This is a genomic window from Streptomyces sp. NPDC046821, from assembly GCF_040645335.1.
In the GTDB taxonomy this organism is placed as follows: domain Bacteria; phylum Actinomycetota; class Actinomycetes; order Streptomycetales; family Streptomycetaceae; genus Streptomyces.
Genome location: NZ_JBEYYB010000004.1, coordinates 340765 through 398225, shown reverse-complemented (window position 1 = coordinate 398225; position 57461 = coordinate 340765). Strand labels below are relative to the sequence as shown.

The window sequence follows — 57461 nt, the reverse complement described above, 5'->3', positions numbered from 1 at the left end:
CCGCTGTGGGCTGAATCACAGGCGGTATGTGTGGAATTGCGCGGGGCTCCGCGAGGGCGGGATCAGGCGTTCATGGCTCGCGCCGGCGGTCGGCGGCGGCATGGGGAACCGGATCGGGAGGGGCGCCTCGGATGAGTGAAGTCGGTTACGGCACACGGGAGTTGAAGCGCGCCCGGCTGGCGGTCGCCGTCGTCTTCTGCGTTCATGGAGCGGTCACCGGATCCTTCGCGACCCGGGTGCCGTGGATCCAGGACCACGCCGGTGTCGGCGCGGGCCAGCTCGGGCTCGCGCTGGCGTTCCCCGCGCTCGGCGCCTCGGCGGCGATGCCTCTCGCGGGCCGGGTGAGCCACCGGTTCGGGGCGCGCACGGCGCTGCGCGGGCTGCTCGCTCTGTGGACGCTGGCCCTGATCCTGCCCTCGCTCGCGCCGAATCTGATCACCCTGTGCTGCGCGCTGTTCGCGTACGGCGCGTGCGCGGGGATGTCGGACGTGGCGATGAACGCGCTCGGGGTCGAGATCGAGAACCGCCTCGGCCGGTCCATCATGTCGGGCCTGCACGGCATGTGGAGCGTGGGCGCCCTGGTCGGCTCGGCGGCCGGCACGCTGGCGGCGCACCTGGGCTCCGACGCCCGTCTGCATCACGCGCTCGCCGCTCTGGTCCTCACGCTCGCGGGCCTCGTGGCCTGCGGTGGCGTGCTCGATCTGCGTCCGACGGAGGACGAGGAGCCGCCGCCGCGCTTCGCCCTGCCGCCGAGGTCGGCGCTCCTGATCGGCGCGGTCGGCTTCTGCGCGGTCTTCGCGGAGGGGGCGAGCCTGGACTGGTCGGCGGTCTATCTGCGGGACGTCCTTGATACGTCGGCGGGGCTCGCCGCCGCGTGCACGACCGCGTTCACGCTCACGATGGCGGTGGCGCGGCTCGTCGGGGACAGGGTCGTGGACCGGTTCGGTGCGGTGCGGACCGTGCGGGTCGGCGGGCTCGGCGCCGCGCTGGGCGGGCTGCTCGTGGTGGTGGCGCCGGACCCGGCCGTCGCGATCGGCGGCTTCGGTCTGATGGGGCTCGGCATCGCGGTCGTCGTACCGCTCGCCTTCGCGGCGGCGGGGCGCAGCGGGCCCAGTCCGAGCCAGGCCATCGCGGGCGTCGCCACGATCACGTACACGTCGGGGCTGGTCGCGCCGTCGGCGATCGGGGCGGTGGCCGATGCGACGAGTCTGGTGGTGTCGTTCGGTCTGGTGACGTTCCTGGCGTGCGGGCTCGTGGTGCTCGCGGGGGTGCTGCGCGCCGGGGAGCGTACGCGGACGGAGGCGGCCGGGGTCAGTCCTGCGGGCGCAGGAGCTCGCGGCCGAGAGTCCTGAACAGCTCGCTCCAGGGGGCCGGCCGATGGGTGGCCGGATCGACTCGGACAAGTACGCGAGTGCCGCGCGCGTAGGTCGTCATGCCGTCCACCGAGCAGAAGCGGAAGCCGTACGTCAGGCCGGTGGTGCCGAGCCGGTCGAGCCAGATGTGGACGGCGTACGCACCGTGCCGGTCGACGGGCGCGTCGTAGGTGATGCGCAGTTCCTTGACGACGTTGCAGAAGTCGCCCGCCGCCGCCCAGTCACCCTCGAAGACCAGCCCACGCTCGGCCCACAGCGCGGTCCAGGCCCGCTCGACCATGACCGGGTAGCGGGCGTTGTGGAGCAGGCCCAGGGCGTCGAGGTCGTCGAAGTGGACGGTGACGGGGACGAGCTGCCCATAGGACAGGGCGGGGCTGGCGGGGGCTTCGGCGGTCACGGTGGCGCTCCTGGGGCGGTACGTACGAGAGCCCCATCGTAGAACCTCGAACTAAGCAAACGCTCAGAAGGCCCGGGGTGCGGGTTTCACATGCACCCGCTTGATGCTTATGCCGCATTAACATGGCGTGCGGTCATTTCGAGCCAATGAAGCACCACCTGAAGCACCACCGAAGCGCCCGCAGAAGCTGAAGCACCGCAGAAGACTCAAGCACCACAGAAGGCAGAACTCCTATGGATCTCGGCGTGCGCTGGAAACTTCACGGCGACGGGCGCACTCCGGCTCCCGGCGCGGTCGTGCGCCCGGACGAACGCCTCAGCTGGCCCCGCACGTTCGGACTCGGCGCCCAGCACGTCGTGGCGATGTTCGGCGCGTCCTTCGTGGCACCCGTCCTCATGGGCCTCGACCCGAACCTCGCGATCATGATGTCCGGCGTCGCGACGGTGATCTTCCTGCTCTCCACCCGTGGCCGGGTACCCAGTTATCTCGGCTGCTCGCTCTCCTTCGTGGGTGTCGCCGCCGTGATCCGGGCGCAGGGCGGGACCAGCGCCACGGTGACCGGTGCGGTGTTCGTCGTCGGTGTCGCGCTGTTCCTCGTCGGGCTCGCGGTGCAGAAGTTCGGCGCGCGGATCATCCACGCCGTCATGCCGCCCATCGTCACCGGCGCGGTCGTCATGCTGATCGGCTTCAACCTCGCGCCCGTGACGGCATCGACGTACTGGCCGCAGGACCAGTGGACGGCGCTCCTGGTGATGCTGTTCACCGGTTTGGCCGTGGTGTGCCTGCGCGGTTTCTGGTCCCGTATCGCGATCTTCCTCGGGCTGCTCTTCGGTTACGGGATCTCCTGGCTCTTCGACCGGGTCTTCGGCCGGATCCACTCGGTGACCGGCGGCGGGCAGGCCACCGATCACTGGCGTCTCGACCTGTCCGGCGTCGGCAAGGCCGAGTGGGTCGGCCTGCCCTCGTTCCACGCCCCCTCGTTCCAGTGGTCGGCGATCCTCGTCGCGCTGCCCGTGGTCATCGCCCTGGTCGCCGAGAACGCCGGTCACGTCAAGGCCGTCGGCGAGATGACCGGCGACAACCTGGACGACAAGCTCGGCGTCGCGATCTCCGCCGACGGCGCCGCGTCCATGCTCTCCACCGCGGTCGGCGGCCCGCCCAACACCACGTACTCCGAGAACATCGGCGTGATGGCCGCGACCCGCGTCTACTCGACGGCCGCGTACTGGGCCGCCGCCTGCTTCGCCCTGCTCTTCGGCCTGTGCCCGAAGTTCGGCGCGATCGTGGCAGCGATCCCGGGCGGCGTGCTCGGCGGCATCACCGTCATCCTCTACGGCATGATCGGCCTGCTCGGCGCGCAGATCTGGATCAACTCCAAGGTCGACCTGCGCAATCCGCTGAACCTCGTCCCGGCCGCCGCGGGCATCATCATCGGCGTCGGCAACGTCTCGCTGAAGTTCAGCGAGAACTTCTCGCTGAGCGGCATCGCCCTCGGCACGATCGTCGTCATCACCGGCTACCACGCGCTCCGCGCCATGGCCCCCGCGCACCTCAAGACGCAGGAGCCACTTCTGGACGAGGGGACGTCGACTTATGACGAGCCGTCGCCGGGCGAGGGTGGTCGGTCCGCCGGGGCGTAGGTGTGGCCTGAGGAATTCTGGGGGCGTGGCCGGGCGAATCTTCGGGGGCGTGGCCCCGCGAACGTGCCCGCACACGCCCCCGTTCCCTCGTTCTGGGTAAGCCCTCGGCCAGGCGACACGCACGTCAGGCCCGGCTTGAGAACCTGCCCCCATGGCACAGACGGAACGGTTCGCAGAGCGCACGCCGGCCGCGGACGGGGTCGCCTCCGTGGTGGCCCGGATGCGTGAACTGGCACGCTCCTGGCCGGCCGGGGACGGGGTGGCCGTCTTCAACCGCGTCTATCTGTCCGTCACGGAAGAGGTCGGAAGGCACATCGCCGGCGGCCGGTTCGCCGACGCCTCGGCGGCGGCCACACTGGACGTCCGGTTCGCCGAACGCTACTTGAACGCCGTCGACCCCGACCGGCTCCCGCCCGCCTGCTGGCGCCCGCTGCTCCAGTTCCGTCGCCATCCCGGGGTACGCCCACTCCAGTTCGCACTTGCCGGCATCAACGCGCACATCGGCCACGACCTGGCGCTCGCCGTCATCGACACATGCCGTGAACTCGGCTGCGAACCGGCTGCCATGGAGGACGAGTTCGACCGCGTAGGCGATCTCCTCGTCTCCCTGGAAGAACGCATTCGCGAAGATCTGATGCCGGGCCCCGACCTCCTCCAGGTCGCCGATCCCCTGACCCATCTGCTCGGCTCCTGGACCCTGGAACGCGCCAGGGACGCGGCCTGGGCGGCGGCGCGCGCCCTGTGGGTGCTGCGCGGATCCCCGGACGTCACCGAGGAGTTCACCCGCCGCCTGGACACCTCGGTGGGTCTGGTCGGCCGGATGCTGCTCACCCCGCTGCCGGACTGATCCGGCCATACGTCCGCCTTCGACCCGGAACTCTGCGGCCGCCGCTGTACGTTGACAGAGCGTTACCGAGACAGAGGATGCGAACGCGAAGGAGCTCACGGCATGACGACCCGACTCGGCCTCGGCCTCCCCCAGATGAAGCAGTACGACATCGGGCGCGACATCCCGGCGGTGGCCCGCGCCGCCGAGCGGATCGGCTACGACAGCCTGTGGGTCTTCGAGCGGATCCTCTTCCCAGAACCGGCCCGCCAAGGGCTCTACGGAGTCCCCGGTCTCCCCTGGCCAGACCAGTACCGCTCCGTCGCCGACCCGCTCGTCTCCCTCACCCTGGCGGCCGCCGTCACCGAGCGCGCCCGGCTCGGCACGAGCGTGCTGGTCGCCCCGCTGCACGTACCGTTCCAACTCGCCCGCGCCCTGGCCTCGTTGGACGCCGCGAGCGGTGGCCGCGTCGTGGCGGGCCTCGGCACGGGCTGGTCCCACGACGAGTACGCGGCAGCGGGCGTCGCCCCGTTCGAGCAGCGCGGCAAGGTCCTGGACGAGCTGCTCGACGTGTGTGCCGCCGTGTGGGGCCCCGACCCGGTGGCGTACGAGGGTGAGCTGACGACGATCGCGCCGTCCGTGGTCGGGCCGAAGCCCGCGCGGCCGATCCCGGTGCTGCTGCCGGCGAACAGCCCGAGATCCGCGCGCCGGCTCGTCGACCGCGCGGCCGGCTGGATGCCGGGGGCCGCGGGCGCCGACGCGCTCGCCGAGCAGTGGAAGGGACTTCGGGAGCTGGCCGAGGAGCGCGGCCGCAAGGACCCGATCCAGAGCGTGCTGCGGGTGAACACGGTCTATACGCGCGAGGATTACGTGGGTGAGGACCGCCGCCCGTTCCAGGGCAGCGTCGCCCAGATCGTCGAGGACCTGGTGGCCCACGCCGAGGTGGGCCTGGAGGAGATGCTGATCGACCTCCAGGGCCGCGTCCGCGACGCCGAGGAACTGACGGACCTGGCGGCGGAGGTGTACGAGACGGCGAGGGCGGCGGGGGTCTGACGCGTCAGCGCGCCGTCGGCGTATGTGAGGTGAGCGGGCCTCAGCGCGTGGCTGGTCTCTGAGCCGTGCGGGCCCCGGCACACCACCGGGGCCCGCCCACCACTCAGCCGTCGTCAGTCCTCCGGCAGCTCGACCGGCGCGATCTCGTCGTAGACGTCGCCCGGACCGGGGTTCGTCCCGTCGGTCGCGCCGCCGAACTGGTGCATGACGCCCCAGACGGCGTTGAGCGCGGTCTGCACGGCGCCCTCGGCCCAGCCGGCCGTCCAGGAGATGTCGTCGCCCGCGAGGAAGATGCCGCGCTTGTCCTCGGGGAGGCGGTCCTGCATGAAGTGCGTGAACAGGCGGCGCTGGTAGCGGTAGTGCCCCGGCAGGTTGGCCTTGAACGCGCCCATGAAGTAGGGCTCGTTCTCCCAGGACACGGTCACCGGGTTGCCGATGATGTGCTTCCGGATGTCGACGTTCGGGTAGATCTCGCCGAGCGACTTGAGCATGACGTCCATGCGCTCGTTCGCCGACAGCGGCAGCCACTTCAGGCTGTCGTCGCACCACGTGTACGACAGGCAGATGGTGGCCGGCTTGTCCGGGCCGTCGTCGAGCAGGTAGGTGCCGCGCGTCATCCGGTCGGTGAGCGTCATCGACATGGTGTCGCGGCCGGTGACCTCGTCCTTGTCCAGCCAGAACGGCCGGTCCACCGGAATGAAGAGCTTGGAGCTCTCCATGTAGTGGGTGCGCTCGATCGCCGTCCAGTGGTCGATCGGGAAGAGCGAGTCGTCGCAGTCGACCTTGGAGAGCAGCATCCAGGACTGCGCCGTGAAGATCGCCGCCTGGTAGGTGCGGATGTCGCCGGAGGCGTCGGTGACGGTGATGTGGTTGCCCGCGGTGCGGTGCATCCGCGTCACGGCCGGGCGCGGCTTGCCGCTCTCGTGCAGCGAGGCGAGCGACGTGCCGTACGGCCAGTGCACGATCTTCTGGGGCTCGCGCTCCCACAGGCGCAGCGGGAGCTGCTGGCTGCCGCCGACGATGCCGCGGTGGTGGTCGTCGGCCTCGGTGTAGACGACGCGCAGGATCTCCAGGATGGAGTTCGGGAAGTCGGTGTCCCAGCCGCCGGTGCCGAAGCCGACCTGGCCGAAGATCTCGCGGTGCCGGAAGGACTTGAAGGCCTCGGAGTCGCAGAGGAACCCGTAGAACGTCTGGTTGTCGAGCTTGTCGACGAGCTTCGACCAGATCTCGCGGATGCGCGGGACGTCGCGTTCGCGCATGGCGCGGTTCATGTCGGAGAAGTCGGCGCCTTCTTCGAGGCAGGCGTTCCACGCGTTCATGACGTCGCGGTAGACCTGCGGCAGGTCGTCGACGGTGACGGCGTAGTGCGACTCGCCCTTGAGGTCGACGACGGTCGACGGGGTCTCGGGGGCCAGCGGGTTGGGGAACGACCGGGTCTCGAGACCGACGAGGTCGATGTAGTGCTGGAGGGCGGTCGACGACGGCGGGAAGCGCATCGCGCCCATCTCGGCGGTGAGGCCTGCGGCCTCGGCCGGGGTGCCGTCGAAGCCGACGGTCCGCAGCCGGCCGCCGATCTGGTCGGCCTCGTACACGACGGGCTTGAGGCCCATCTTCATCAGCTCGTACGCGGCGACGATGCCGGACAGGCCACCGCCGATGACGGCGACCTCGGTGCCGTGCTCGGTCGCCGGTATCTGACCGAGGCCCGCGGGGTGCGCGAGGAAGTCGTCGTACGCGTACGGGAAGTCCGGCCCGAACATCGTGATGGGGGGCTGCGCCTCGGTGTGCTGGACGGCGTTGGGCACCATGGACGTCATGGGGTACGGACTCCTTGCGGGGGAACTGAGGTGAGGAAGGTTCAGAGGACGCGGGCGCGCTCGGACCGGCTGCGGGTCGGGCAGCCGGTCGGTGGAGGGCCCTGCGGCGGATCAGCGGCCGGTCAGCGGCGCGTACAGGTCCGGCCGGCGGTCGTGCAGGTACGGGTTGGTGTCGCGGGACGCGGCCAGGAACTCGGGGTCCACGTCGCCGGTGACCAGCTCCTCGCCGCGCCCGGCACGCGCCCTGGCGCCGCCGTCGGGACCGGCGAGCGTGGAGAGCCCGACGAACTCGAACTCCCCTTCCTGGCCGATCCGGTTGACGTACGCGACGTACATCTGGTTCTCGAAGGCGCGCACCGGCACGAGGGACTCGGGGACGAAGTGGTACGGGTGCATCTGCGCCGTCGGGACGAGCAGCAGGTCGGTGCCGGCGAGGGCGTGGGCCCGTACGTTCTCCGGGAATTCGACGTCGTAGCAGATCATGAGGCCGATGCGGACACCGTCGAGGTCGGCCTGGACGACGGCCTGGTCGCCGGGGGTGAACGCGTCGCGCTCGAAGGGGCCGAAGAGGTGCGTCTTGCGGTAGTTGGCGAGGCGCGTGCCGTCGGGGGCGATGAGCTGGGCCGAGTTGTAGACGGTCTCGCCGTCGCGCTCCGGGTAGCCGTAGGCCACCGCGAGGCCGTGCCGGGTGGCGGTTTCGGCGATCGCCTGCGCCGAGGGGCCGTCGGCGGGCTCGGCGAGCCGGGCCACGTCGTCGCCGATCGCGTACCCGGTCAGGAACATCTCGGGGACCACGAGCAGCCGGGCACCGGTGGCGGCGGCGCGGGCCGCGCCCTCGTCGAGCACCTTGAGGTTCTCGGCGACGGACCCGGGGCGGCCGGAGCTCTGGAGCAGGGCGGTGCGCAGCGGCGGCATGGCAGTCCTCGGAGGCGTACGGAAAGGGGGAGGAAGGATCGAAATAGACGGTACTTTTCCGCCGACCTGTGCGACAAGACTCGACTGTTGCGTCTTCTTGTGCGTTCCGTTGCGCCTGAAGTGCCGTCAGCGGCGATTTGTTGCGCGCCTGTGCAGTAGGCCCGTATCAACGGCGCGGCGCCCTTCCTGACGGTCGAGAAACCGTCAGGAAGGGCGCCGGCGACTGCTGGTGCCGTGGGGCGTCAGGCGGGCGAGCCCGACGTGTAGCGCCGCATCAGCGGAGACAGGACGAGCACCGACTTGGTGCGCTCGACGAACGGCTCCCCCGCGATCTTCTCCAGGACCCGCTCGAAGTGCCGCATGTCGGAGGCGAAGACCTGGACGATCGCGTCCGCGTCACCGGTCACCGTGGACGCCGAGGCGACCTCGGGATAGCGCTCCAGACCCCGCTTGATGGCCTCGGGCGAGGTGTTGCTGCGGCAGTACATCTCGATGAACCCCTCGGTCTCCCAGCCGAGCGCGGCCGGGTCGACGCGGACCGTGAACCCCGTGATCGCCCCGGTCGCCCGCAGCCGGTCCACGCGCCGCTTGACGGCGGGCGCGGACAGGCCGACGAGCTGGCCGATGTCGGCGTAGGAGCGGCGGGCGTCCTCGGCGAGGGCGTGCACGATGCGTTCGTCGAGATCGTTCAGCAAGGCAGGTTGTTCACTTCTCTGGAGCAGGCTCTGAGGCGAGTCGGGAGCGACGGGCCCCGTAGAGGAAGTAGAACACGAGGCCGACGGCCATCCACACACCGAAGACCACCCAGGTGATGGCGGACAGGCTGCCCATCATCCAGACGCAGAAGCCGAAGCCGAGCGCGGGGAGGACCGGCGCGAGCGGCACCCGGAAGGTGCGCTTCATGTCGGGGCGGGTGCGGCGCAGGACGACAACGGCGACGTTGACCAGGGCGAACGCGAAGAGCGTGCCGATGCTGGTCGCGTCGGCGAGCTGGCCGAGCGGGATCGCGGCGGCGAGGACACCGCAGAACAGCGAGACGATCACCGTGTTGGCGCGCGGCGCCCCGGTCTTCGGGTGGACCTTCGAGAACACCTTGGGCACGAGGCCGTCGCGGGACATCGCGAACAGGATGCGGGTCTGGCCGTAGAGCACGGTCAGGACGACCGACGCGATGGCGATGACGGCACCGGCAGCGAGCAGCGTCGCCCAGAACGTCTGTCCGGTGACGTCCTTCATGATCCCGGCGAGCGCGGCCTCCGAGTCGTTGAACTGCTTCCACGGCTTGGCGCCCACGGCGACGGCCGCGACGAGGACGTACAGCGCGGTGACGATGACCAGCGACAGCATGATGGCGCGCGGCAGGTCGCGCTGCGCGTTCTTGGCCTCCTCACCGGCGGTGGAGGCGGCGTCGAACCCGATGTACGAGAAGAACAGGGTCGCCCCGGCCGCGCTCACGCCGGCCATGCCGAGCGGCATGAAGTGCTCGTAGTTGCCGGACTGGAAGCCCTTGATGCCGATGGCGCAGAACAGCAGCAGCGCCGCGATCTTCACGATGACCATGATCGTGTTGGCGCGCGCCGACTCACGGGCACCGCCGAGCAGGAACACCATCGCGAGGAGTACGACGATCAGCGCCGGCAGGTTGAAGATGCCGCCGTCGCCGGGGGGCGCGGAGAGGGCGTCGGGGATGGTGACGCCGATGGTGCCGTCGAGCAGTTCGTTCAGGTACTGACCCCAGCCGACGGCGACGGCCGCGACCGAGACGCCGTACTCCAGGACCAGGCACCAGCCGCAGATCCAGGCGATCAGCTCACCCATCGTTGCGTACGCATACGAGTAGGAGGAGCCCGCGACCGGGATGGTGCCGGCCAGCTCGGCGTACGAGAGCGCCGAGAACAGGGCCGTGAGACCTGCGATGACGAAGGAGATGGTGACCGCGGGGCCCGCCTTGGGGACGGCCTCGCCGAGCACCACGAAGATGCCGGTGCCGAGCGTGGCACCGATGCTGATCATGGTCAGCTGCCACAGGCCCATCGAGCGGCGCAGGTTGCCGCCCTCACCGTGTCCGCCCTCCGCGACCAGCACTTCCACCGGCTTCCGCCGCATCAGCCGGGCGCCGAGCCCCGGGACGGTGGGCTCGAGTGTGGGGGTGCGCGGGGGTGCGCCGTGATCGGGCACGGGCTGGCTCCTTCATCGCTGCCGGTCAGGGGGTGCGGGCGGCCGCCGAGCAGCAGCAGCCCACACCAGAAACCGGGGGAACCGCCGTGCAGGCCGTCCCGCCACGCCACGTACAGCGCACGACTCTAAACGGTTTCTCTTCCCAGCTGTAATGCAGCAACCTTGCGTGTGCGCGACGGAACGTTGCGTGGTGCGTCCGCAGGCGAACAAACGTTGCGCAGTTGCCCGCGCCCCTGAAGGGGCGTGGGCAACTGCGCAACGTGCTAACTCCAGCTGGCGTGCAGCGGCTTGCCCTCCGCGTAACCGGCCGCACTCTGAATCCCGACGACAGCCTTCTCCTCGAACTCCCCGAGGGAAGACGCCCCGGCGTACGTGCAAGAAGAACGAACGCCCGCGATGATCGAGTCGATCAGGTCCTCGACGCCCGGACGCTGCGGGTCGAGGAACATCCGCGACGTCGAGATGCCCTCCTCGAACAGCGCCTTGCGCGCCCGGTCGTAGGCGGACTCGTCACTGGTCCGGTTCTTCACGGCACGCGCCGAGGCCATACCGAAGGACTCCTTGTACGCGCGGCCCTGGGCGTCGTGCTGGAGGTCGCCCGGCGACTCGTACGTACCGGCGAACCAGGACCCGATCATCACGTTCGACGCACCGGCGGCGAGCGCCATGGCGACGTCGCGCGGGTGCCGGACGCCACCGTCGGCCCACACGTGCTTGCCGTACTTCTTCGCCTCGGCGGCGCACTCCAGGACGGCGGAGAACTGCGGCCGGCCGACGCCGGTCATCATGCGCGTGGTGCACATCGCGCCGGGGCCCACGCCGACCTTGATGATGTCGGCGCCGGCCTCGATGAGGTCCTTGACTCCCTCGGCGGCGACGATGTTGCCCGCCACGATCGGCACCTGCGGGTCGAGGCCGCGGACGGCCTTGATCGCCGCGATCATCGACTCCTGGTGGCCGTGCGCGGTGTCGACGACGATGGTGTCCGCACCCGCGTCGAGCAGCAGCTTGGCCTTGCCCGCCACGTCGCCGTTGATCCCGACGGCGGCCGCGATGCGCAGCTTGCCGTTCGTGTCGGTGGCCGGGGTGTAGAGCGTCGCGCGCAGGGCGCCCGTGCGGGTCAGGATGCCCGCGAGGCGGCCGTCCGCGCCCACGGCGGGGGCGTAGCGGCGGTTGGCGTGGTCCAGCTTGTTGAAGGCGTCCCGCGGGTCGATGTCCGCGTCGAGGAGCAGCAGGTCCTTGGACATGACCACGGACAGCTGCGTGAAGCGGTCGACGCCGGTCAGGTCCGCGTCCGTGACGACGCCGATCGGCTTCTGGTCCTCGTCGACCACGACGCCGGCGTTGTGCGCGCGCTTGTTCAGCAGCGCGAGGGCGTCGGCGACGGTCTGGTGCGGGGCGAGCACGATGGGGGTGTCGAGCACCAGGTGGCGGGTCTTGACCCAGGAGATGACCTCGGTGACCACTTCGATCGGGATGTCCTGCGGGATGACGACGAGGCCACCGCGACGGGCGACGGTCTCGGCCATGCGCCGACCGGCGATCGCGGTCATGTTGGCGACGACCAGAGGAATCGTGGTCCCGGAACCGTCGGGCGACGCGAGGTCGACCGCCTGCCGCGAACCGACGGCGCTGCGGCTCGGCACCATGAAGACGTCGTCGTAGGTCAGGTCGTACGCAGGCTTGATGTCATTGAGGAAACGCACGTGCTGCTCATCCCAGTCGATCAGAGGTGGCCCCCGGGCAGGTCAGCCGCGGGGGAAAAGCACGTACTTCAGTGTCCCATGGCATGGATGTCCCATGCTCACGGAGGATTATCCAGTGGTTTCGGAGGGTGGGTGGTCCGATCCTCCAAGGGTCAGCGCGACCAGGAGCCTCGGACTGCGTTCGCGCCTGCGGTCGACGGCGTCGGAGAACACGTCGAGCGCGGTTTCCCACTCCTCGGGGCGGGCGCCCGCGTAGGTGCGCCAGCCGATGACGGACAGCAGCAGCGCCTGGTCGGTGCCGTCGGGCCAGAACGAGACGTCGGTGAGGACGTCGAAGAGGGCGTCCCAGTTACGGCCGAACCAGTCCGGCAGTTCCAGGTCGCGCACGCACCGGTCCATGAACTCGGCCTTGTCCTTGACCCCTTCGAGGTCGAGGACGCGGATCTTGTCGAGGGAACTCCCGGTCATCGCAGCACCGCCTTGAACGACTGGTAGTGGTCATCGGTGTAGTACGTCTCGTGGCCCTGCCCGGTGACGATGCGCCGGGCGCCCCTGTCACGCGAGCCCGGGGTGGGGACGGTGTACTCGTGGTAGTACCCACGGTTCTGCCGGGGAAGCTCCCGCTCGAAGTTCCCGAAGACGGTGCCGTCCTTGGTGTACGGGTAAGGCCCGCCCTTGTCGATGAGACCCAGGGTCGTACGGGCCTGCGCCGGGAGCGCTGACTCGGCGACCGTCGACATGCCGTGCGCCCAGGAGGGTACGGAACGGGTCGGTGCGGTCGGCCCGGTGGCGGGGCCCTTGCCGGAGGTGGCCTGTGCGGAGCACCCGGTGACCAGCAGGGCGAGGGCGAAGAGCAGGGGCGCGAGAAGACGTGGGAAAAGCCGCGGCAGCATGTCGCCGATGCTGCCACAGCAATCCAAGGTGAGCGCGGCGCACGACGCGGATTGCTGTGGGGATGCCGGGTCGGGGGGCACTGGGGCCCGCCGGGCCAGTGGGCCAGCGGGTCCCGCTGGGACGCCGGGTCAGCGGGTCACCAGGCCCGCCCGGGACGCGGAGTCAGCGGCTCACCCGGACCGCCGGGACACCGGGTCACCAGGCCCCAACGGGGCGCCCGGTCAGCCGGTCACCAGGCCCGCCGGACGCGAAGTCAACGGCTCACCGGACCGCCGGGAGGCCGGGGCACCAGGCCCCGCCAGGACGCCCGGCCAGCCAGTCACCAGGCACCGCCAGGGCGCCGAGTCAGCGGGTCACCGGCCCGCTCCGGGACGCCGAGTCAGCGGGCCCCACCAGGGGCACCGGGTCACCAGGCGCCGCCGGGACGCCAGGTCACCGGCCCCCGGCCCCCGCCAGGACAAGGCCTCAGACCCCGTCCGGATCCGCCCGGTTAAGCGCCGGCTTCGGCGACGGGCCCGCCGTCAAGAGGAAGTCCGCAGCCGCCGTGTCTGTGACGAGGCTGGTGACCAGGCCCGACCGGAGGACCGCGTCGATGGCCGACGCCTTGCGCTGGCCGCCGGCGATCGCGACGACCTCCGGGATCCGCCGCAGGCGGTCCGCCTCGACGGTGATGCAGCGCTCGCCCAGGTCACGGCCGACCCGGCGGCCCTCCGCGTCGAAGAGGTGCGCGGACATCTCCGCGGCGACGCCGAGCGAGGCGTAGTGCGCCCGCTCCTCGTCGCTGAGCATGTCGTGCACGGTCGAGATACCCGGCTCCCAGGAGCCGATGGACACGCAGGCGACGGTGACCTTGTCGAAGTACTCGAAGGCGCGGGCGATCCCCGTCTGGTTGCGCAGCGCGGCCGCGGTGGCCGGGTCCGGGAGCAGCATCGGCGCGTAGATCGGGTGCGCCTCACCACCGGAGACCTGGGCCGCGCGCCGTACCGCCTCGACGGACCCGCGCTCGGCGGTGCCCGCGTCGTAGACGCCCGTGAGCTGCACGACCGTGCACGGCGGCAGCCGGTCGAGCGCCGCCGCCATGTGAATGGTGGAGCGGCCCCACGCGAGGCCCAGCACGTCGCCCTCGGAGACCAGCTCGCCCAGGAGGTCGGCCGCGACCTCGCCGAGGTTCTCGGGGTCGGGAGACTCCTCGGCCTCGGCCGGGGACTCGACCACCACGGCGTGCCGCAGGCCGTAGCGGGCGCGCAGCGCGTCGGAGCGCTCCGCGTCGAGCTCGGCCGGTACACGGATCTCGATGCGTACGAGATCCCGTTCGAGCGCGGTCTCCAGGACACGGGCCACCTTGAAGCGGCTCACGCCGAACTCCTCGGCGATCTGGATCTTGGACTTGCCCTCGAGATAGAAGCGGCGGGCCATGGCCGCCGCCTGCACCAGCTCCGCGGGTCCCATCCGCATCGCTGAGCGACCCGGCGACAGTGCCGACACGGCGATCTCCTCACTGCTGTTCACAACCTGGATTCGCCGTTCATCCTTGCAGATGTGGCGCACTTGATCAGCCCTGATGGGCTGCGTTCACGTTCCCGTGGCTCAGTGGCCGCATACCCAGGCCGCGCCGGCCGACGCCGTCTCCGCCTGGGTGCGCAGTGCACGTACCGCCTGGGCCGGGTCCGCGGCGCCGTACACGGCCGATCCCGCGACGAAGACGTCGGCGCCCGCCTCCGCGCAGCGCTCGATGGTGGAGGCCGAGACTCCGCCGTCGACCTGGAGCCAGAGTTCGAGGCCGTGCTTGCTGATCAGCTCACGGGTGCGGCGGATCTTCGGCAGCATGATGTCGAGGAAGGCCTGCCCGCCGAAGCCCGGCTCGACCGTCATGATCAGCAGCATGTCGAGCTCGGGGAGCAGGTCCTCGTACGGCTCGATCGGGGTCGCCGGCTTGAGCGCCATGGACGCGCGGCCGCCCTTGGCGCGGATCTCGCGGGCCGTGCGGACGGGGGCGGCGGCGGCCTCCGCGTGGAAGGTGACGGAACTGGCGCCGGCCTCGACGTACTGGGGCGCCCAGCGGTCGGCGTCCTGGATCATCAGGTGGCAGTCCAGCGGGATGTCCGTCGCCCGCGCCAGGGACTCCACGATCGGCACCCCGAGGGTGAGGTTCGGGACGAAGTGGTTGTCCATGACATCGACATGGAGCCAGTCGGCGCCCTCGACCGCCTTCGCCTCGTCGGCGAGGCGGGCGAAGTCCGCGGACAGGATGCTGGGGTTGATCTGCACGGCCATGCCCCAAGACTGCCATGTCCGGCGCCGGTTGCCGTCCTCGGTCCAGACCTGTCCCACTCCCCGGACCCGGGTCGCCTCAGGCCGTGCGCCGGATCAGCGCCAGGTACATCGCGTCGGTGCCGTGCAGGTGGGGCCAGAGCTGGATGTCGGGGCCGTCGCCGAGCGCCGGGACGCCGGGCAGCATCGGGCGGGCGTCGACGAGTTCGACCCCGGGGTGGTGCTTCATGACGTCGTCGACGACCGCGCGGGTCTCGGCGAGGTGCGGCGAGCAGGTCGCGTAGCCGACAACTCCCCCCACGCGTACGGATTCAAGGGCCGTGTTCAGGAGCGCGCGCTGGAGCGGTGCGAAGCCCTCCAGGTCCTCGGGCTGCCGTCGCCAGCGGGCCTCGGGCCGGCGGCGCAGCGCGCCGAGACCCGTGCAGGGCACGTCCATGAGGACGCGGTCGAAGGTGCCGGGGCCCCACGGCGGACGCGTGCCGTCCGCGGCGATGACCTGGTACGGGCCCGGGTTCCCGGCGAGCGCGTTCGCCACGAGGCGGGCGCGGTGGGGCTGCTTCTCCGAGGCGAGCAGGGACGCGCCGCGCTCGGAGGCGAGGCCGGCGAGCATGGCCGCCTTGCCGCCGGGACCTGCGCAGCCGTCGAGCCACTTCTCGTCGCGGCCTTCGATCGGCACGTTCGCGAGGGCCAGCGCCACGAGCTGACTGCCCTCATCCTGAACGCCCGCGCGTCCGGAGCGCACGGGGTCGAGCGACCCGGGCTCCCCGCCCTCCGTGAGCCGCACGGCGTACGGCGACCAGCGCCCCGGAAGCGCGGCCTCCTCGCCGACCTCGTCCAGGACGGTGTCCGCCGTCGTCCGGCCCGGCCTGGCCACGAGCGTGACCTCGGGCCGCTCGTTGTCGGCCTCCAGCAGGTCCTCGATCCCGGCCCGGCCGCCGCCGAGCGAGTCCCAGAGCGCGGACACGATCCATCGCGGATGCGAATGCACCACGGCGAGATGGTCCTCGGCGTCCTCCTCGTACGGGGGCGCGACCTTCTCCACCCATCCGTCGAGGTCGTCCTGGGAGACCTTGCGGAGCACGGCGTTCACGAACTTGGCGCGCCCGTCGCCGAGCACCACGCGGGCCAGCTCCACGGATGCCGAGACGGCCGCGTGCGTCGGGATACGCGTCCCGAGCAGCTGGTGAACGCCCATGTTCAGCACGTCGAGCACGGGCGGGTCGACCTCGCGCAGCGGCCGGTCGATACAGGCGGCCACGATCGCGTCGTACGTGCCCTGCCTGCGGAGCGTCCCGTAGACCAGCTCGGTGGCGAGCGCCGCGTCCCGGGCGTCGAAGTCACCCTTCTCGCGGGCCTTGCGCAGCAGCGGAGGAAGCACGAGGTTCGCATACGCATCGCGCTCGTCCACGGCCCGCAGCGCCTCGAACGCGAGGATGCGGACCGGGTCCTTCTGCGGACGGCGGTACGGCTTGCCGGGCTTGCCCTGTTTACCGGAGGTACCGGGCTTACCGGAGGTACCGGGCTTGCCTGACTTCTGGGGACGCCGGCCGGGCTGGTCGTTCAAAGGTGCTCCGCTGCTGGTATCGGCGCTGCTGGTGTCAGCGCCGCTCGTCACTGCACTGCTGGTGTCAGCGCCGCTGGTATCGGCTCGAACCCTGGTACGGGCCCTGACCCGTTCAGCCTACGTCGGTCGCGCCGAGGCGCTCGCCCGGGGCGATCCGGACCCCGCGCGCCCAGTCGGCGGCGGCCATCGGCTTCTTGCCCTGCGCCTGCACCCAGAGCAGCTGCACGGCGTAGGAACCGGTGCCGACGTGCAGGTCCCGCTTGCCGACGCCGAGCTCACCGGGCGCGAGGTCTGTGCGGTCGGGTGCGAGCACGGCCGAGATCAGCTTGAGGCGCTCGCCCCGGAACACGGTCCAGGCGCCGGGCGCGGGCGTGCAGCCGCGCACGACGCGGTCCACGCGCAGGGCGGGCGCCGACCAGTCGACGTGCGCGTCCTCGACGGTGATCTTCGGGGCGACGGTGATGCCGTCGGCGGGCTGGGCCAGAGCCTTCAGGGAGCCGTCCTCGATGCCGTCCATGGTCGCGGAGAGCAGTCCGGCGCCCGCGAAGGCGAGCCGGGTCAGCAGGTCGCCGCTGGTGTCGGTGTGCCGCACCGTCTCGGTCACCGTCCCGTAGAGGGGGCCGGAGTCCAGGCCCTCCTCGATCAGGAACGTGGACGCCCCGGTGATCTCGTCGCCGGACATGATCGAGTGCTGCACGGGCGCGGCGCCGCGCCAGGCCGGCAGCAGCGAGAAGTGCAGGTTGACCCAGCCGCGGGCAGGGATGTCGAGGGCGACCTTCGGCAGCAGCGCGCCGTAGGCGACGACGGGGCAGCAGTCGGGGGCGATCTCCCGCAGCCGGGCCAGGAAGTCCTCGTCGCGCGGCTTCACGGGCTTGAGGACCTCGATGCCCGCCTCCGCCGCGCGCTCGGCGACCGGACTGGCGACGAGCCGGCGGCCGCGGCCCGCGGGAGCGTCGGGCCGGGTGACGACCGCGGCGACCTCGTGGCGGTCGGAGGCGATCAGGGCGTCCAGAGCGGGAACGGCGACCTCGGGGGTGCCTGCGAAGACGAGCTTCATAGGTGTCTTTCGGCCTCTCGGGGCAGGGACATGACGGGCGGCGCCCCAGTCTATGACCGTTCCGCCGGCCCTTTCCCGCCGGTATTTCGGGCGACGAGCCCCCGGGGGCGTACGCCTCGACGCGCGCCCCGTGCATATGTGCACACGCCCCTACAGCGTGACCCGTAACGGACTGGCGCGTTGGTCAAGGAAGAGTTGACCAACCATGGGCCGCGATTGCGGCCCCAATCCGTTTCAACGCCGGTTCGAGAGGCTTGTTCATGGCCGACCACGCAACCCACGACGCCCAGGCACGGGCCAGCCTGCACCTTCTGGTACGGGACATCGAGCGGGTCCGACGGCAGGTGGACGCGCTGCGCACCCTCACCGCCCAGTTGGGCAACGTCTACCGTCCGCGCCGCTCCGGCCCCTCCGCGGGCTTCGTCGTCTACGGGCGCGCGCCCGCTCCGACCGTCCGCCTCGCCCAGGAACTGCGCGACAGCGTCGAAACCCTGGTGACCGCCGCCGTGGACTTCGACCGCTCGCTCGGCTTCTCGTGGGACGCGGTGGGCTCGGCGCTCGGGGTGACGAAGCAGGCGGTCCACCGCCGGTACGGGGCCCGCCGGGCCGCGGCCCAGGCGGCCGCCGACGCCGAGCGCGCCACGGATCCGGTGGGCACGCGCCCGCCGGTGCCCGTCGGTACGACGACGATCCCGACCGTCCCCGCGGCGCGCTCCATGCCCGCGCAGCCGACGTCGGGGATCCTCCGCGAGGATCCCCGACCGACCTTCCCTGGGCCACGCACCGGGTGACGTGCGATTGCGCTCCCCGCGCCATGCGTGTGGGGAGCGCGGGTCTGGGTCCGGTCGATTGCCACGGCTGGCCCCGGTGGGGGTTGTTCGCGCAGTTCCCCGCGGCCCCTGAAATGCGCGCTGCGCGCAGCATTTCCCCGAGGGGATGCTGCGCGCTTCACGCATTTCAGGGGAAGGCGCGGCGGAGCCGCAAGCCTTCAGGGGCGCGGGGAACTGCGCGACCAGCCACAACGCACCCGCACCCAAAACACCCCCTCAGCCAATGTCCGGCGGATCCACCCGCACACGAACCGGCTCCATCCCGCCCCGAGCCATCCGCGCCGCCTGCGCCCGCTTGAGCGCCGCGGCAAGCGCCGAGCCACTCCCCGGCGGCACCCGGACCAGAACCCGCTCCCACCGCTCCCCCACCGGCGGCGCCCCGGGACGGCGCGCCGCTCCCGCAGGAGCGTCCGGGACCGGAACCGGCCCCAACACCTCGGCGTCACCCGGCAGTTCGACCGCCGACAGGAAACCGGCGAGAGCCTCAGCCGTACCGGCCACCGCCGCCATCCGCGACACCGGCGGAAACCCGAGCTCGGCCCGCTCGGAGAGCTCCCGCACAGCGTGCCCCACCGGATCCCACCGCACCAGCGCCTGCACAGGTCTCAGCGTCGGCTCGGCCACGATCACCACCGTGCCACCCGCTGCCTGCGGTCTCACCAGCGCCGCCGCCTCGATCCAGCGCCGCAGCGCGTCCTCCCCCGCCCGCAGATCGGGGCGCCCCAGCATCGCCCAGCCGTCGAGCAGCAGCGCCACCGCATACCCGCCCTCGGCCACCGGCTCCGCACCCGGCGTACTCACGACCAGAGCCGGCGCCCCCGGCACCGTGTCGAGCACCTGCTCACGCCCCGACGTCCGCACCGGCACCGCGGGGAACGCCCGGCCCAGCTCCTCCGCCGTCCTGCGCGCCCCCACGACCTGCGCCCGCAGCCGGAACCCCCCGCACTCCTGACAGTGCCAGGCACTCTCCTCCTGCCCGCACCAGCCACACTTCAGGGCGGCGGTCCCCTCGCTCGCCTCCAGCGGCCCGGCGCAGTGCCGGCACCGCGCGGGCTCCCGGCACCGCTCGCACGCGAGCCGCGGCACGTAACCGCGCCGCGGCACCTGCACCAGGACCGGCCCGGTCTTCAGTCCTTCCCGCACCACCTGCCACGCGAGGGTCGGCAGGCGCGCCGCCCGCGCCGCCTCGTCGCGCGCGAGATCCCCGTCCCCCACGGTCCGTACGAGGGGGGCGGCGCCCCGCACCTGTTCGCGTCCGGCGACCAGGGGCGCGGCCCAGCCACTCTCGACGAGCTGTGCGGCCTCGACCGTGCAGCTCCAACTCCCCAGCAGGAAGCCGCACTTGTCGTGCGCGGCCCGCAGCAGCAGGACGTCCCGCGCGTGCGGCTGCGGAGCGTGCGGCTCGGCATGACTGGAGTCTCCGTCGTCCCAGATGATCACAAGCCCCAGATCCCGTACGGGGGCGAACATCGCGGCCCGGGTGCCGACGACCGCCCGCACCGACCCGCGCCGCACCCCGAGCCATTCGCGGTACCGCTTCTCGGGCCCCGCGTCGGCGGTCAGCACAGCGTGCCGCCCCTCGCCGAGGACGGCGCCCAGCGCGGCGTCGACCCGCGCGACCGCCCGCCCGTCCGGGACCACGACCAGGGCCCCACGGCCCGAGGAGAGGGTGGCCGCCACGGCACGCGCGACTTCGTCGGCCCACTCGGGTCCGGGCAGCGCGTTCCACACGGCACGGGGTGAGCCGCCCGACGCGAGGGCCGACAGGAACCCCGGCCCGCGCTCGTACCGGCGCCAGCTCGCCGGGTCCGGCGCCGGCGGGGGCGGAAGGGGTTCGGGCGACGGCTTCTTCTCAGCGCGGGCGCTGCGGGGCGGAACAGCCAGTTGCAGGACGTCGGCGAGGCTGCCCGCGTATCGGTCGGCGACGGCGCGGGCGAGGCCGAGGAGTTCCTCCCCGAGGACGGGCTCGGGCGACACGACCTGGGCGAGCGCGGCGAGCGGGCCCTGGTACTCGGCCTCGGCGACGCGCTCCGCGAGGAACCCGTCGATCAGCCCGCCGCCCTCGCGGCGGCCGTCCCGTACGTTCTTCGACCCGGCGCCGAACCGCACGCGCACGCGGACGCCCGGCTGGGCGGCCTCGTCCAAGTCCTCGGGGACCGCGTATTCGAAGTAGCGGTCGAGATGGAGCACGCCCTTGTCCACGAGGACGCGGGCGACGGGCAGCGATTTCGCCAGCGGCGCGCCCCGCCAGGTCCGAGGCTTGGCCTTCGGAGCCTTGGCAGCTCGGACCGTCTCGCGGATGAACGCGAGCTGTTCCGGCTCGGGGCGGTCGTTCTGGCTGGTCACAGTTGCATTCCTACCAGAGAGGTCGGACATTGCTCTGCGGCCCGGTGGGGGCTGGTCGCGCCCCGCGGCGGAGCCGCTCATGACACAGCCCCGCGCCCCTGAAATGCGTGCGCTCCGCGGAGCATTTCCCCGAAGGGAAGCCGCGCGCAGCGCACATTTCAGGGAAGGCGCGGCGGAGCCGCAAGCCTTCAGGGGCGCGGGGAACTGCGCGACCAGCCACAACAAACCCGCACCCGAAAACAAACCGGGACCCGGCCTCCCGAAGGGAGAGCCGGGTCCCGGCGAAAAACGAACCGCTTACAGACCCGCAGCCTTACGAAGCGCCTCCACACGATCCGTCCGCTCCCACGTGAAGTCGGGAAGCGCCCGCCCGAAGTGGCCGTAGGCCGCCGTCTGGGCGTAGATCGGCCGGAGCAGATCGAGGTCGCGGATGATCGCGGCGGGCCGCAGGTCGAAGACCTCGGTGATCGCCTGCTCGATCTTGTCCGGGTCCACCGTCGCCGTGCCGAAGGTCTCGACGAAGAGACCGACGGGCTCGGCCTTGCCGATCGCGTACGCGACCTGGACCTCGCAGCGCGAAGCGAGGCCGGCCGCGACGACGTTCTTCGCGACCCAGCGCATCGCGTACGCGGCGGAGCGGTCGACCTTGGACGGGTCCTTGCCCGAGAAGGCACCGCCACCGTGGCGGGCGTAACCGCCGTACGTGTCGATGATGATCTTGCGGCCGGTGAGGCCGGCGTCGCCCATCGGGCCGCCGATCTCGAAGCGGCCGGTCGGGTTCACCAGAAGGCGGTAGCCCTCGGTCTCCAGCTTGATGCCGTCGTCGAGGAGCGCCTTCAGCTCCGGCTCCACGACGAACTCGCGGATGTCGGGGGCGAGCAGCGACTCCAGGTCGATGTCCGACGCGTGCTGCGAGGAGACGACGACCGTGTCGAGGCGGACGGCCTTGTCGCCGTCGTACTCGATGGTGACCTGGGTCTTACCGTCCGGGCGGAGGTAAGGGATGGTGCCGTTCTTGCGGACCTCGGAGAGGCGGCGCGAGAGGCGGTGAGCCAGGTGGATCGGGAGCGGCATGAGCTCGGGCGTCTCGTCGCACGCGTAACCGAACATCAGGCCCTGGTCGCCCGCGCCCTGCTTGTCGAGCTCGTCGTCGTCACCCTCGACACGCTGCTCGTACGCCGTGTCGACGCCCTGGGCGATGTCGGGGGACTGCGAGCCGATGGACACCGAGACGCCGCAGGAGGCGCCGTCGAAGCCCTTCTTGGAGGAGTCGTAACCGATCTCGAGGATCTTGTCGCGCACGAGCTGTGCGATCGGCGCGTAGGCCTTGGTCGTGACCTCACCGGCGACGTGCACGAGGCCAGTCGTGATGAGCGTCTCCACGGCGACCCGGGAAGTCGGGTCCTCCCGCAGAAGCGCGTCGAGAATGGTGTCGCTGATCTGGTCAGCGATCTTGTCGGGGTGACCCTCGGTCACGGACTCCGAGGTGAACAGGCGACGGGACACAACGCTCCCTGTGGTTGCAGCGGCTGCTGGCTGATCATTTGCGGTCGGCCGGGGGCTGCGCCCGGCGTCGTCCGTGACCAGTTTATCGGTCACGCCCGGCCGCTGGACCACGTGTCTCGCTACTTGGGAGCGCTGTGACCAGCGGCACTACGTTCTGCGGTACGACGATCAGCCTCGAAAAGGGGCCCGGGCGCCCGAAATTCCTGCATTTACCACGGTCCGGGACCCCCGATCGAGCGAAAAGACGCTCACTGGCCGTCGTAGATCGACTCCGTGGCGAGGGCGTCACCGGCGGACACCAGTCGGGTGACCGCGTCCCAGATCGTGTCGGAAAGCACTTCTTTCGGTCCGTACGGGACGGGCGTCTCGCTTCCGTCCGCGCCGAGCAGGACCGCCTCGTTCTCCTCGGAGCCGAAGGTCTTGCGCTCGCCCACCTCGTTGACGACGAGCAGGTCACAGCCCTTGCGGGCCAGCTTCTTGCGGCCGTTGGCGAGGACGTCGTCCGTCTCGGCGGCGAAGCCGACGACGACCTGACCCGGACGCTGCCGGTCCGCCGAGACCTCGGCGAGGATGTCGGGGTTGCGGACCAGGACGACGGGCTCGGGCTCGTGCCCGTCCTTCTTCTTGATCTTCCCTGTGGCATACGTCTCGGGGCGGAAGTCGGCCACCGCGGCCGCCATGACCACCACGTCCGCGTCCGCGGCCGCCGCGACGACGGCTTCGCGCAGCTCCACGGCCGTGCCGACGCGGACGACGTCGACGCCGGCCGGGTCGGGCAGCGCCGCGTTCGCCGAGAGAAGCGTCACGCGGGCGCCGCGGGCCACCGCCGTACGCGCGAGGGCGTAGCCCTGCTTGCCCGAGGAGCGGTTGCCGAGGAAGCGGACCGGGTCGAGGGGTTCGCGGGTGCCGCCCGCGCTGATGACGACGTGCCGCCCGGCGAGGTCCTGGTCGCCGGCGCGCTCGCCGCGTGCGAGGACCCGGCGCGCGAACTCGAAGATCTCGACCGGGTCGGGGAAGCGGCCCTTGCCCGTGTCGACGCCGGTGAGGCGGCCGACGGCGGGGTCGATGACGAGGGCGCCGCGGCGGCGGAGCGTGGCGACGTTCTCCTGGGTGGCCGGGTGCTCCCACATCTCCGTGTGCATGGCGGGGGCGAAGACGACCGGACAGCGGGCGGTCAGGAGCGTGTTCGTGAGGAGGTCGTCGGCGAGGCCGTGCGCGGCCTTGGCGAGCATGTCGGCGGTGGCGGGCGCGACGATCACGAGGTCGGCGTGCTGGCCGATGCGGACGTGCGGGACCTCGTGGACGGAGTCCCACACCTCCGTCGAGACCGGGTTGCCGGACAGCGCCGACCAGGTCGCCGCTCCCACGAAGTGCAGGGCGGACTCCGTCGGCACGACGCGTACGTCATGTCCCGACTCGGTCAGCCGGCGCAGGAGCTCGCACGCCTTGTAGGCCGCGATTCCGCCGCTGACCCCCAGAACGACCTTCGGCTTGTCCACCGTCCGTGCCTCCCCGCACAAATTCACGTTCACGTATCCGGAAACGTACGACACCCATGACACACCACAGGCCCGGCAGTCGCGCTGCCGGGCCTGAGATGAAGGAAAGAAACTGCGACTACTGAGCCGGGCCCTCGATGGCCTCGGACGTCAGCAGACCCGCGTTGATCTCGCGGAGCGCGATCGAGAGGGGCTTCTCGTGGACGTGGGTGTCGACGAGCGGGCCCACGTACTCGAGCAGGCCCTCACCGAGCTGCGAGTAGTACGCGTTGATCTGACGCGCGCGCTTGGCGGCGTAGATGACCAGGCTGTACTTCGAGTCGGTGGCTTCGAGCAGCTCATCAATCGGCGGGTTGATGATGCCCTCGGGCGCGGTGATGGAAGAGGACACTCTCTGCCTTCCGATGGGGTTAAAGATCAAAGAACCTTCATCAAGGCTAGCAGCTCGCTCGCTACATCCTCGACGGAGGTGTTGACAAGGGTCGTATCGAATTCGGCCTCGGCGGCGAGCTCCACCTTGGCGGCATCGAGCCTGCGCTCGATGACCTCGGGAGCCTCGGTCCCCCGGCCGGTGAGCCGGCGGACCAGCTCGTCCCAGCTCGGCGGGGCCAGGAAGACGAGCTGCGCCTCGGGCATGGACTCGCGCACGAGCCTGGCGCCCTGGAGGTCGATCTCGAGGAGGACGGGTTCGCCCGCTTCGAGCCGGTCCTGGACGGCCCGGCGCGGGGTCCCGTACCGGTTGCCCGCGAACTCGGCCGACTCCAGCAGCTCGCCGTTGGCGATCAGCTTGTCCATCTCCTCGTCGGTGACGAAGAAGTAGTGGACACCGTGCTTCTCGCCGGGGCGCGGCTTGCGGGTCGTCGCCGATACCGAGAGCCAGACCTCGGGGTGTTCCTTGCGCATATGGGCGACGACCGTGCTCTTGCCGACCCCGGAGGGGCCGGAGAGCACGGTCAGCCGCGGACGTTCACTCATACAGCGATTATTCCAGCAGTACCGCGATGTGCGGACCAGTCGGCCCGCACCCCGCGGAACTATGCGCCGGTGCTGCCGAACTCGCGCTCCAGGGAGGCGATCTGGTTGGAACCGAGTCCGCGCACGCGGCGGCTCTCGGAAATGCCCAGGCGCTCCATGATCTGCTTGGCGCGGACCTTGCCCACGCCGGGGAGGGACTCCAGGAGGGCGGAGACCTTCATCTTGCCGATGACGTCGTTCTCCTGACCCTGCTTGATCACCTCGTGCAGGGAGGCGCCGGAGTGCTTGAGTCGATTCTTGACCTCGGCCCGCTCCCGGCGAGCCGCGGCGGCCTTTTCGAGCGCGGCTGCGCGCTGTTCAGGGGTAAGGGGCGGAAGAGCCACGCCTACGTCACCTCGGATGTCGAACTGTCGGATACGGACCGGTGAGGAACCTAGCCGCCCCACACCTGGGGAGCAACGAGCAACGCGCTCGCCGATATCTCCCCCACTGCGTGAAGGGCGAGGGAGGTGCCCCCACTCGACGGAGACTAGCGGCCATGGCCGCCAGAGTCAGCGAGAACGGACGAAAAGTCCTGGTCAGCCTCCGCCAGGTCGGACATTACGGACATATAGCCCCGGATTTCGGCCCGGATCGGGACGCGCAAGCACCCGAAAGGCTCCACTGAAACATCACGGAATGGTCAAGGAGCCTCTTCAGGGCCCTCCAGAGGACCCTCTCCGCACCCCGAAACGCCCTCTCATCACGGCGAATCGTTCCTGCTGCCGGTCCGCGGAAGGTATACCGACGGTACGCCGAAGGCCCCCGCACCGAGATGCGGGGGCCTTCCGGGCGTCTCGCGGATCAGGCGGCGGCGACCGCCGCGCGGACCTCGTCGGCGAAGCGAACGGCCGCGTCGCGCAGCGCGTCGACGGAGGGGCCCGCCTTCAGGACGGCACGGCTGACGTTCGGGACGACGTTGCGCGTGGCAGCGCCGAACACACCCGGCAGGTCCGCCGGGGTCGCGCCCTGGGCACCGATGCCGGGTGCCAGAAGCGGACCGTTCATGTCCAGGTCGTACGAGGACAGGTCGCCCAGCGTCGCTCCGACGACGGCGCCGAAGGAGCCCATGGGGGTCTCGCCGGCGTTCTCCTCGGCGAGGTGGGCGAGCATCGTCGCGCCCACGTTGCGCCCGTCGGCGCGTACCGCGTGCTGGACCTCGCCGCCCTCCGGGTTGGAGGTGAGGGCCAGCACGAAGAGCCCGGCGCCGGACTCGCGAGCCAGGTCGACGGCGGGCTTCAGGGACCCGTAGCCGAGGTACGGCGAGACGGTCAGGGCGTCCGAGAACAGCGGGGAGTCCTTGTGCAGGAAGGTCTCCGCGTACGCGGCCATGGTCGAGCCGATGTCGCCGCGCTTGGCGTCCATCACGACGAGCGTGCCGGCGGCGCGCAGGTCGGTGACGGCGCGCTCCAGAACGGCGACGCCGCGCGAGCCGAACCGCTCGAAGAACGCCGACTGCGGCTTGACCACGGCGACGGTGTCGGCGAGCGCCTCGACGGAGATCCGCGTGAAGCGCTCCAGGCCCTCGATGTCGTCGTTCAGGCCCCAGGCCGACAGGAGCGCCGCGTGCGGGTCGATGCCGACGCACAGCGGGCCGCGCTCGTCCATGGCGCGGCGCAGACGGGCGCCGAAGGGTTCGAGAACGGTCATGCGCGGGCCTTCTTCACATCGGCGCCGACGGCGTCGGCGAGGGTGGCGTACGGAGAGTTGTTCAGGCGGGCGGCGAGGCCCTTGTGGATGGCGCGGGCGTAGAACGGGCCTTCGTAGATGAAGGCGCTGTAGCCCTGGACCAGCGTGGCACCGGCGAGGATGCGCTGCCAGGCGTCCTCGGCGTTCTCGATGCCGCCGACGCCCACGAGGGTGATGCGGTCGCCCACGCGCGCGTAGAGGCGCCGCAGGACCTCCAGGGAGCGGGTCTTGAGGGGCGCGCCGGACAGGCCGCCGGTCTCCTTGACGAGGGCCGGGTCGGAGGTCAGGCCGAGGCCGTCGCGCGCGATGGTGGTGTTCGTGGCGATGATCCCGTCGAGGCCGAGCTCGACCGCGAGGTCGGCGACGGCGTCGACGTCCTCGTCGGCCAGGTCGGGCGCGATCTTGACGAGGAGCGGGACGCGGCGCGAGGTGACGGTGCGGTCGGCGGCCTCGCGCACGGCAGTCAGGAGCGGGCGCAGCGCCTCGGTGGCCTGGAGGTTGCGCAGGCCCGGCGTGTTCGGCGAGGAGACGTTCACGACGAGGTAGTCGGCGTGGGCGGCAAGGCGCTCGGTCGACTTCACGTAGTCGGCGGCGGCGTCCTCCTCGGGCACGACCTTCGTCTTGCCGATGTTCACGCCGACGGTCGCCTTGCTGTGCTTGTTACCGAGGGCGGCCTTACGGGCGGCGAGGCGCTCGGCGACGGCGGCGGAGCCCTCGTTGTTGAAGCCCATGCGGTTGATGAGCGCGCGGTCCGGCACGAGGCGGAACAGGCGCTTCTTGGGGTTGCCGGGCTGCGGCTCGCCCGTGACGGTGCCGATCTCGATGTGGTCGAAGCCGAGCATCGTCATGCCGTCGATCGCGACGGCGTTCTTGTCGAAGCCGGCGGCGAGCCCGAAGGGGCCGTGCATCCGCAGGCCGAGAGCCTCCGTGCGCAGCTCCTTGTAACGGGGCGCGAGGGCGGCGGCCGCGAAGGTGCGCAGGACGGGCGTGCGGGCCGCGAGGCGGATCCAGCGGAAGGCCAGGTAGTGCGCCTGCTCGGGGTCCATGCGCTTGAAGACGAGATTGAAGAAGAGCTTGTACATGCCGTAAGTCCTAGCTGATGTGCCGGTGCGGTGCTCACGAAGAGCGGTGCTCACGAAGAGGGGGACACCGTCCGGTGTCCCCCTCTTCGGCCGCTAGTCGCGGGCCGCGGTCAGGTGCTGTGCGTGTTCCTGGAGTGAACGGACGCCCACTTCACCATGGTTGAGCGCGTCGATGCCCTGGACGGCGGCCGCGAGGGCCTGGACCGTGGTCAGGCACGGGACGCCGCGCGACACCGCGGCCGTACGGATCTCGTAGCCGTCGAGGCGGCCGCCGGTGCCGTACGGGGTGTTGACGATGAGGTCGACCTGCCCGTCGTGGATGAGCTGGACGATCGTCTTCTCGCCGTTCGGGCCCTCGCCGTCGCTGAGCTTGCGCACGACGGTGGCGGTGATGCCGTTGCGCTTGAGGACTTCGGCGGTGCCGGAGGTGGCGAGGAGTTCGAAGCCGTGGGCGACGAGTTCGCGGGCCGGGAAGATCATCGTGCGCTTGTCCCGGTTGGCGACCGAGATGAACGCGCGGCCCTTCGTCGGCAGCGGCCCGTACGCGCCGGACTGCGACTTGGCGTACGCCGTGCCGAAGACGGAGTCGATGCCCATGACCTCGCCGGTGGAGCGCATCTCCGGGCCGAGGACGGTGTCGACGCCTCGTCCGTGGACGTCGCGGAAGCGGCTCCACGGCATCACGGCCTCCTTGACGGAGATCGGCGCGTCCAGCGGCAGGGTGCCGCCGTCGCCGGTCTTCGGGAGCACGCCCTCCGCGCGCAGCTCGGCGACGGTCGCGCCGAGCGAGATGCGGGCGGCGGCCTTCGCGAGGGGCACCGCGGTGGCCTTCGAGGTGAAGGGGACGGTGCGCGAGGCGCGCGGGTTGGCCTCCAGGACGTAGAGGATGTCACCCGCCATCGCGAACTGGATGTTGATGAGTCCGCGGACGCCAACACCCTTGGCGATGGCCTCCGTTGAAGCACGCAGGCGCTTGATGTCGTGGCCGCCGAGCGTGATCGGGGGCAGGGCGCACGCCGAGTCGCCGGAGTGGATGCCGGCCTCCTCGATGTGCTCCATGACGCCGCCGAGGTAGAGCTCGTGGCCGTCGTAGAGCGCGTCGACGTCGATCTCGATCGCGTCGTCGAGGAAGCGGTCGACGAGGACCGGCCGCGAGGGGCTGATCTCCGTGGACTCCTCGATGTACGAGGCGAGGCGCGTCTCGTCGTACACGATCTCCATGCCGCGGCCGCCGAGGACGTACGACGGGCGCACCAGGACCGGGTAGCCGATCTCGTCGGCGATGGCCTTGGCCTCGGTGAACGTGGTGGCCGTGCCGTGCTTGGGGGCGGGGAGGCCCGCCTCGTCGAGGACGCGGCCGAAGGCGCCGCGGTCCTCGGCGGCGTGGATGGCCTCGGGCGAAGTGCCCACGACCGGTACGCCGTTGTCCTTGAGCGCCTGCGACAGGCCCAGCGGGGTCTGGCCGCCGAGCTGGACGACGACGCCCGCGATCGGGCCCGCGAGGGACTCGGCGTGGACGATCTCCAGCACGTCTTCGAGCGTGAGCGGCTCGAAGTACAGGCGGTCGGAGGTGTCGTAGTCCGTGGAGACGGTCTCCGGGTTGCAGTTGACCATCACCGTCTCGTAGCCCGCGTCGCTGAGCGCGAAGGAGGCGTGGACGCAGGAGTAGTCGAACTCGATGCCCTGGCCGATACGGTTCGGGCCGGAGCCCAGGATGATCACCGCGGGCTTCTCGCGCTGCGCGACCTCGGTCTCCTCGTCGTACGAGGAGTAGAAGTACGGCGTCTTGGCGGCGAACTCGGCGGCGCAGGTGTCGACCGTCTTGTAGACCGGGCGCACCCCGAGCGCGTGCCGGACCTCGCGCACGACGTCCTCGCGCAGACCGCGCAGCTCGGCGACCTGCTGGTCGGAGAAGCCGTGCCGCTTGGCCTCCGCGATGAGCTCGCGGGTCAGCTCGGGAGCGGCGGCCAGCTCGTCCGCGATCTCCTTGATGAGGAAGAGCTGGTCGACGAACCAGGGGTCGATCTTCGTGAACTCGAAGATCTCTTCCTGGGTGGCGCCGGCGCGGATGGCCTGCATGACGGTGTTGATCCGGCCGTCGGTCGGGCGCACGGAGGCTTCGAGCAGCTCGGCCTTGTCACCGACCGGGCCAACGAAGGTGAACTGCGAGCCCTTCTTCTCCAGCGAGCGCAGCGCCTTCTGCAGCGCCTCGGTGAAGTTACGGCCGATCGCCATGGCCTCGCCCACCGACTTCATGGTGGTGGTGAGGGTGGAGTCGGCGGACGGGAACTTCTCGAAGGCGAAGCGCGGGGCCTTCACGACGACGTAGTCGAGGGTCGGCTCGAAGGAGGCCGGCGTCTTCTCGGTGATGTCGTTCGGGATCTCGTCGAGCGTGTAGCCGACGGCCAGCTTGGCGGCGATCTTGGCGATCGGAAAGCCGGTGGCCTTGGAGGCGAGCGCCGAGGAGCGGGAGACGCGCGGGTTCATCTCGATGACGATGATCCGGCCGTCTTCGGGGTTGACCGCGAACTGGATGTTGCAGCCGCCGGTGTCGACGCCGACCTCGCGGATGATCGCGATGCCGATGTCGCGCAGGCGCTGGTACTCGCGGTCGGTGAGCGTCATCGCCGGGGCGACGGTGATCGAGTCACCCGTGTGGACGCCCATCGGGTCGAAGTTCTCGATGGAGCAGACGACCACGACGTTGTCGTTCTTGTCGCGCATCAGCTCCAGCTCGTACTCCTTCCAGCCGAGGATGGACTCCTCCAGGAGCACCTCGGTGGTCGGGGAGAGCGTGAGGCCCTGGCCGGCGATGCGGCGCAGCTCGTCCTCGTCGTGCGCGAAACCGGAGCCGGCGCCGCCCATCGTGAAGGACGGGCGCACGACGACGGGGTAGCCGCCGAGGGTGTCGACGCCCGCGATGACATCGTCCATGGAGTGGCAGATGACCGAGCGGGCGGACTCGCCGTGACCGATCTTCTCGCGCACGGCTTCGACGACGCCCTTGAACAGGTCGCGGTCCTCGCCCTTGTTGATCGCCTCGACGTTCGCGCCGATCAGCTCGACGTTGTACTTCTCCAGGACACCGTTCTCGTGCATGGAGATCGCGGTGTTGAGCGCGGTCTGGCCGCCGAGGGTGGGCAGGAGCGCGTCGGGGCGCTCCTTGGCGATGATCTTCTCGACGAACTCGGGGGTGATCGGCTCGACGTACGTGGCGTCGGCGATCTCCGGGTCGGTCATGATCGTCGCGGGGTTGGAGTTCACCAGGATGACCCGCAGGCCCTCGGCGCGCAGGATGCGGCAGGCCTGGGTGCCGGAGTAGTCGAACTCGGCGGCCTGGCCGATGACGATCGGGCCGGAGCCGATGACCAGGACGGACTGGATATCGGTGCGCTTAGGCACGCTGGGCTCCCTTTTCGGACATGAGCTGTACGAAGCGGTCGAACAGGTAGGCCGCGTCGTGCGGACCCGCCGCCGCCTCGGGGTGGTACTGGACGCTGAAGGCCGGCTGGTCGAGGAGGTGGAGCCCCTCGACGACCTGGTCGTTCAGGCAGACGTGGGAGACCTCGGCACGGCCGTAAGGGGTCTCGGAGACCTTGTCGAGCGGCGCGTCGACGGCGAAGCCGTGGTTGTGCGCGGTGACCTCGACCTTGCCGGTCGTGCGGTCCTGCACGGGCTGGTTGATGCCGCGGTGGCCGTACTTCAGCTTGTAGGTGCCGAAGCCGAGGGCGCGGCCGAGGATCTGGTTGCCGAAGCAGATGCCGAACAGCGGCGTCTTACGGGCCAGGACCTCCTGCATGACGGCGACCGGGCCGTCGGCGGTGGCCGGGTCGCCCGGGCCGTTGGAGAAGAACACGCCGTCGGGGTTCACCGCGTACACGTCGTCGGCGGTGGCCGTCGCGGGCAGCACGTGGACCTCTATGCCGCGCTCGGCCATGCGGTGCGGGGTCATGCCCTTGATGCCCAGGTCGATCGCGGCCACGGTGAAGCGCTTCTCGCCGATCGCGGGGACGACGTACGGCTCCTTGGTGGCGACCTCGGCCGAGAGGTTCGCGCCCTGCATCTCCGGGGCCTGGCGGACCTCGGCGAGCATCGTGCCGTCGTCGGGCAGCGCGTTGCCGGAGAAGATGCCGACGCGCATGGCGCCACGCTCGCGCAGGTGGCGGGTCAGCGCGCGGGTGTCGACGCCACTGATCCCGACGACACCCTGCCCCCGCAGCTCCTCGTCCAGGGAACGCTTCGCGCGCCAGTTGGACGGCACGCGCGCGGGGTCGCGCACGACGTAACCGGCGACCCAGATCTGTCCCGACTCGGGGTCCTCGTCGTTGACGCCGGTGTTGCCGACGTGCGGGGCGGTCATCACGACGACCTGGCGGTGGTACGACGGGTCGGTCAGGGTCTCCTGGTAGCCCGTCATGCCGGTGGAGAACACGGCCTCGCCGAAGGTCTCCCCCACGGCCCCGTAGGCGCGGCCGCGGAAGATCCGGCCGTCCTCCAGGACGAGTACGGCGGGAGCGTGGGCGGCTCCCCGGGTGGAGGTCGTCATCGTGCCGTGCCTTCCGTCGTGTCGGCGGTGCCGGTGGTGTCGATCATGTCGTTGAGGGCCTTGACCCACTCGGCCTGCTCGGCCGCGTGGTCGGACCGGAAGCCGGAGTCGATCAGCTTGTCGCCGTGCGCCCAGGTGACGATCAGGAGACCGCCCTCGGTGAGGACCTTGCCGGCGATGCCCTTGTCGAGGCGGGCCTCGCGCAGCGCGCCGGCCGGCACGAAGAAGTCCGTGGCCCCGGGGCGTACGACGTCCAGGCCGGCGTCCGTCAGGGTCAGCTCGACGCGGCTGCGGGTGCCGAGTCCCTGCGCCACGATGCGGTCGAGCCACTGCCCCGCGGTCGTGGAGCCGTGGTAGCGGCCGCTCAGCTCAAGTCTGGCCGGACCAGGGTCGGACGGCGCGGTGGGGAGCGGCGGCAGGTCGCCCTGGAGGGTGCCGCGCCACTTCCAGCCCTCGCGCATCAGCCAGTAGACGAGCGTGATGAAGAGCAGCAGACCGACCACCCACCCGATGCGGGCGGCCCAGTCCGTCACGTCCGCCGACTTCCGTTCGGCGGCGAGCACTGCCAGGGAGTGCGTCAGGGGCGTCACGCGAGCTTCCCGTCGGCGAGTGTGGCCTTGCCCCGCAGCCAGGTGTGGGTGACGCGTCCGGGCAGCTCACGGCCCTCGTAGGGGGTGTTGTGGCTGCGCGAGGCGAAGCCGGCGGGGTCGACGGCGGCACGGTGGCCGGCGTCGACGAGCACGAGGTTCGCGGGCTCACCAGCGGCGACGGGACGGCCGTGGCCCGTGGCCCCGCCGATCCGCGCCGGGGCGACGGACATGCGGTCGGCGACGCCGGCCCAGTCGAGCAGGCCCGTCTCGACCATCGTCTGCTGGATGACCGAGAGCGCGGTCTCGAGGCCGACCATGCCCATGGCGGCCGCGGCCCACTCGCAGTCCTTGTCCTCGTGCGGGTGCGGGGCGTGGTCGGTGGCGACGATGTCGATCGTGCCGTCGGCGAGCGCCTCGCGCAGGGCCATCACGTCGCGCTCGGTACGCAGCGGCGGGTTGACCTTGTAGACGGGGTTGTACGTGCGCACCATCTCGTCGGTGAGGAGCAGGTGGTGCGGGGTGACCTCGGCGGTGACGTCGATGCCGCGGGACTTGGCCCAGCGGATGATCTCGACGGAGCCGGCGGTCGACAGGTGGCAGATGTGGACGCGGGAGCCGACGTGCTCGGCGAGCAGCACGTCACGCGCGATGATCGACTCCTCGGCGACGGCGGGCCAGCCGCCGAGGCCCAGCTCCGCGGAGACGACGCCCTCGTTCATCTGGGCGCCCTCGGTGAGGCGGGGCTCCTGCGCGTGCTGGGCGACGACGCCGCCGAAGGCCTTCACGTACTCCAGGGCGCGGCGCATGATCACGGCGTCGTCGACGCACTTGCCGTCGTCGGAGAAGACGGTGACGCCGGCGGCGGACTCGTGCATGGCGCCGAGCTCGGCGAGCTTCTTGCCCTCGAGGCCGACGGTGACGGCGCCGATGGGCTGCACGTCGCAGTACCCGTGCTCCTGGCCGAGCCGGTAGACCTGCTCGACGACGCCGGCGGTGTCGGCGACCGGGAAGGTGTTGGCCATCGCGAAGACGGACGTGTAACCACCGGAGGCGGCGGCGCGGGTGCCGGTCAGGACGGTCTCGGAGTCCTCGCGGCCGGGCTCGCGCAGGTGGGTGTGCAGGTCGACGAGGCCCGGCAGGAGGATCTTGCCGTCGGCCTCGACGACGGTCGCGTCACCGGCGTCGATCCCGGTGCCGACCTCAGCGATGGTCTCGCCGTCGATCAGGACGTCCTGCGCCTCGCCGCCGAGCACCTTCGCACCACGGATCAGGATCTTGCTCATGATTACTTGTTCTCCTCGGTACGAGAGTGGCTGACGGCGGGCTCGTTGCCGCCCAGAAGCAGGTAGAGGACGGCCATCCGCGTGTGCACACCGTTCGAGACCTGCTCGACGACCGTGCAGCGGTCGGAGTCGGCGACCTCGGCGGTGATCTCCATGCCGCGGACCATCGGGCCGGGGTGCATGACGATGGTGTGCTCGGGCGTCTTCGCCATGCGCTCGGCGTCCAGGCCGTAGCGGCGGCTGTACTCGCGCTCGGTCGGGAAGAACGCGGCGTTCATGCGCTCACGCTGGACGCGCAGCATCATCACGGCGTCGGACTTGGGCAGCGCGCTGTCGAGGTCGTAGGAGACCTCGCAGGGCCACGTCTCGACGCCGACGGGGACCAGGGTGGGCGGGGCGACGAGGGTGACCTCGGCGCCGAGCGTGTGCAGCAGGTCGACGTTCGAGCGGGCGACGCGGCTGTGCAGGATGTCGCCGACGATCGTGATGCGCTTGCCTTCGAGGTCCCGGCCGCGTCCGGCGTCGCGGCCGATCAGGCGGCGGCGCATCGTGAACGCGTCGAGGAGCGCCTGCGTGGGGTGCTGGTGGGTGCCGTCGCCCGCGTTGATGACGGGGGCGTCGATCCAGCCCGAGTTGGCGAGGCGGTAGGGCGTGCCGGACGCGCCGTGCCGGATGACGACGGCGTCGACGCCCATCGCCGCGAGGGTCTGGGCGGTGTCCTTGAGGGACTCGCCCTTGGACACGCTGGATCCCTTGGCGGTGAAGTTGATGACGTCCGCGGAGAGGCGCTTCTCGGCGGCCTCGAAGGAGATCCGGGTGCGGGTCGAGTCCTCGAAGAAGAGGTTGCAGATCGTGCGGCCGCGCAGGGTGGGCAGTTTCTTGATCGGCCGGTCGGCTACCCGGGCCATCTCCTCGGCGGTGTCGAGGATGAGGACGGCGTCGTCACGGGTGAGGTCGGCGGCCGAGATGAGGTGACGCATCATCGGGAGTGCTCCGTAGGAAATGTCAGGACTATTCGGGCATACGGGCGCGCAACGGCACCCTCAGAGTGGCGCTGAGAGTGCTACTGCTCGCCGGCCGGAGCGGTCCGCTTGTCGCCGAGCAGCACGGCGTCACGGCCGTCCTCCTCCGCGAGCAGGACCTTGACCGTCTCCCGCAGCGACGTGGGGAGGTTCTTGCCGACGTAGTCGGCGCGGATCGGGAGTTCGCGGTGGCCACGGTCGACGAGGACCGCAAGCTGCACGGCGCGGGGGCGCCCGATGTCGTTCAGGGCGTCGAGCGCGGCGCGGATGGTGCGGCCCGAGAAGAGCACGTCGTCGACGAGGACGACGAGACGGCCGTCGATGCCGTCGGAGGGGATCTCGGTGCGGGCCAGCGCGCGCGGCGGGTGCATCCGCAGGTCGTCGCGGTACATGGTGATGTCGAGGGAGCCGACGGGAATCTTCCGTCCGGTGACCTCTTCGAGCTTGTCCGCGAGCCGGCGGGCCAGGAAGACGCCGCGGGTGGGAATGCCCAGGAGAACGACGTCCTCGGCGCCCTTGGCGCGCTCGACGATCTCGTGGGCGATGCGGGTCAGTACCCGCGCGATGTCGGGGCCCTCGAGTACGGGGCGAGCCTCATCGGAGTTGTTGATGTCCATAAAAAACGGACCCCCTTCTCCGCCTCACGGGACGGATCTTAAAGGACGTCGGATTTGCGCCCTCTACGGTACCAGGCTCGAAACGCCGCAGTTCACCCCCCTGGAGGTGCGCGAGACACCGTTCCGGGGGAAGGTCGGTACGGACCATTCGGCTTGACGCAGCCAAGTAACGCTGCGTAACCTCACAGTGAGTTACCAGCCACGCGGCGGAGCCGCACGTTGATACAGCGTCCGGGAGCTATATGTCCAGCGAATACGCCAAACAGCTCGGGGCCAAGCTCCGGGCCATCCGCACCCAGCAGGGCCTTTCCCTCCATGGTGTCGAGGAGAAGTCCCAGGGACGCTGGAAGGCGGTCGTGGTCGGTTCGTACGAGCGCGGCGACCGCGCCGTGACGGTCCAGCGCCTCGCGGAGCTGGCGGACTTCTACGGGGTACCGGTGCAGGAGCTCCTGCCGGGCACCACGCCGGGCGGCGCCGCCGAGCCCCCGCCGAAGCTCGTCCTCGACCTGGAGCGTCTCGCCCACGTCCCGCCGGAGAAGGCGGGTCCCCTGCAGCGCTACGCGGCGACGATCCAGTCGCAGCGCGGCGACTACAACGGCAAGGTGCTGTCGATCCGCCAGGACGACCTGCGCACCCTCGCCGTCATCTACGACCAGTCCCCCTCGGTCCTGACCGAGCAGCTCATCAGCTGGGGTGTGCTGGACGCCGACGCACGTCGCGCCGTCGCCCACGAGGACATCTGAGGCACGACGCCCTCGAACACTCGGCAGAAACGTCACGCCGAAGGGGCGGGCCCGCGGTTTCGCGGACCCGCCCCTTCGGCGTTTCCACGTCCTGACCACGCAGCCCTGACCGCGTACAAGAAAAAAGCACCGGGCCCGAAGCGGAACATGATGCATGTTCCGCTTCGGGCCCGGTGCGCTGTCGCTGCCTGCTACGCGTCGTCGCGGCGCAGCGTCGGCTTCAGGTCCTTGAAGCGACCAAGGAGGCCGTTGACGAAGGCCGGGGAGTCGTCCGTGGAGAACTCCTTGGCGAGCTGCACGGCCTCGTCGAGCACCACGGCGTCCGGTGTGTCGTCCACCCAGACGAGCTCGTAGGCACCGAGGCGCAGGATGTTGCGGTCGACGACCGGCATCCTGTCCAGGGTCCACCCGACGGCGTACTGCGAGATGAGCTCGTCGATACGCGAGGTCTTCTTCGCGTATCCCTCGACCAGCTCCATCGTGTACTCGCTGACCGGCGGCTGCCGGGTGTCGCTCCGGGAGTGCCGGATCCAGTCCGCGAGGACCGTCTGGACGTCGACTCCGCGCTGGTCTGCCTCGAAGAGGATCTGGAAGGCGCGCTTGCGGGCCGTGTTGCGAGCAGCCACGGTTAGCTGTTCACCCGGCCGAGGTAGTCGCTCGTGCGGGTGTCGACCTTGATCTTCTCGCCGGTGGTGATGAAGAGCGGCACCTGGATCTGGTGGCCGGTCTCCAGCGTGGCGGGCTTGGTGCCACCGGTGGAGCGGTCGCCCTGGACGCCCGGCTCGGTCTCCTGGACGACGAGCTCGACGGCGGCCGGCAGCTCGACGAAGAGCACCTCGCCCTCGTGCTGCGCGACGGAGGCGGTGAAGCCCTCGATCAGGAAGTTGGCGGCGTCGCCGACGGCCTTGCGGTCGACCATGAGCTGGTCGTAGGTCTCCATGTCCATGAAGACGAAGTAGTCGCCGTCCATGTAGGAGAACTGCATGTCGCGCTTGTCGATCGTGGCCGTGTCGACCTTGACGCCGGCGTTGAAGGTCTTGTCGACGACCTTCCCGGACAGCACGTTCTTGAGCTTGGTGCGCACAAAGGCAGGGCCCTTGCCGGGCTTGACGTGCTGGAACTCGACGACGGACCAGAGCTGGCCCCCGTCGAGCTTGAGCACCAGGCCGTTCTTGAGGTCGTTCGTGGAAGCCACGGTTGCGGAATCTCCTGGACTGACGATGGACGACCCCGGGGGCGCGCGCCTACAGCGCGAGCAGTTCCTTGGTCGTGATGGTGAGTAGCTCGGGTCCGCCGTCCGCCTCGGGGCGTACGACGAGCGTGTCATCGATCCTGACACCGCCCCGGCCCGGGAGGTGAACCCCCGGTTCGACGGTGACCGGCACGCAGGCGTCCAGTTTACCCATGGCCGCGGGGGCCAGCTGCGGCTCCTCGTCGATTTCCAGTCCGACACCGTGTCCGGTGAGCTGTGTGAGGCCCTCGGCGAACCCCGCGGAGTCCAGCACATGGCGGGCCGCGCGGTCCACCTCGCGGCACTCGGCGCCGGGTACGAGGCTCTCCCGACCTGCCCTCTGGGCTGCGAAGACCAGGTCGTAGAGGTCGATCTGCCAGTCCGCGGGAGAGGTGCCGATGACGAACGTACGGCCGATCTCGCAGCGGTAGCCGCGGTAGGCGGCGCCCAGGCAGACGGAGAGGAAGTCACCTTCTTCGACCCGGCGGTCGGTGGGCCGGTGGGAGCCGCGGCCCGAGTTCGGGCCGGTGCCGACCGATGTGGGGAACGCGGGGCCGTCGGCGCCGTGGTCGACGAGGCGGCGCTCCAGCTCCAGGGCGAGATGGCGTTCGGTGCGGCCGACGAGAATCGATTCGAGGAGTTCGCCCAGGGCCTGGTCGGCGATCTCGGCGGCAATGCGCAGGCAGGAGATCTCCTCCTCGTCCTTGACGAGGCGCAGCTGCTCGACGCCGCCGCCGAGGTCGGTCAGGCGCAGCCGGGGCGCCACGGAACCGAGGGCGCGGTGCCGGGCGACGGTCAGGTGGTGTTCCTCGACGGCGAGCGATTCGGCGCCGTAGGAGACCGCGACGTCGGCGGCGGCGACGGCGGGGTCCCCGGCCGGGGCGTCGAGCACCTGGACCCGCAGCGCCTCGTCGGGCCGCCCCTCGGCGGGCTCGTCACCGGGCGGCCGCCCGCACAGCAGGACGTCCCCTTCGTCGCCGGGGCCCTTGCCGAGCAGGAGTACGGCGCCGAGGGGCGCCGCACCCGCGAGATAGCGAACGTTGGCGGGGCGCGAGACGAGGACGGCCGCACTGCCGCCCGCCGCGGCGCGCTCCCTCAGACGGTCCCGTCGGGCCGCGTACACCTCTGCCATGGATCGAGCCTACGAGCGTCGGCGCGTCACGGCCGGTTCAGTGCGTCCGGACGGGCGGCGGGGAGGTCAGCGCGGTGCGCGGGTGACGGAGCGTCGGACGGCTACCACTGGGGCGGGCTCGCTATCGAGCGGGCGAGGACGTCGTCGAGGACGCGGGCCGTGGTGGGCACGTCCATCTGGGAGTTGTCGATGATGGGCAGGCCGGAGCCGTACCAGCCGGCCATGCGGCCGTGGATGCGGGCGACCTCCTCGTCGGTGAGGCGGCGGTTCCCGCTGCGCTCCGCGTTCCGCTCCAGGACGATCTCCAGGCCGGGGAGCAGCACGACCGGCAGCAGGCCCGGACCCACGTGCCGCTTCCAGCCGCCGAGACCGACGACCGGGCGGTCGGGGAAGACGGCGTCGTCGAGGACGCACGAGATGCCGTTGGCCAGGAAGTTCCGTGCGGCGAAGCCGCAGGTGCGGCGGGCGAGGCGGTACTGCGCCTCGGAGTGGTCGTTCCACCCGGACTGCGGGTCGGCGAATCCGGAGCGGACCCATTCGCGTACGTCGTCGAGGCTGATGTGGGCCGTGGGGACGCGGCGTTGCTCGGCCCAGTACTTGGCGACGCTCGTCTTGCCGGCGCCCGCGGGGCCGATGAGGAGCACGGCGAGGGTCGTGGCGGTGGCGTCGGCGGGGCCGGCGGCCGGGGGCGGGCTCGGCATGGCGACGGGGCCGCCGGGCGGGAGCGGCACATGGCCGGTGGTGTCGCGCGAGGGCGGGGGCGGCGCGTGCTGGGGGACGCCTGGGTGCGGGGGCTGTCCGTGCGGAGGTTGCAGGGCCGGCGCGGGAGGCGGTGGGGCGTGCGGGGCGGGGCCCGACGGGCCGGGCGGGCCGGCGAAGCCCGGGGGGTGCGGCGGCGGGAGCGCCGGTCCGGGGCCCGGATGGTGCGCCGCGTGGGACCAGCCGGTGGCCGGTCCGTGTCCCGGCTGAGGGGGCTGCGGCATCGGCGACCCCACTGCTTGCTGCATCCGGTGCGACTCCGTCTCGTACAGGCAACTGGCGCCGGCGGACAAGGCGCTACCGAACGGTACCTGCCCCGACCGCCGTTGTGTGAACGGCCGGGGCAGTCACGAAGTGCCCGAAGGCGGTACCTATTCGGCCACTTCGCCGTACGCGGCGAGGAGCACGGCCGGGTCGGGTCCTTCGAGGACCGTCGGCTTGGCGAGACCGTCGAGGACGATGAACCGCAGCGTGTTGCCGCGGGACTTCTTGTCGACCTTCATGTTCTCCACGAGCTTGGGCCACTGGTCGTAGCGGTAGCTCAGGGGAAGGCCCACGGACTCCAGGACGGTGCGGTGCCGGTCGGCCGTCGCGTCGTCCAACCGCCCGGCGAGACGGCCGAGTTCGGCGGCGAAGTGCATACCGACGGAGACGGCGGCGCCGTGCCGCCACTTGTACCGCTCGTTCTTCTCGATGGCGTGCCCGAGCGTGTGCCCGTAGTTGAGGATCTCGCGCCGGCCCGACTCCTTGAGGTCGCCGGAGACGACCTCGGCCTTGACCTTGATGGAGCGCACGATGAGCTCCGAGGTGTGCGGGCCCTGCGGGGAGCGCGCCGCCTCCGGGTCGGACTCGATCAGGTCGAGGATCACCGGGTCGGCGATGAAGCCGGCCTTGATGATCTCGGCGAGCCCGGACACGTAGTCGTTGACCGGGAGCGAGTCGAGGGCCGCGAGGTCGCACAGGACACCGGCGGGCGGGTGGAACGAGCCGACCAGGTTCTTGCCCTCGGCGGTGTTGATCCCCGTCTTGCCGCCGACCGCCGCGTCCACCATGGCGAGCACGGTGGTCGGTACGGCGATCCAGCGCACCCCGCGCAGCCACGTCGCGGCCACGAACCCGGCGAGGTCCGTCGTCGCGCCGCCGCCCACACCGACGACGACGTCGGTACGGGTGAAGCCGGACTGGCCGAGCGCCTTCCAGCAGTAGGCGGCGACCTCGGCGGTCTTCGCCTCCTCGGCGTTGGGCACCTGGATGGCGACGGCCTCGAAGCCCTGCTCGGCGAGGTCGGCGCGGAGCGCGTCACCGGTCTCGGCGAGCGCCTCGGGGTGGATGATCGCGACGCGCTGGACGGACTCGCCGATCAGGGCGCCGAGTTCACCGAGGAGCTGACGTCCGACGAGGACCTCGTACGGGTCGGTACCGTCCGTGCCGCCGACCTGGATACGGGTCACCTGCTGCTCGGTCATGCTTCCTTCAACTCCAGGGCGTCGAGGACCGCGCGGGCGACCTCTTCGGGGGTGCGGTCGTCCGTGGGGACGACGACGCGGGCGACTTCGGTGTACAGGTGCCGGCGGGCGTCCATCAGCTCGCGCCACTGGCGGCGCGGGTTGACGGCGAGGAGCGGACGGGCGACGTTCAGACCGGTGCGCTTGACCGCCTCCTCGACGTCCATCGACAGATAGACGACGGGGAGCGGGGCGATCAGGGCGCGTGTCGACTCGTCGAGGACGGCACCGCCGCCGAGCGCGAGCACGCCGGTGTGTTCCGCGACGGCGGCGCGCACGGCCTCCCGCTCCAGCTCGCGGAATACGGGCTCGCCGTCGTCCACGAAGATGTCCGCGATCTCGCGGCCCTGCGCGGCGACGATGTCCGCGTCGGTGTCCCGGAAGGAGCTGCCGAGCCATTCGGCGAGCAGTTCGCCCACCGTGGTCTTGCCGACGCCCATCGGGCCGACGAGCACAACCTGCGGGCCGGTCACCGGATCTGGAGGTGGTCGAGGTACGACTGGACGTTGCGCGCGGTCTCCGCGACGCTGTCGCCGCCGAACTTCTCGGCGACGGCGTCGGCGAGCACGAGCGCGACCATGGCCTCGGCGACGATGCCGGCGGCCGGGACGGCGCACACGTCGGAGCGCTGGTGGTGGGCCTTCGCGGCCTCGCCCGTCGCCACGTCGATGGTGGCCAGCGCGCGCGGGACGGTCGCGATCGGCTTCATCGCGGCACGCACGCGCAGCAGCTCACCCGTCGTGAGACCGCCCTCGGTGCCACCGGAGCGGCCGGAGGTGCGCTTGATGCCGTCCTCCGTCGTCACGATCTCGTCGTGCGCCTTCGAACCCGGCACGCGCGCGAGCTCGAAGCCGTCGCCGACCTCGACACCCTTGATGGCCTGGATGCCCATGAGGGCACCCGCGAGCCGGGCGTCCAGACGCCGGTCCCAGTGCACGTGCGAGCCCAGGCCCACCGGCACGCCGTAGGCCAGGACCTCGACGACGCCGCCGAGGGTGTCGCCGTCCTTGTGGGCCTGGTCGATCTCCGCGACCATCGCCTTCGACGCGTCCGCGTCCAGGCAGCGCACCGGGTCCGCGTCGAGCTTGTCGACGTCGGCTGGGGTCGGGTACACGCCGTACGGGGCCTTGGCGGCGGCCAGCTCGGTGACGTGGCTGACGATCTCGATGCCCGCGGTCTCCTTGAGGTAGGAGCGGGCGATCGCGCCGAGCGCCACGCGGGCCGCCGTCTCACGCGCGGAGGCACGCTCCAGGATCGGCCGGGCCTCGTCGAAGCCGTACTTCTGCATACCGGCCAGGTCGGCGTGGCCGGGACGGGGACGCGTCAGCGGCGCGTTGCGCGCCAGGTCCGCGAGCACCTCGGGGTCGACCGGGTCGGCCGACATGACCTGCTCCCACTTGGGCCACTCGGTGTTGCCCACCATGACCGCGACCGGCGAGCCCATGGTCAGTCCGTGCCGGACACCGCCGAGGAACGTCACCTCGTCGCGCTCGAACTTCATGCGCGCACCGCGTCCATAGCCGAGGCGCCGCCGGGCCAGGTGGTCCGCCACCATCTCCGTGGTGATCGGCACGCCGGCGGGAAGACCCTCCAGCGTCGCGACAAGTGCGGGTCCGTGGGACTCCCCAGCGGTCAGCCAGCGCAACCTGCTCAACGGTGCTCCTCTTGCTCGCGCCTCGAACTGCGATGGCGCGGCCGGGTGCGCGGCCCTGGCCCGCCACTGTCGATCCTCCCACGTCCGGGCACCCGACCCGGCCGCCGGTCCATCAGGCGGACGGTGCGGCGGACACGCCCGGGTCAGCCGGCGAGCGCGCGCTCCCCCGCCTGTCGCATCGCGCCGAGCGGCGCGGGCGTGCGTCCGGTCATCTGCTCGACCTGGAGCACGGCCTGGTGCACGAGCAGGTCGAGCCCGCTGACGACGGCCCCGCCGTACCCGGACCAGCGGGCCGCGAGCTGCGTCGGCCACGGGTCGTACAGGACGTCGAAGAGGGTGCCGGGGCGCTCGGGGACCTGGGCGGAGAGGGCGTCCGTGGTGCCGGCCGGTGTGGTGGCGACGACCAGCGGGGCGCTGAGGGCACGGGCCGCGTCGGACCACTGGGCGATCGTGACGTCGACGTCTAGCCGCTCGCCCCACTCCCGCATCTCGGCGGCGCGGGCCTCGCTGCGCACGTACGCGACGATCTCGCCCGCGCAGATGCGGGACAGGGCGGCGAGGGCGGAGGACGCGGTGGCGCCGGCGCCCAGGATGGCGGCGGACTCGACCTTCTCGATGCCGCGCTCGGCGAGGGCCGCGACCATGCCGGGGATGTCGGTGTTGTCGCCGAGCTTCCGTCCGTCCTTGGTGAAGACGACGGTGTTGACGGCTTCCACGGAGCGGGCGGTCTCGCTGACCTCGTCGAGCAGCGGGATCACGGCGCGCTTCAGCGGCATGGTGAGCGAGAGCCCCGCCCACTCGGGCCCGAGGTCCGCGATGAACGCGGGCAGTGCGGCTTCGTCGACCTCGAAGCGGTCGTAGGACCACTCCGTGAGACCCAGCTCCTGATAGGCGGCGCGGTGCAGCACCGGGGAAAGGGAGTGGGCGATGGGCGACCCGAGTACGGCCGCCCTTCTGATTGCTGACATCAGTGCTTCAGTTCTTCCTCGACGCGTTCCACTGGTCGACCAGCTTCTGGTGTTCCGCGTTCGTCCTCGTGAACTTACTGGTCTTGCCGTCCATCGAGATGAAGTAGTACCAGCCGTCACCGGTCGGGTTGAGGGCACCCTGCAGCGCTTGCTCACCCGGGTTCCCGATGGGCCCGGGCGGCAGGCCGCGGTAGTAGTACGTGTTGTAGCGGTTGTCGTACTTGCGCAGCTCGGTGAGGCCGAGGTCGATCTTGCTCTGGCCCTTGATGTAGTTGTACGTGGAGTCGAACTCCAGCATTCCGTTGGTCTGCGCGTTGCCGGGCTTGAGGCGGTTGTAGACCACTTCCGCCATCTTGCGGAAGTCGTCGTGACTGGTGCCTTCCGCCTGCGCGAGACTCGCCACCGTGATGAGCTGCCACGGCCCCTCGAGACCGAGCGCCTTGGACTTCTGCTCGACGCCGTTCTTCTCGTACGTCGCGGTCGCCCGCGCCACCATCTGCTTGAGGATCGCCTCGGGATCTCCGCCCTTGGAGACGCCGTAACTGGACGGGAAAAGGAACCCTTCCAGGGGGTCCTTCACATTCGGGTGGTTCTGCGCCCAGGCGGGCAGACCGAGTTTCTTGTAGTCCTCCTGCGCGACCTTCTGCGTGGTGCCCTTGGGCACCTGGAGACGGCTGTCGATCTGCGCATAGACCCAGGCGTTACGGCGGCCCTCGGGGATGATCAGGTTGTTCCGGCTCTTCGGGCTGAGCATCAGCTCGACCGCGCTCTTCGCCGACATTTCCTTCTCGAGCGTGTATCCGCCTTCCTGAATGGTCTTGCCCTTGGGGTTCTCCTGCTGCGCGGAGACGAACGCGTCCACACTCTTGACGACGCCCGCTTCCTTGAGGCGCTGCCCGATGACATAGCCAACGGCACCCTGAGGAATGTCCACGGAAACGGATTCACCATTTCCGGAGCCCGTGTAATCCGGAGCCGACCCGAAACGGTTCTGATAAAACTGGTAGCCGAAATAGCCGACCCCGCCGACACCGCCCGCGAAAATCACGGTGAGCACCAGGCAGGCGCATCCGCTGCGGCGCTTCTTCGGTTTCTTCGGCTGTTTTCCGCCCCGGCCGCGACGGGAATTCCGGTCGCGGGGGTCGTCGTAGTCGTCATCCTCGTCGTCGCCACCACCGGCGAAGAACGCGTGTTCCCCCTGATCCGGTCCCGGGTCCCAGTCCGTCTCCGGTTCGGCGGCGGGCCCGCGCCGGCCGGGCGGCTCCGGCGGCGGGTACGCGTCGGGGGTGCCGTACATGTCCGGCTGCTGACCGACGTACGCGGCCTGCTGCTGGGTCGAGTAGGGGTCCACCGGGTCGGCGGGGTACGGGACTTGGCCCTGGGCGGCGGTGTCCCAGCCGCCCCCCTGCGGCTGGGCGCCGTACTGGTCGCCTCCGCCGTACTGCTGCTGGCCGTACGGGTCGTGCTGACCGGTGTTCCAGTCACCGCCGTACTGCTGCGGGTGCTGGGGCTGCTGCTGAGGATGCTGCGGGTGCTGCTGCTGAGGATGCTGCGGCTGCTGAGGGTGGTACTGCCCCTGGCCGCCGTAGGCAGGGCCGCCCGCGGCCTGCTGCCCCCACCCCTGGTCCCCGTACAACGGGTCCTCGGGATGCCACGGTTCGGAGCCTGGGCCCCGGCCATACTCAGTCATCGATCCCCTACGAGCCGCGAGGCGGCGGCCGCGTCCGGGTGGGCAGGCAGCCGGTCCGCCTCTTGATGCTGTGCGGCAGCTGTTCGAACGCCGCCGATCGCGCGGAACGTTACCGTATCGCGATCAGATGACCACTTCGACGCCCTCGCCCGGAGCTTTACCTGACGCTCGTTCGGACTCGAGAGCCTGCTGAAGGATGATGACGGCGGCCGCCTGATCGATGACAGACCTGCCCTTTTTGGACTTCACGCCCGACGCGCGCAGCCCCTGACTGGCCGTCACTGTGGTCATCCTCTCGTCCACGAGCCGCACGGAGACGGGGGCGATCCCGCCGGCGAGCTCCTGGGCGAAGGCGCGGACCTTGACCGCGGCCGGCCCCTCGCCCCCCTTGAGGGAGCGAGGGAGGCCGACGACGACCTCGATCGGTTCGTACTCCTCGACGATCTGCCGGAGCCGCCGGTGGGCGGCCGGGACGTCACGTCCCGGCACGGTCTCCACCGGGGTGGCGAGGATCCCGTCGGGGTCGCACGAGGCGACCCCGATCCGGGCGTCCCCGACGTCGATCGCGAGCCGTCGGCCGCGTCGCATCAGGCCGTTTCCCCGACGAGCCGCTCGATCGCGGCGATGGCGTCACCGATGGCGGCCGGGTTCTGGCCGCCGCCCTGGGCGACGTCCGGCTTGCCGCCACCGCCGCCGCCGAGGGTCTTGGCGGCCGTGCGGACGAGGTCACCGGCCTTGAGACCGCGCTCGCGGGCCGCCTCGTTCGTGGCGATGACCGTGAGCGGCTTGTCGTTGACCGTCGTGAACAGGGCGACCACGGCCGGGCGTCCGCCCTGGATGCGGCCGCGCACGTCGAGGACCAGCTTGCGCAGGTCGTCGGCGCCCGTGCCGTCCGGGACCTGACCGGTGACGAGGGCGACCCCGCGCACGTCGGTGGCACCGGCGGCGAGACCGGCGGCGGCCTGGAGGACCTTCTCCGCGCGGAACTTCTCGATCTCCTTCTCGGCGTCCTTCAGCTTGCCGAGCATGGCGGCGATCTTCTCCGGCAGCTCCTCGGCGCGGCCCTTGACCAGCTCCTGGAGCTGGGCGACGACCGTGTGCTCACGGGCCAGGAAGTTGTACGCGTCGACGCCGACCAGGGCCTCGATACGGCGCACGCCCGAGCCGATGGACGACTCGCCGAGCAGCTTCACCAGGCCGAGCTGGGCGGTGTTGTGGACGTGCGTACCGCCGCACAGCTCCTTGGAGAAGTCGCCGATGGTGACGACGCGCACGCGCTCGCCGTACTTCTCGCCGAACTCGGCGATGGCGCCCTGCTTCTTGGCGTCGTCGATGCTCATGACCTCGGCCTGGACGTCCAGTTCGCGGGTCAGCACCTCGTTGATCTTCTGCTCGACGTCCGTCATCACGGCCGTGGGCACGGCGGACGGCGAACCGAAGTCGAAGCGGAAGCGGCCCGGCTGGTTCTCCGAGCCGGCCTGGGCGGCCGTCGGGCCCAGCGCGTCACGCAGCGCCTGGTGGGTCAGGTGCGTGGCGGAGTGGGCGCGGGCGATGGCGCGGCGGCGGGCCACGTCGATGACGGCCTGGGCCGGGGCACCGACGGTCACCTCGCCGACCTGGACGACGCCCTTGTGGACGTAGACGCCCGGGACCGGCTTCTGGCAGTCGCGGATCTCGATGATCGCGCCGTTGTCCAGCTTGATGCGGCCGGTGTCGCCGATCTGGCCGCCGCCCTCGGCGTAGAAGGGGGTGCGGTCGAGGACGACCTCGACCTCGTCGCCCTCGGAGGCGGCGGGCGAGGAGACGCCGTCGACCAGCAGGCCGACGATCGTGGACTCGCCGTCCGTCGACGTGTAGCCGATGAAGTCGGTGGCGCCCGAGGCGTCGGCGATCTCGCGGTACGCGCCGACGCTGGCGTGGCCGGTCTTCTTGGCCTGGGCGTCGGCCTTGGCGCGCTCCCGCTGCTCCTTCATCAGGCGGCGGAAGCCGTCCTCGTCCACGGAAAGGCCCTGCTCGGCGGCCATCTCCAGGGTGAGGTCGATCGGGAAGCCCCAGGTGTCGTGGAGCAGGAACGCCTTGTCGCCGGGGAGCACCGAGGAGCCGGCGGCCTTGGTCTCGGTGACCGCGGTGTCGAGGATGTTCGTGCCGCCCTTGAGGGCCTTGAGGAAGGCGGCCTCTTCGGCGAGCGCGACCGTCTCGATGCGCTTGCGGTCGGTGATGAGCTCCGGGTACTGCAGGCCCATCGTGTCGATGACGACATCGACGAGGTCCTTGACGACCGGGCCGGTGGCGCCGAGAAGGCGCATGTTGCGGATGGCGCGGCGCATGATGCGGCGCAGGACGTAGCCACGGCCCTCGTTGCCGGGGGTGACTCCGTCGCCGATGAGCATCACGGAGGTGCGCATGTGGTCGGCGACGACGCGCATCGAGACGTCGGAGCCGTGCTTGGCGCCGTACTGGACGCCGGTGAGCTCGGTGGCCTTGTCCATGACGACGCGCAGGGTGTCCGTCTCGTACATGTTCTGTACGCCCTGCAGGATCATGGCGAGGCGCTCGAGGCCGAGACCCGTGTCGATGTTCTGCGACGGCAGGTCGCCGAGGATCTCGAAGTCCTCCTTGCCGATGCCGGCGCCGCGCTCGTACTGCATGAAGACCAGGTTCCAGATCTCCACGTACCGCTCGTCGTTGACGGCCGGGCCGCCCTCGACGCCGAACTCGGGGCCGCGGTCGTAGTTGATCTCGGAGCACGGGCCGCAGGGGCCGGGGACGCCCATGGACCAGAAGTTGTCCTTCTTGCCCAGGCGCTGGATGCGCTCCTTCGGGACGCCGACGACCTCGTGCCAGATGCGCTCGGCCTCGTCGTCGTCGAGGTAGACCGTGATCCAGAGCTTCTCCGGCTCCAGGCCGTAGCCGCCGTCCGCCACGGAGCTGGTGAGCAGCTCCCAGGCGTACTTGATGGCGCCTTCCTTGAAGTAGTCGCCGAAGGAGAAGTTGCCGCACATCTGGAAGAACGTGCCGTGGCGGGTGGTCTTGCCGACCTCTTCGATGTCCGGCGTACGCACGCACTTCTGCACGCTGGTGGCGCGCGGGGCGGGCGGCTTGACCTCACCGAGGAAGTACGGCTTGAACGGGACCATGCCCGCGGGCACGAGCAGCAGAGTCGGGTCGTCGGCGATGAGCGACGCCGAGGGCACGACCTTGTGGCCACGCTCCTCGAAGAAGCTCAGCCAGCGGCGGCGGATTTCAGCCGACTCCATCAGTGGTCCTCATTCCGGTTGTACGAGTACGTCGTGTTCTCGAGGTACTTGGGGTTGTTCTTCACGTGGTTCTCGATGACCGCGAAGCTGCGCTGCGCGGGGAGTTCGGCGTCGACCGGGGCGCTCAGCCCCAGCGCGTCGCCCAGTTCGGCCTCGCGCTCGGCCATGTTGTCCCGGACGTCGAGCGCGAAGTCCTTGAGACGGTGGCCCGCTTCGATCGCCTTGTTCGCGGCCTGCGCGGCGAGACTCTCCGGCGTCAGCTGCTTCAGCTTGCGGTTGACCTTGGTGGTGGCCCACACGCCGGCGGCTGCGCCCGCGGTGAACCAGAAGGTACGGCGGAACATCAGTCCCTCTTATTCCGGTTGTTCCGCGCGGCCTGCTTGCCGCGCCGCGGTGACGGGACGGTACGGCCCACGATCACGGTACGGCGGGACCGCTTGGCGGGCTCGTCGGCCTCGGTGGCGCCCGTGGTCTTGCGTCCGATGGCCCGGCGCACGCCGTAGCCGAACGCGGCCACCTTGACGAGCGGGCCGCCGAAGGTGGAGGCGACGGTGGAGGACAGCGCCGACGCGTTCGACGTGACCTCCTGGACGTCGGACGCGATGGCGTCGACCCGGTCGATCTGCGTCTGCGCGGACCGTACGGCCGCGGAGGCGTCGGCGAGCAGCGGGACCGCCTGCTCGGTCACATCCGCGACCAGCCGGGTCGTCGCCCTGAGCGTCTGGGCCAGCCTCGCCAGAGCCACCGCGAGGAAGGAGACCAGGATCGCCCAGAAGACGGCCACCAGGATCCCGGCCACCTCTCCACCGGACACGTAGCACCGCTCCCTGAACGTCGAACAGATCAAAAAAAGGCCGAAGAGAATCGTCCCCCGAGCCTATCGCGCCGGGGTCCGCGGTCCGTACCGGATTCCGCTTCACCGCGGGCGTACTTGCCGGAACCGATTGTACGGACCGCTTACGCGTGAGTACTCTCCGTACCTCATGCGAAGCGAACAACGTCCGGACGACGGGCCGGAGGGCTTCCCTCCGCCCGGCGACCTGCCTCTCGAACTCAACCGCTTCGTCGGCCGGGCCGTCGAACTCGCGGATCTGACCCGGGCCCTCGACGGGTCCCGCCTCGTCACCGTGACCGGGGCGGGCGGTGTCGGCAAGTCCCGCTTCGCCGCACGGGCCGCGGCTCTGGCTTCCGTTTCTCCGGGGTACGACGGCGTGCGCCGGGTGGATCTGGCGACCGTGCGCGAGGCGGACCTCGTCGAGTACGCGCTCGCCTCGGCCCTCGAACTGGCCGATCAGACGAGCCGTCCGCAGCGCGACGTCCTGCTCGGCCATCTCGCGGAGCGCCAACTCCTGCTCGTCGTCGACGGGTTCGAGCACCTCGTCGACACGTGCGCCACGCTCGTACGGGATCTGCTGAGCGCGGCGCCGGGGCTGCGGATCCTCGCGGTGGGGCGCCGGCCGCTCTCTGTCGAGGGCGAGGTCGTCTTCCCCCTGTCGCCGCTCGCGCTTGAGGACGCGGCGGAGCTGTTCGCCGACCGGGCCGCCGCGCTGCTGCCCGGTTTCGGGCTCGACGACAGCAATCGCGCGGACGTCGTCGAGGTGTGCCGGCGGCTCGACTGTCTGCCGCTGGCGGTGGAACTGGCGGCGGGGCGGCTGCGGGCGCTGTCTCCCCCGGATCTGCTGCGGCGGCTCGACGACCGGTTCCGGTTGCTCACGGGCAGCACGCGCGGCGCGCTCCCGCGTCACCAGACGCTGCGGACGGCGATCGGCTGGAGCCACGAGTTGTGCACTGCGGAGGAGCGGCTGCTGTGGGCACGGCTCACGGTGTTCTCCGGCCAGTTCGACCTGGACGCCGCCGAGTACATCTGCGGTGGTGACGGCCTGCACGCCGACGACGTCCTCGATGTGCTCTCCGAGCTGATCGCGCAGTCCGTGGTGATCCGCGACGAGGCGGGCTCGGCGGTGCGGTACCGGATGCTCGACTCGGTGCGGGCGTACGGGGCGGAGTGGCTGGAGGCCTTGGGAGACGCCGGGCGGATGCGGCGCAGGCACCGCGACTGGTACATGGGCCTGGCCACGTGGTGCGAGCTGGACTGGTTCTCGCCCCGGCAGGCCGAGGTGGCGGCGCGGATCGAGGTGGAGCTGCCGAATCTGCGCGCCGCCCTGGAGTTCTGCCTGACCGAGCCGGGCGAGGTGTATCTGGGGCAGTACCTCGCGGGCACGCTCTGGTTCTTCTGGACGGGCTGCGGCCGGCTGTCGGAGGGGCGGCACTGGCTGGAGCGAGGGGTGGAGCTGGACGAGGACAACCCCGACGACGAGCACTCCCGGTCCCGCCTGAAGGCGCTGTGGGTGCTCGGTTACGTGGCGATCCTTCAGGGCGACACTGTTCCGGCGCTGGCCGCGCTGCACGAGTGCCGCGAGGAGGCGGAACGTCTCGGCGACGCCACTGCGGTCGCGTACGCGGTGCACCGGACGGGCTGCCTGGCGCTGATCACGGACGATCTGCCGCGCGCCGAGGAGCTGCTGCGGACGGCGCTCGCGGGCTACCGGGAGATCGGTGAGCTGAACAGCAGTGTGCTGATGGGCCAGGTCGAGCTGGCGATGGCCGTGGCGTTCCGGGGCGATCTGGCCGGGGCGGTGGAGCTGTGCGAGGACGTGCGGCTGATCTGCGAGGACCACGGCGAGCGCTGGACGCTGGCGTACGCGCTGTATGTCCTGGCGTACGCGGCGTGGACCAAGGGGGATCTGGCGCGGGCGCGGAAGCTGCTCCGCGAGTGCCTGGTCATCGGCGACACGTTCCACGACCTGCTGGGGACGGTGCTGTCCCTTGAGCTGCTCGCCCTGGTCACCCTGTCGGAGGGGGACGCGGCGGAGGCGGCGCTGCTTCAGGGGGCGGCGGGCCGGATCTGGCCGTCGGTGGGGCTGCCACTGTTCGGTTCGCTGTACTTCAACGCGCCGCACGAGCTGTGCGCGTCGGACGCGCGCGCGGTCCTCGGCGAGGGCCAGTTCGAGATGTTCGTGCAGGTCGGTTCGCGTCTTGAGCCCGGGGAGGCGGTGGCGCGCGCCGTCGGGCGGGGCGCCGCGCCCCGGCCGCCGGTGATGCCGTCGCCGCGTCCGGTACGCACGGCCCCGGAAACGCGCGAACCCGCCGCCTCCGGAGAGACGACGGGCTGAAACGCAGGTGGTGCTACGTCCGCAGGATGATCAGCGGGCGTAGTACTCGACGACGAGCTGCTCGTCGCAGATCACGGGGATCTCCTTGCGGTTCGGGTCACGGTCCAGGCGGAAGGCCAGGGCCTTCAGGTTGACCTGGAGGTAACGCGGGGTCTCGCCCTCGGGGGCGAAGCCACCCTCACGCGCGACCTGGAACAGCGGCTTCTCGCGGCTGCGCTCGCGGACCATCACGACGTCGTCGGGACGGACGCGGAACGACGGCTTGTCGACCTTGCCACCGTTGACCTCGATGTGGCCGTGAACGACCATCTGGCGGGCCTGGTAGATCGTGCGGGCGATGCCCGAACGCAGAACCAGGGCGTCGAGACGACGCTCCAGCTCGATGACCAGGGCCTCACCGGTCTTGAGCTGCGTCTTGGCGGCACGCTCGTAGGCGCGGACGAGCTGGCGCTCGGACACGTCGTACTGCGCGCGCAGACGCTGCTTCTCGAGCAGACGGACCTTGTAGTCCGAGTTCTGCTTGCGGCCACGGCCGTGCTCGCCCGGCGGGTAGGGGCGGGCCTCGAAGTACTTGACGGCCTTCGGGGTCAGCGCGATGCCGAGGGCACGCGACTTCTTGACCTTGGGGCGGGACTGGTTCGCCATGAACCAAACACCTCATTGTTCTGTGGGAATACGGCTTCACCAGGGTTAAGGGAGGTCGCATCCGCAGCCGGGGAAACCCATCTCGTCCTTGTCGGACGGGGCGGGCAGCCGCTCCCTGGTCTGGGCACATACGTGCAGCACGCGAGTGGCCCACCGACCGCTTCCCGGAGTACGGGATGGTGGTGGGCTGCCCGCGACACCTATCGACGGTGCGCGACGCTCCTGGATCCCCAGGCCTTACGGCGCCGGGGTTCCGGCTGCATGTCCCGCTCTGGTGATGCCGACCGAGGCCGGACGCGAGACGCAGCGCTCCGGAGAGTTTACAGGGTGCGGTGGTGTGCCACGAACGGGGGTGTGCTGTCGGGCGCGGGTCGGCTGTGGCTGGTCGCGCAGTTCCCCGCGCCCCTTCAGGGCGCTTGCCCCCGCAACCGCTCCCGCACCCGCTCAACAACCTCCGCATACCGCGACTCGCCCCCATACCGAGTCGGCTCGTAATACCGCCGCCCCACAATCGCATCCGGCGCGTACTGCTGAGCAGCAATACCCCCCGGGACATCGTGCGGATACACGTACCCCTGAGCGTGCCCCAGCTTGGCCGCCCCCTTGTAATGCCCATCCCGCAAGTGAGCCGGAACAGGCCCGGCCAGCCCCTTACGCACGTCCTCCATGGCGGCGCCGATCGCCGTGGTCGCCGAATTCGACTTGGGGGCCAGAGCGAGAGCGATGGTCGCGTGGCTGAGCGTGAGCGCCGCCTCCGGGAACCCGATCATCGCCACGGCCTGCGCCGCCGCCACCGCAGTGGGCAGCGCCGTCGGATCGGCGAGACCGATGTCCTCGCTCGCGGAGATCATCAGCCGCCGGGCGATGAAGCGCGGATCCTCGCCGGCCTCGATCATGCGGGCCAGATAGTGCAGCGCGGCGTCCACGTCGGAGCCGCGGATGGACTTGATGAGGGCGCTCGCCACGTCGTAGTGCTGGTCGCCGTCCCGGTCGTACTTGACGGCCGCGCGGTCGACGGATTCCTCCAGCGTCTGGAGGGTGATCTCCTTCTCCTGCTTGGCGAGGGCCGAACCGGCGCCCGCCTCAAGCGCGGTGAGCGCCCGGCGTGCGTCGCCGCCCGCGATGCGCAGGAGGTGATCCTCGGCGTCGGCGGGCAGCGTGACCGCGCCGCCGAGCCCGCGCTCCTCGGTGAGAGCCCGCCGCAGCAGGGCCCGCAGGTCGTCGTCCGTGAGGGATTCGAGGGTCAGGAGCAGGGACCGGGACAGGAGCGGGGAGATGATCGAGAAGTACGGGTTCTCGGTGGTCGCCGCGATCAGGGTGACCCAGCGGTTCTCCACGGCGGGCAGGAGGGAGTCCTGCTGGGCCTTGCTGAAGCGGTGGATCTCGTCGAGGAAGAGGACCGTGTCCTTGCCGTGGCCGCCGAGGGCGCGGCGCGCTCCGTCGATGACGGCACGCACTTCCTTGACACCCGCGGTGATCGCGGAGAGTTCGACGAAGCGCTTGTTGGTGGCCTTGGAGACGACGTACGCGAGGGTCGTCTTGCCGATGCCGGGCGGGCCCCAGAGGATCACCGACGAGGGGCCGGCGGGGCCCCCGCCGCCCTCCCCCACGAGGCGGCGCAGAGGTGAGCCCGGCTTCAGCAGGTGCTGCTGGCCGACGACTTCGTCGAGGGTGCGCGGGCGCATCCGGACGGCCAGGGGGCTGCTGGACGGGTCCTTCTCCTGGCGGTCTTCGGCTGCGGCGGTGAACAGGTCGGGCTCCACGGCGAAAACCCTATGTCACCCGACTGACAATCCGACCCGCCCGCCCGGGGCGGCCGGACTCAGCTGGTCCAGAAGTCCCACCAGCGCGTCAGGATCAACATGCCGATGATCCCCACGTGCACGACCGGCAGGACCCAGGTGAACTCGCCGAAGAACGAACGGAGCCAGGACGGCGCGGGCAGGAATTCCTTGCGCACGTTGAACGACGTGACGTACCAGAACATCGTGATCGTGGCGACCCACGCCAGGCAGCACCACAGGCACAGGGAGTTGATGCGGTACAGGGACTCGAACTGGAGCCACGTGCAGAATCCGACGCCGAAGAGCGTGCCCGCGTTGAACGTCAGCCAGTACCAGCGCGGGAAGCGCGCCCGCGCCAGCACGCTCATGCCGACGCAGATCACGACCGCGTAGGCGGCGAGGCCGAGCATCGGGTTCGGGAAGCCGAAGGCCGACGCCTGCGCGCTCTTCATGACGTTCCCGCAGGACACCACGGGGTTCAGGCTGCAGCCCGGCGTGAAGTTCGGGTTCTCCAGGAGCTTGAACTTGTCGATCGTGATGACCCACGCCGCGAGCAGCCCCGCCGCTCCGGTGATCACCAGGAGCAGTCCGAATGCGAGGGATCCGCCGGCGCTCCGGGAAGCGATCGCTCCGTCTTCACCGGTGGAGGAGGCGTTGTCGCTCGCCCTGGTCGTCTTGGTCATCACGCCGTTCCGTCACTTGTCGGGGTGCCGCAATCTCATTCTGCCGCACATGGTGCCGAGTTCCGGCTCAGGTCTCAACTGCCGTGCGGTGCACAGCAGTTGAGACCTCGGGGACCGGGAAGTGTCCTAGGCCAGCTTCGCCTTCAGCACGGCGACGATCTCGTCCACCGCGACGGCGTCCTGCTCGCCGGTCTCCATGTCCTTCAGCTGTACGAGGCCCTCGGCGAGGTCCCGCTCACCGGCGACGATCGTGAAGCGGGCGCCGCTGCGATTGGCGTTCTTCATCGCGCCCTTGAGGCCCTTGCCGCCGTAGCTGAAGTCGGCGGCGACGCCGGCCTTGCGCAGCTCCGTGACCTTGGCGAACAGGACGCGGCGCGCCTCCTCGCCGAGCGGTACGGCGAACACGCTGGTGCCGGCCGGGATGTCGAGCTCGACGCCCTCGGCCTCGAGCGCGAGCACCGTGCGGTCGACGCCGAGCGCCCAGCCCACGGACGGCAGCGAGGGGCCGCCGATCATCTCGGAGAGGCCGTCGTAGCGGCCGCCGCCGCCCACCGCGGACTGCGAGCCGAGTCCGTCGTGCACGAACTCGAAGGTGGTGCGCGTGTAGTAGTCGAGGCCGCGGACCAGCTTCTCGTCGTCCTCGTAGGCGACGCCCGCGGCGGTCAGCAGCTCACGGACCTGCTCGTGGTACGCCTTGCAGCCGTCGCACAGGTAGTCGCGCAGCGACGGGGCGCCGACGAGCTGCTTCTGGACCTCGGCACGCTTGTCGTCGAGGACGCGCAGCGGGTTGATCTCGGCACGGCGCAGGGTGTCCTCGTCGAGGTCGAGGCCGCGCAGGAAGTCCTGGAGCGCGGCCCGGTAGACGGGGCGGCACTCCTTGTCGCCCAGCGAGTTCAGCAGGATGCGGAACTGACGCAGGCCGAGCGAGCGGTACGCCTGGTCGGCCAGGATGATCAGCTCGGCGTCCAGGGCCGGGTCCTCGGCACCGATCGCCTCGGCGCCGACCTGCGAGAAGTGGCGGTAGCGGCCCTTCTGGGGGCGCTCGTAGCGGTAGTACGAGCCCGAGTACCAGAGCTTGACGGGCAGGTTGCCGGCCTTGTGGAGGTTGGCCTCCAGGGCGGCGCGCAGCACGGAGGCGGTGCCCTCGGGGCGCAGGGCGAGCTTGTCGCCGCCCTTGGTCTCGAAGGCGTACATCTCCTTGGTGACGATGTCGGTGGACTCACCGACACCGCGCGCGAACAGCTCGACGTTCTCGAAGCCGGGGGTCTCGACGTAGCCGTAGCCGGAGTTCCTCAGGGGCGTGGAGATCGCGTCGCGCACCGCGAGGTACTTCGCGGAGTCGGGGGGAAGCAGGTCGTACGTGCCCTTGGGGGCCTGAAAGGTGCTCACGGAAGTCTCTCGTCACATTCCTCGTCGGGGAGCCTCGAAGGAGGATCCCTGGCCGGCGGCCACCTGCCGCAGATACGGGTTGGTGGCGCGCTCCTGGCCGATGGTCGTCTGGGAGCCGTGCCCGGAGAGCACCACGGTCGAGTCGTCGAGCGGCAGGCACACGCGTGCCAGCGATTCGAGCATGTCGTCCATGGAGCCACCGGGCAGATCGGTGCGTCCGATGGAGCCGGCGAAGAGCAGATCCCCGGAGAAGAACACGGACGGCACGTCCGCGGTCTCGGGCATCCGGAAAGCCACCGACCCCTTGGTATGACCGGGCGCGTGCGACACGGTCAGGTCGAGGCCCGCCAGCTTCAGCTCCGCACCGTCGGTCAGCTCCCGCACGTCGTCGGGCTCCCCCACGGTCAGCTCGCCCATCAGCGGCATACCGATGGAGCGGCCGAGCGCCTTCTCCGGGTCGCTCATCATGTAGCGGTCGGACGGGTGGATCCACGCCGGGACGTCGTGGGCCCCGCACACGGGGACGACGGAGGCGACGTGATCGATGTGGCCGTGCGTGAGGATGACCGCGACAGGCTTGAGCCGATGCTTCTTGAGGGCGTCCTCGACTCCCTGGGTGGCCTGGTGGCCCGGGTCGATGATCACGCACTCCTCACCCGCGGCGGGGGCAACCAGGTAACAGTTGGTGCCCCAGGCCCCTGCGGGGAACCCGGCAATCAGCACGATCGTCCTTCGTATGTCGTCCGGCGGAAGTGTGTCCGCAGAAGAATGCGGCAGATCAGAGCCTACCGGCGCTGCCGATTCCACAGCCAACCCATATACGGTACGGGGCACACGGCAGGCGGTCGTAACAGGTCCCAACAGGTCCAGTTCAGGCCGGTTCGGATCAGTTCCGTTCGGTTTTAGTGCCGTTCGGTTTCGGTGCCGTTCGGTTTCGGTTCGGTCCGCAGTCAGGTCTCGAGACGTACGAGGAGTAGACCCGGTGGTCAGCAAGGATCAGCGGCAGCGTCAGCTCGCCCGGGAGAAGTTCCTGCGCCAGCAGCAGCGGCGGGAGTCCGCGCGGCGCAAGGCGCGCACGCGCAACACGGTGATCGCGTCGGTGTTGGCCGTGGTCGTGGTCGGGGGCGTGGGCG

At 70.6% G+C, this 57461-nt stretch carries 52 protein-coding genes (1 of these 52 running past the window's edge); 8 read left to right on the top strand and 44 right to left on the bottom strand.

All coding sequences use genetic code 11. The features are described from left to right. The first annotated feature begins 131 nt into the window (after positions 1–131). A complete protein-coding gene (locus ABZ893_RS10580; protein ID WP_361399969.1) occupies positions 132–1352 on the top strand; it encodes an MFS transporter in 1221 nt (406 codons plus the stop codon). Here ABZ893_RS10580 and ABZ893_RS10575 read toward each other — a convergent pair. After that, complete coding sequence (locus ABZ893_RS10575) at positions 1312–1770, bottom strand: thioesterase family protein (protein WP_361399966.1); 459 nt, start codon at positions 1768–1770, stop codon at positions 1312–1314. The two genes, ABZ893_RS10580 and ABZ893_RS10575, sit on opposite strands and share 41 nt — an antisense overlap. Before the next feature lie 233 nt (positions 1771–2003). On the opposite strand from ABZ893_RS10575, the gene ABZ893_RS10570 reads away from it, so the two are divergent. The 3 genes from ABZ893_RS10570 to ABZ893_RS10560 all read left to right on the top strand — a co-directional run bounded on the left by ABZ893_RS10570 (position 2004) and on the right by ABZ893_RS10560 (position 5289). After that, the gene (locus tag ABZ893_RS10570; RefSeq protein WP_361399963.1) at positions 2004–3410 is read left to right on the top strand and encodes a solute carrier family 23 protein; all 1407 of its coding nucleotides are present in this window, start codon (positions 2004–2006) and stop codon (positions 3408–3410) included. 151 nt (positions 3411–3561) lie between these two features. Beyond that, a complete protein-coding gene (locus ABZ893_RS10565) occupies positions 3562–4257 on the top strand; it encodes a DUF5995 family protein (RefSeq protein WP_361399960.1) in 696 nt (231 codons plus the stop codon). A gap of 102 nt (positions 4258–4359) precedes the next feature. Next, positions 4360–5289, top strand: coding sequence for an LLM class F420-dependent oxidoreductase (locus ABZ893_RS10560; RefSeq protein WP_361399956.1), 930 nt, complete (start codon positions 4360–4362; stop codon positions 5287–5289). 113 nt (positions 5290–5402) lie between these two features. On the opposite strand, the gene ABZ893_RS10555 is transcribed toward ABZ893_RS10560, so the two are convergent. The 11 genes from ABZ893_RS10555 to fmt form a co-directional block, all read right to left on the bottom strand. Continuing rightward, the gene (locus tag ABZ893_RS10555) at positions 5403–7106 is read right to left on the bottom strand and encodes an NAD(P)/FAD-dependent oxidoreductase (protein WP_361399954.1); all 1704 of its coding nucleotides are present in this window, start codon (positions 7104–7106) and stop codon (positions 5403–5405) included. A gap of 111 nt (positions 7107–7217) precedes the next feature. Beyond that, a complete protein-coding gene (locus tag ABZ893_RS10550) occupies positions 7218–8021 on the bottom strand; it encodes a carbon-nitrogen hydrolase family protein (RefSeq protein WP_361399951.1) in 804 nt (267 codons plus the stop codon). A 242-nt stretch (positions 8022–8263) separates the two neighbouring features. Then, positions 8264–8716, bottom strand: coding sequence for an Lrp/AsnC family transcriptional regulator (locus ABZ893_RS10545; RefSeq protein ID WP_361399947.1), 453 nt, complete (start codon positions 8714–8716; stop codon positions 8264–8266). Between the two features lie 10 nt (positions 8717–8726). Further along, positions 8727–10199, bottom strand: coding sequence for an amino acid permease (locus ABZ893_RS10540; RefSeq protein ID WP_361399944.1), 1473 nt, complete (start codon positions 10197–10199; stop codon positions 8727–8729). 263 nt (positions 10200–10462) lie between these two features. Continuing rightward, positions 10463–11905 carry a GuaB1 family IMP dehydrogenase-related protein gene (locus ABZ893_RS10535; RefSeq protein ID WP_361399941.1) on the bottom strand — a complete coding sequence of 481 codons (1443 nt, stop codon included), beginning with the start codon at positions 11903–11905 and terminating at the stop codon, positions 10463–10465. A 108-nt stretch (positions 11906–12013) separates the two neighbouring features. Further along, positions 12014–12373, bottom strand: coding sequence for a barstar family protein (locus ABZ893_RS10530; protein ID WP_361399938.1), 360 nt, complete (start codon positions 12371–12373; stop codon positions 12014–12016). Further along, positions 12370–12798, bottom strand: coding sequence for a ribonuclease domain-containing protein (locus ABZ893_RS10525; protein WP_361399935.1), 429 nt, complete (start codon positions 12796–12798; stop codon positions 12370–12372). The genes ABZ893_RS10530 and ABZ893_RS10525 overlap by 4 nt, the downstream gene beginning before the upstream one ends. A 466-nt stretch (positions 12799–13264) precedes the next feature. Then, entirely contained in the window at positions 13265–14308 is a 1044-nt protein-coding gene (locus tag ABZ893_RS10520; RefSeq protein ID WP_361399932.1) for a sugar-binding domain-containing protein, read from the bottom strand. Positions 14309–14386: 78 nt separating this feature from the next. Continuing rightward, positions 14387–15073, bottom strand: a complete 687-nt coding sequence (gene rpe / locus ABZ893_RS10515) for a ribulose-phosphate 3-epimerase (RefSeq protein ID WP_361399929.1) — start codon at positions 15071–15073, stop codon at positions 14387–14389. A 76-nt stretch (positions 15074–15149) separates the two neighbouring features. Further along, on the bottom strand, positions 15150–16634 hold the full coding sequence (locus ABZ893_RS10510) for a transcription antitermination factor NusB (RefSeq protein WP_361399926.1): 1485 nt from the start codon (positions 16632–16634) through the stop codon (positions 15150–15152). A 112-nt stretch (positions 16635–16746) separates the two neighbouring features. After that, complete coding sequence (fmt, locus tag ABZ893_RS10505; RefSeq protein WP_361399923.1) at positions 16747–17691, bottom strand: methionyl-tRNA formyltransferase; 945 nt, start codon at positions 17689–17691, stop codon at positions 16747–16749. Positions 17692–17951: 260 nt separating this feature from the next. Between fmt and ABZ893_RS10500 the strand changes: the two genes are divergently transcribed. Then, the gene (locus tag ABZ893_RS10500; RefSeq protein WP_361399920.1) at positions 17952–18482 is read left to right on the top strand and encodes a hypothetical protein; all 531 of its coding nucleotides are present in this window, start codon (positions 17952–17954) and stop codon (positions 18480–18482) included. Positions 18483–18737: 255 nt separating this feature from the next. Here the strand turns inward: ABZ893_RS10500 and ABZ893_RS10495 are convergent, their stop codons facing one another. The 14 genes from ABZ893_RS10495 to pyrR form a co-directional block, all read right to left on the bottom strand. Further along, the gene (locus ABZ893_RS10495; protein ID WP_361400212.1) at positions 18738–20897 is read right to left on the bottom strand and encodes a primosomal protein N'; all 2160 of its coding nucleotides are present in this window, start codon (positions 20895–20897) and stop codon (positions 18738–18740) included. Between the two features lie 267 nt (positions 20898–21164). Further along, positions 21165–22373 (bottom strand): methionine adenosyltransferase, encoded by a 1209-nt coding sequence (gene metK / locus ABZ893_RS10490; protein ID WP_361399917.1) that lies wholly within the window; start codon positions 22371–22373, stop codon positions 21165–21167. 248 nt (positions 22374–22621) lie between these two features. Beyond that, the gene (coaBC, locus tag ABZ893_RS10485; protein ID WP_361399914.1) at positions 22622–23872 is read right to left on the bottom strand and encodes a bifunctional phosphopantothenoylcysteine decarboxylase/phosphopantothenate--cysteine ligase CoaBC; all 1251 of its coding nucleotides are present in this window, start codon (positions 23870–23872) and stop codon (positions 22622–22624) included. 118 nt (positions 23873–23990) lie between these two features. Beyond that, positions 23991–24263, bottom strand: a complete 273-nt coding sequence (rpoZ, locus tag ABZ893_RS10480; protein ID WP_005319902.1) for a DNA-directed RNA polymerase subunit omega — start codon at positions 24261–24263, stop codon at positions 23991–23993. A 26-nt stretch (positions 24264–24289) separates the two neighbouring features. Next, complete coding sequence (gene gmk / locus ABZ893_RS10475) at positions 24290–24847, bottom strand: guanylate kinase (protein ID WP_361399911.1); 558 nt, start codon at positions 24845–24847, stop codon at positions 24290–24292. 59 nt (positions 24848–24906) lie between these two features. Next, positions 24907–25230, bottom strand: coding sequence for an integration host factor (locus ABZ893_RS10470; RefSeq protein ID WP_026246651.1), 324 nt, complete (start codon positions 25228–25230; stop codon positions 24907–24909). A 460-nt stretch (positions 25231–25690) separates the two neighbouring features. Continuing rightward, positions 25691–26536 (bottom strand): orotidine-5'-phosphate decarboxylase, encoded by an 846-nt coding sequence (gene pyrF / locus ABZ893_RS10465; protein ID WP_361399907.1) that lies wholly within the window; start codon positions 26534–26536, stop codon positions 25691–25693. After that, positions 26533–27657: a quinone-dependent dihydroorotate dehydrogenase gene (locus ABZ893_RS10460; RefSeq protein ID WP_361400209.1), complete on the bottom strand. Its 1125-nt coding sequence runs from the start codon at positions 27655–27657 to the stop codon at positions 26533–26535. Before ABZ893_RS10460 ends, pyrF begins: the two co-directional genes overlap by 4 nt. 93 nt (positions 27658–27750) lie before the next feature. Further along, positions 27751–31059 (bottom strand): carbamoyl-phosphate synthase large subunit, encoded by a 3309-nt coding sequence (gene carB, locus ABZ893_RS10455; RefSeq protein WP_361399904.1) that lies wholly within the window; start codon positions 31057–31059, stop codon positions 27751–27753. Next, positions 31052–32203 carry a glutamine-hydrolyzing carbamoyl-phosphate synthase small subunit gene (carA, locus tag ABZ893_RS10450; RefSeq protein WP_361399901.1) on the bottom strand — a complete coding sequence of 384 codons (1152 nt, stop codon included), beginning with the start codon at positions 32201–32203 and terminating at the stop codon, positions 31052–31054. The genes carB and carA overlap by 8 nt, the downstream gene beginning before the upstream one ends. Further along, entirely contained in the window at positions 32200–32793 is a 594-nt protein-coding gene (locus ABZ893_RS10445) for a hypothetical protein (protein ID WP_361399898.1), read from the bottom strand. Before ABZ893_RS10445 ends, carA begins: the two co-directional genes overlap by 4 nt. Then, the gene (locus ABZ893_RS10440; RefSeq protein ID WP_361399895.1) at positions 32790–34076 is read right to left on the bottom strand and encodes a dihydroorotase; all 1287 of its coding nucleotides are present in this window, start codon (positions 34074–34076) and stop codon (positions 32790–32792) included. The genes ABZ893_RS10445 and ABZ893_RS10440 overlap by 4 nt, the downstream gene beginning before the upstream one ends. A 2-nt stretch (positions 34077–34078) precedes the next feature. After that, entirely contained in the window at positions 34079–35059 is a 981-nt protein-coding gene (locus tag ABZ893_RS10435) for an aspartate carbamoyltransferase catalytic subunit (RefSeq protein ID WP_361399892.1), read from the bottom strand. An 80-nt stretch (positions 35060–35139) separates the two neighbouring features. Further along, complete coding sequence (gene pyrR / locus ABZ893_RS10430) at positions 35140–35715, bottom strand: bifunctional pyr operon transcriptional regulator/uracil phosphoribosyltransferase PyrR (protein WP_361399889.1); 576 nt, start codon at positions 35713–35715, stop codon at positions 35140–35142. Between the two features lie 242 nt (positions 35716–35957). Between pyrR and bldD the strand changes: the two genes are divergently transcribed. Continuing rightward, complete coding sequence (bldD, locus tag ABZ893_RS10425) at positions 35958–36458, top strand: transcriptional regulator BldD (RefSeq protein WP_361399886.1); 501 nt, start codon at positions 35958–35960, stop codon at positions 36456–36458. A gap of 191 nt (positions 36459–36649) precedes the next feature. On the opposite strand, the gene nusB is transcribed toward bldD, so the two are convergent. The 13 genes from nusB to ABZ893_RS10360 form a co-directional block, all read right to left on the bottom strand. Continuing rightward, a complete protein-coding gene (gene nusB / locus ABZ893_RS10420) occupies positions 36650–37084 on the bottom strand; it encodes a transcription antitermination factor NusB (RefSeq protein ID WP_361399883.1) in 435 nt (144 codons plus the stop codon). Between the two features lie 2 nt (positions 37085–37086). After that, complete coding sequence (gene efp / locus ABZ893_RS10415; protein WP_361399880.1) at positions 37087–37653, bottom strand: elongation factor P; 567 nt, start codon at positions 37651–37653, stop codon at positions 37087–37089. Positions 37654–37702: 49 nt separating this feature from the next. Beyond that, positions 37703–38821: an aminopeptidase P family protein gene (locus tag ABZ893_RS10410; RefSeq protein ID WP_361399877.1), complete on the bottom strand. Its 1119-nt coding sequence runs from the start codon at positions 38819–38821 to the stop codon at positions 37703–37705. Between the two features lie 101 nt (positions 38822–38922). Further along, positions 38923–39828: a Pro-rich N-terminal domain-containing protein gene (locus ABZ893_RS10405; RefSeq protein WP_361399875.1), complete on the bottom strand. Its 906-nt coding sequence runs from the start codon at positions 39826–39828 to the stop codon at positions 38923–38925. Between the two features lie 123 nt (positions 39829–39951). Continuing rightward, a complete protein-coding gene (aroB, locus tag ABZ893_RS10400) occupies positions 39952–41046 on the bottom strand; it encodes a 3-dehydroquinate synthase (protein WP_361399872.1) in 1095 nt (364 codons plus the stop codon). Further along, positions 41043–41525 (bottom strand): shikimate kinase, encoded by a 483-nt coding sequence (locus ABZ893_RS10395; protein WP_361400206.1) that lies wholly within the window; start codon positions 41523–41525, stop codon positions 41043–41045. Before ABZ893_RS10395 ends, aroB begins: the two co-directional genes overlap by 4 nt. Positions 41526–41554: 29 nt before the next feature. Beyond that, positions 41555–42739 carry a chorismate synthase gene (aroC, locus tag ABZ893_RS10390; RefSeq protein ID WP_361399869.1) on the bottom strand — a complete coding sequence of 395 codons (1185 nt, stop codon included), beginning with the start codon at positions 42737–42739 and terminating at the stop codon, positions 41555–41557. 143 nt (positions 42740–42882) lie between these two features. Beyond that, positions 42883–43707, bottom strand: a complete 825-nt coding sequence (locus ABZ893_RS10385) for a shikimate dehydrogenase (RefSeq protein ID WP_361399866.1) — start codon at positions 43705–43707, stop codon at positions 42883–42885. A 7-nt stretch (positions 43708–43714) separates the two neighbouring features. Next, complete coding sequence (gene mltG, locus ABZ893_RS10380; RefSeq protein WP_361399863.1) at positions 43715–45397, bottom strand: endolytic transglycosylase MltG; 1683 nt, start codon at positions 45395–45397, stop codon at positions 43715–43717. A 123-nt stretch (positions 45398–45520) separates the two neighbouring features. Beyond that, the gene (ruvX, locus tag ABZ893_RS10375; RefSeq protein WP_361399860.1) at positions 45521–45985 is read right to left on the bottom strand and encodes a Holliday junction resolvase RuvX; all 465 of its coding nucleotides are present in this window, start codon (positions 45983–45985) and stop codon (positions 45521–45523) included. Then, complete coding sequence (alaS, locus tag ABZ893_RS10370) at positions 45985–48654, bottom strand: alanine--tRNA ligase (RefSeq protein WP_361399858.1); 2670 nt, start codon at positions 48652–48654, stop codon at positions 45985–45987. Before alaS ends, ruvX begins: the two co-directional genes overlap by 1 nt. Continuing rightward, entirely contained in the window at positions 48654–48998 is a 345-nt protein-coding gene (locus ABZ893_RS10365; RefSeq protein ID WP_361399855.1) for a DUF6167 family protein, read from the bottom strand. The genes alaS and ABZ893_RS10365 overlap by 1 nt, the downstream gene beginning before the upstream one ends. After that, the gene (locus tag ABZ893_RS10360) at positions 48998–49468 is read right to left on the bottom strand and encodes a DUF948 domain-containing protein (RefSeq protein ID WP_361399852.1); all 471 of its coding nucleotides are present in this window, start codon (positions 49466–49468) and stop codon (positions 48998–49000) included. The genes ABZ893_RS10365 and ABZ893_RS10360 overlap by 1 nt, the downstream gene beginning before the upstream one ends. Positions 49469–49637: 169 nt before the next feature. On the opposite strand from ABZ893_RS10360, the gene ABZ893_RS10355 reads away from it, so the two are divergent. After that, entirely contained in the window at positions 49638–51827 is a 2190-nt protein-coding gene (locus ABZ893_RS10355; RefSeq protein ID WP_361399849.1) for a regulator, read from the top strand. Positions 51828–51857: 30 nt separating this feature from the next. Here the strand turns inward: ABZ893_RS10355 and rpsD are convergent, their stop codons facing one another. The 5 genes from rpsD to ABZ893_RS10330 all read right to left on the bottom strand — a co-directional run bounded on the left by rpsD (position 51858) and on the right by ABZ893_RS10330 (position 57051). After that, complete coding sequence (gene rpsD / locus ABZ893_RS10350; RefSeq protein ID WP_361399847.1) at positions 51858–52472, bottom strand: 30S ribosomal protein S4; 615 nt, start codon at positions 52470–52472, stop codon at positions 51858–51860. Positions 52473–52879: 407 nt separating this feature from the next. Then, positions 52880–54235, bottom strand: coding sequence for a replication-associated recombination protein A (locus tag ABZ893_RS10345; protein WP_361399844.1), 1356 nt, complete (start codon positions 54233–54235; stop codon positions 52880–52882). Between the two features lie 59 nt (positions 54236–54294). Next, complete coding sequence (locus tag ABZ893_RS10340) at positions 54295–54939, bottom strand: vitamin K epoxide reductase family protein (RefSeq protein WP_361399841.1); 645 nt, start codon at positions 54937–54939, stop codon at positions 54295–54297. 126 nt (positions 54940–55065) lie between these two features. After that, a complete protein-coding gene (gene hisS, locus ABZ893_RS10335; protein ID WP_361399838.1) occupies positions 55066–56328 on the bottom strand; it encodes a histidine--tRNA ligase in 1263 nt (420 codons plus the stop codon). Positions 56329–56340: 12 nt separating this feature from the next. Next, positions 56341–57051 (bottom strand): MBL fold metallo-hydrolase, encoded by a 711-nt coding sequence (locus tag ABZ893_RS10330; protein ID WP_361399835.1) that lies wholly within the window; start codon positions 57049–57051, stop codon positions 56341–56343. A 259-nt stretch (positions 57052–57310) separates the two neighbouring features. Here ABZ893_RS10330 and ABZ893_RS10325 point away from each other — a divergent pair, with 259 nt between their 5' ends. Next, positions 57311–57461, top strand: partial view of a peptidylprolyl isomerase gene (locus tag ABZ893_RS10325; RefSeq protein WP_361399832.1) — the 5' end (the start) only. 647 nt of this gene lie beyond the right edge of the window; the window shows 151 of its 798 coding nt (coding positions 1–151); it begins with the start codon at positions 57311–57313; the stop codon falls past the right edge of the window.

Excerpts from the sequence above, each read along its gene's own strand:
- ABZ893_RS10555 (WP_361399954.1), bottom strand. The coding sequence starts at position 7,106 with ATGACGTCCATGGTGCCCAACGCCGTCCAGCACACCGAGGCGCAGCCC.
- rpsD (WP_361399847.1), bottom strand. The coding sequence starts at position 52,472 with ATGGCGAACCAGTCCCGCCCCAAGGTCAAGAAGTCGCGTGCCCTCGGC.
- ABZ893_RS10410 (WP_361399877.1), bottom strand. The coding sequence starts at position 38,821 with ATGGCAGAGGTGTACGCGGCCCGACGGGACCGTCTGAGGGAGCGCGCC.
- ABZ893_RS10440 (WP_361399895.1), bottom strand. The coding sequence starts at position 34,076 with ATGAGCAAGATCCTGATCCGTGGTGCGAAGGTGCTCGGCGGCGAGGCG.
- ABZ893_RS10500 (WP_361399920.1), top strand. The coding sequence starts at position 17,952 with ATGGCCGACCACGCAACCCACGACGCCCAGGCACGGGCCAGCCTGCAC.
- rpe (WP_361399929.1), bottom strand. The coding sequence starts at position 15,073 with ATGGCCGTGCAGATCAACCCCAGCATCCTGTCCGCGGACTTCGCCCGC.
- pyrR (WP_361399889.1), bottom strand. The coding sequence starts at position 35,715 with ATGGACATCAACAACTCCGATGAGGCTCGCCCCGTACTCGAGGGCCCC.
- ABZ893_RS10530 (WP_361399938.1), bottom strand. The coding sequence starts at position 12,373 with ATGACCGGGAGTTCCCTCGACAAGATCCGCGTCCTCGACCTCGAAGGG.
- ABZ893_RS10570 (WP_361399963.1), top strand. The coding sequence starts at position 2,004 with ATGGATCTCGGCGTGCGCTGGAAACTTCACGGCGACGGGCGCACTCCG.
- alaS (WP_361399858.1), bottom strand. The coding sequence starts at position 48,654 with ATGGAGTCGGCTGAAATCCGCCGCCGCTGGCTGAGCTTCTTCGAGGAG.
- gmk (WP_361399911.1), bottom strand. The coding sequence starts at position 24,847 with ATGAGTGAACGTCCGCGGCTGACCGTGCTCTCCGGCCCCTCCGGGGTC.
- ABZ893_RS10395 (WP_361400206.1), bottom strand. The coding sequence starts at position 41,525 with ATGGGCGTCGGCAAGACCACGGTGGGCGAACTGCTCGCCGAATGGCTC.
- ruvX (WP_361399860.1), bottom strand. The coding sequence starts at position 45,985 with ATGCGACGCGGCCGACGGCTCGCGATCGACGTCGGGGACGCCCGGATC.
- carA (WP_361399901.1), bottom strand. The coding sequence starts at position 32,203 with ATGACGACCTCCACCCGGGGAGCCGCCCACGCTCCCGCCGTACTCGTC.
- ABZ893_RS10565 (WP_361399960.1), top strand. The coding sequence starts at position 3,562 with ATGGCACAGACGGAACGGTTCGCAGAGCGCACGCCGGCCGCGGACGGG.
- ABZ893_RS10355 (WP_361399849.1), top strand. The coding sequence starts at position 49,638 with ATGCGAAGCGAACAACGTCCGGACGACGGGCCGGAGGGCTTCCCTCCG.
- ABZ893_RS10550 (WP_361399951.1), bottom strand. The coding sequence starts at position 8,021 with ATGCCGCCGCTGCGCACCGCCCTGCTCCAGAGCTCCGGCCGCCCCGGG.
- ABZ893_RS10365 (WP_361399855.1), bottom strand. The coding sequence starts at position 48,998 with ATGTTCCGCCGTACCTTCTGGTTCACCGCGGGCGCAGCCGCCGGCGTG.
- ABZ893_RS10340 (WP_361399841.1), bottom strand. The coding sequence starts at position 54,939 with ATGACCAAGACGACCAGGGCGAGCGACAACGCCTCCTCCACCGGTGAA.
- ABZ893_RS10580 (WP_361399969.1), top strand. The coding sequence starts at position 132 with ATGAGTGAAGTCGGTTACGGCACACGGGAGTTGAAGCGCGCCCGGCTG.
- ABZ893_RS10435 (WP_361399892.1), bottom strand. The coding sequence starts at position 35,059 with ATGATGCGTCACCTCATCTCGGCCGCCGACCTCACCCGTGACGACGCC.
- bldD (WP_361399886.1), top strand. The coding sequence starts at position 35,958 with ATGTCCAGCGAATACGCCAAACAGCTCGGGGCCAAGCTCCGGGCCATC.
- ABZ893_RS10460 (WP_361400209.1), bottom strand. The coding sequence starts at position 27,657 with ATGTACAAGCTCTTCTTCAATCTCGTCTTCAAGCGCATGGACCCCGAG.
- aroB (WP_361399872.1), bottom strand. The coding sequence starts at position 41,046 with ATGACCGAGCAGCAGGTGACCCGTATCCAGGTCGGCGGCACGGACGGT.
- ABZ893_RS10560 (WP_361399956.1), top strand. The coding sequence starts at position 4,360 with ATGACGACCCGACTCGGCCTCGGCCTCCCCCAGATGAAGCAGTACGAC.
- pyrF (WP_361399907.1), bottom strand. The coding sequence starts at position 26,536 with ATGACCGTTCTCGAACCCTTCGGCGCCCGTCTGCGCCGCGCCATGGAC.
- ABZ893_RS10385 (WP_361399866.1), bottom strand. The coding sequence starts at position 43,707 with ATGTCAGCAATCAGAAGGGCGGCCGTACTCGGGTCGCCCATCGCCCAC.
- fmt (WP_361399923.1), bottom strand. The coding sequence starts at position 17,691 with ATGAAGCTCGTCTTCGCAGGCACCCCCGAGGTCGCCGTTCCCGCTCTG.
- ABZ893_RS10405 (WP_361399875.1), bottom strand. The coding sequence starts at position 39,828 with ATGCAGCAAGCAGTGGGGTCGCCGATGCCGCAGCCCCCTCAGCCGGGA.
- ABZ893_RS10525 (WP_361399935.1), bottom strand. The coding sequence starts at position 12,798 with ATGCTGCCGCGGCTTTTCCCACGTCTTCTCGCGCCCCTGCTCTTCGCC.
- mltG (WP_361399863.1), bottom strand. The coding sequence starts at position 45,397 with ATGACTGAGTATGGCCGGGGCCCAGGCTCCGAACCGTGGCATCCCGAG.
- ABZ893_RS10495 (WP_361400212.1), bottom strand. The coding sequence starts at position 20,897 with ATGTCCGACCTCTCTGGTAGGAATGCAACTGTGACCAGCCAGAACGAC.